Origin of the sequence: Kitasatospora sp. NPDC087315 (assembly GCF_044744345.1) — a bacterium.
Lineage (GTDB): Bacteria > Actinomycetota > Actinomycetes > Streptomycetales > Streptomycetaceae > Kitasatospora.
Genome location: NZ_JBIUYD010000005.1, coordinates 1 through 55,120, shown reverse-complemented (window position 1 = coordinate 55,120; position 55,120 = coordinate 1). Strand labels below are relative to the sequence as shown.

At 73.4% G+C, this 55,120-nt stretch carries 54 protein-coding genes and 1 pseudogene (1 of these 55 cut by a window edge); 20 read left to right on the top strand and 35 right to left on the bottom strand.

What is annotated here, in order from left to right; genetic code table 11:
- Both ACIO5D_RS09025 and ACIO5D_RS09020 read left to right on the top strand, forming a co-directional pair.
- On the top strand, positions 1-347 hold the end of the coding sequence (locus tag ACIO5D_RS09025; RefSeq protein WP_363604539.1) for an iron ABC transporter permease. 733 nt of this gene lie to the left of the window's left edge; the window shows 347 of its 1,080 coding nt (coding positions 734-1,080); its start codon lies beyond the left edge, outside the window; it ends in the stop codon at positions 345-347.
- On the top strand, positions 344-1,159 hold the full coding sequence (locus ACIO5D_RS09020; protein ID WP_400649845.1) for an ABC transporter ATP-binding protein: 816 nt from the start codon (positions 344-346) through the stop codon (positions 1,157-1,159). The genes ACIO5D_RS09025 and ACIO5D_RS09020 overlap by 4 nt, the downstream gene beginning before the upstream one ends.
- Here the strand turns inward: ACIO5D_RS09020 and ACIO5D_RS09015 are convergent.
- From ACIO5D_RS09015 to ACIO5D_RS09000, 4 genes are all read right to left on the bottom strand, one after another.
- Positions 1,141-2,121 carry an isocyanide synthase family protein gene (locus ACIO5D_RS09015; protein WP_363604542.1) on the bottom strand — a complete coding sequence of 327 codons (981 nt, stop codon included), beginning with the start codon at positions 2,119-2,121 and terminating at the stop codon, positions 1,141-1,143. The genes ACIO5D_RS09020 and ACIO5D_RS09015 overlap by 19 nt on opposite strands.
- Positions 2,122-2,226: 105 nt before the next feature.
- Positions 2,227-3,573, bottom strand: coding sequence for a cytochrome P450 (locus ACIO5D_RS09010; RefSeq protein ID WP_363604544.1), 1,347 nt, complete (start codon positions 3,571-3,573; stop codon positions 2,227-2,229).
- 129 nt (positions 3,574-3,702) lie between these two features.
- Positions 3,703-5,094, bottom strand: a complete 1,392-nt coding sequence (locus ACIO5D_RS09005; RefSeq protein ID WP_400649842.1) for an MFS transporter — start codon at positions 5,092-5,094, stop codon at positions 3,703-3,705.
- Positions 5,095-5,405: 311 nt separating this feature from the next.
- On the bottom strand, positions 5,406-6,053 hold the full coding sequence (locus tag ACIO5D_RS09000) for a sigma-70 family RNA polymerase sigma factor (RefSeq protein WP_400794446.1): 648 nt from the start codon (positions 6,051-6,053) through the stop codon (positions 5,406-5,408).
- Here ACIO5D_RS09000 and ACIO5D_RS08995 point away from each other — a divergent pair.
- On the top strand, positions 6,052-6,390 hold the full coding sequence (locus ACIO5D_RS08995) for a zf-HC2 domain-containing protein (protein ID WP_363604549.1): 339 nt from the start codon (positions 6,052-6,054) through the stop codon (positions 6,388-6,390). The genes ACIO5D_RS09000 and ACIO5D_RS08995 overlap by 2 nt on opposite strands.
- Before the next feature lie 237 nt (positions 6,391-6,627).
- Here ACIO5D_RS08995 and ACIO5D_RS08990 read toward each other — a convergent pair whose 3' ends face one another.
- On the bottom strand, positions 6,628-7,536 hold the full coding sequence (locus tag ACIO5D_RS08990; RefSeq protein WP_400794443.1) for a hypothetical protein: 909 nt from the start codon (positions 7,534-7,536) through the stop codon (positions 6,628-6,630).
- 275 nt (positions 7,537-7,811) lie between these two features.
- On the opposite strand from ACIO5D_RS08990, the gene ACIO5D_RS08985 reads away from it, so the two are divergent.
- Positions 7,812-7,970, top strand: a complete 159-nt coding sequence (locus tag ACIO5D_RS08985) for a hypothetical protein (protein WP_400649831.1) — start codon at positions 7,812-7,814, stop codon at positions 7,968-7,970.
- A gap of 109 nt (positions 7,971-8,079) precedes the next feature.
- Positions 8,080-9,348: a cytochrome P450 gene (locus ACIO5D_RS08980; protein WP_400794441.1), complete on the top strand. Its 1,269-nt coding sequence runs from the start codon at positions 8,080-8,082 to the stop codon at positions 9,346-9,348.
- 33 nt (positions 9,349-9,381) lie between these two features.
- Here ACIO5D_RS08980 and ACIO5D_RS08975 read toward each other — a convergent pair whose 3' ends face one another.
- Positions 9,382-9,840: an Lrp/AsnC family transcriptional regulator gene (locus ACIO5D_RS08975; protein ID WP_363604553.1), complete on the bottom strand. Its 459-nt coding sequence runs from the start codon at positions 9,838-9,840 to the stop codon at positions 9,382-9,384.
- A gap of 120 nt (positions 9,841-9,960) precedes the next feature.
- Between ACIO5D_RS08975 and ACIO5D_RS08970 the strand changes: the two genes are divergently transcribed.
- Together ACIO5D_RS08970 and ACIO5D_RS08965 are read left to right on the top strand one after the other, a co-directional pair.
- The gene (locus tag ACIO5D_RS08970) at positions 9,961-10,590 is read left to right on the top strand and encodes a LysE family translocator (RefSeq protein ID WP_400794439.1); all 630 of its coding nucleotides are present in this window, start codon (positions 9,961-9,963) and stop codon (positions 10,588-10,590) included.
- 21 nt (positions 10,591-10,611) lie between these two features.
- Positions 10,612-12,039: a CoA transferase gene (locus ACIO5D_RS08965; protein ID WP_400794437.1), complete on the top strand. Its 1,428-nt coding sequence runs from the start codon at positions 10,612-10,614 to the stop codon at positions 12,037-12,039.
- Positions 12,040-12,253: 214 nt separating this feature from the next.
- On the opposite strand, the gene ACIO5D_RS08960 is transcribed toward ACIO5D_RS08965, so the two are convergent.
- The gene (locus tag ACIO5D_RS08960; RefSeq protein ID WP_363604557.1) at positions 12,254-12,853 is read right to left on the bottom strand and encodes a DUF308 domain-containing protein; all 600 of its coding nucleotides are present in this window, start codon (positions 12,851-12,853) and stop codon (positions 12,254-12,256) included.
- A gap of 244 nt (positions 12,854-13,097) precedes the next feature.
- Here ACIO5D_RS08960 and ACIO5D_RS08955 point away from each other — a divergent pair, with 244 nt between their 5' ends.
- A complete protein-coding gene (locus tag ACIO5D_RS08955) occupies positions 13,098-14,957 on the top strand; it encodes an NAD-binding protein (RefSeq protein ID WP_400794435.1) in 1,860 nt (619 codons plus the stop codon).
- A 143-nt stretch (positions 14,958-15,100) separates the two neighbouring features.
- Here the strand turns inward: ACIO5D_RS08955 and ACIO5D_RS08950 are convergent, their stop codons facing one another.
- From ACIO5D_RS08950 to ACIO5D_RS08895, 12 genes are all read right to left on the bottom strand, one after another.
- Complete coding sequence (locus tag ACIO5D_RS08950; RefSeq protein WP_363604561.1) at positions 15,101-15,880, bottom strand: enoyl-CoA hydratase; 780 nt, start codon at positions 15,878-15,880, stop codon at positions 15,101-15,103.
- A 147-nt stretch (positions 15,881-16,027) separates the two neighbouring features.
- Entirely contained in the window at positions 16,028-18,715 is a 2,688-nt protein-coding gene (gene aceE / locus ACIO5D_RS08945; RefSeq protein ID WP_400794433.1) for a pyruvate dehydrogenase (acetyl-transferring), homodimeric type, read from the bottom strand.
- A 237-nt stretch (positions 18,716-18,952) separates the two neighbouring features.
- On the bottom strand, positions 18,953-19,618 hold the full coding sequence (locus ACIO5D_RS08940; protein ID WP_400649816.1) for a GntR family transcriptional regulator: 666 nt from the start codon (positions 19,616-19,618) through the stop codon (positions 18,953-18,955).
- A gap of 104 nt (positions 19,619-19,722) precedes the next feature.
- On the bottom strand, positions 19,723-20,805 hold the full coding sequence (locus ACIO5D_RS08935; RefSeq protein WP_400794431.1) for an enoyl-CoA hydratase/isomerase family protein: 1,083 nt from the start codon (positions 20,803-20,805) through the stop codon (positions 19,723-19,725).
- Between the two features lie 180 nt (positions 20,806-20,985).
- Positions 20,986-22,206 carry a fumarylacetoacetase gene (gene fahA / locus ACIO5D_RS08930; protein WP_400649810.1) on the bottom strand — a complete coding sequence of 407 codons (1,221 nt, stop codon included), beginning with the start codon at positions 22,204-22,206 and terminating at the stop codon, positions 20,986-20,988.
- A complete protein-coding gene (locus ACIO5D_RS08925) occupies positions 22,203-23,048 on the bottom strand; it encodes a hypothetical protein (protein ID WP_400649807.1) in 846 nt (281 codons plus the stop codon). Before ACIO5D_RS08925 ends, fahA begins: the two co-directional genes overlap by 4 nt.
- Positions 23,045-24,247 (bottom strand): cupin domain-containing protein, encoded by a 1,203-nt coding sequence (locus ACIO5D_RS08920; protein WP_363604571.1) that lies wholly within the window; start codon positions 24,245-24,247, stop codon positions 23,045-23,047. Before ACIO5D_RS08920 ends, ACIO5D_RS08925 begins: the two co-directional genes overlap by 4 nt.
- A 53-nt stretch (positions 24,248-24,300) precedes the next feature.
- Positions 24,301-25,515: a 4-hydroxyphenylpyruvate dioxygenase gene (hppD, locus tag ACIO5D_RS08915; RefSeq protein WP_363604572.1), complete on the bottom strand. Its 1,215-nt coding sequence runs from the start codon at positions 25,513-25,515 to the stop codon at positions 24,301-24,303.
- Between the two features lie 205 nt (positions 25,516-25,720).
- Positions 25,721-27,127: an alpha/beta family hydrolase gene (locus ACIO5D_RS08910; RefSeq protein ID WP_363604573.1), complete on the bottom strand. Its 1,407-nt coding sequence runs from the start codon at positions 27,125-27,127 to the stop codon at positions 25,721-25,723.
- A gap of 207 nt (positions 27,128-27,334) precedes the next feature.
- Positions 27,335-27,748, bottom strand: coding sequence for an arsenate reductase ArsC (locus tag ACIO5D_RS08905; RefSeq protein WP_400756325.1), 414 nt, complete (start codon positions 27,746-27,748; stop codon positions 27,335-27,337).
- On the bottom strand, positions 27,741-28,856 hold the full coding sequence (gene arsB, locus ACIO5D_RS08900) for an ACR3 family arsenite efflux transporter (RefSeq protein ID WP_400794428.1): 1,116 nt from the start codon (positions 28,854-28,856) through the stop codon (positions 27,741-27,743). Before arsB ends, ACIO5D_RS08905 begins: the two co-directional genes overlap by 8 nt.
- Positions 28,853-29,263 carry an ArsR/SmtB family transcription factor gene (locus ACIO5D_RS08895; RefSeq protein ID WP_400756328.1) on the bottom strand — a complete coding sequence of 137 codons (411 nt, stop codon included), beginning with the start codon at positions 29,261-29,263 and terminating at the stop codon, positions 28,853-28,855. The genes arsB and ACIO5D_RS08895 overlap by 4 nt, the downstream gene beginning before the upstream one ends.
- 581 nt (positions 29,264-29,844) lie before the next feature.
- Here ACIO5D_RS08895 and ACIO5D_RS08890 point away from each other — a divergent pair.
- A complete protein-coding gene (locus ACIO5D_RS08890) occupies positions 29,845-31,161 on the top strand; it encodes a M28 family metallopeptidase (protein ID WP_400794687.1) in 1,317 nt (438 codons plus the stop codon).
- An 81-nt stretch (positions 31,162-31,242) separates the two neighbouring features.
- Here ACIO5D_RS08890 and ACIO5D_RS08885 read toward each other — a convergent pair.
- A pseudogene (locus tag ACIO5D_RS08885) lies at positions 31,243-31,607 on the bottom strand (hypothetical protein); the annotation flags it as partial.
- On the bottom strand, positions 31,603-32,175 hold the full coding sequence (locus ACIO5D_RS08880) for a PadR family transcriptional regulator (RefSeq protein ID WP_400794426.1): 573 nt from the start codon (positions 32,173-32,175) through the stop codon (positions 31,603-31,605). The gene ACIO5D_RS08880 and the pseudogene ACIO5D_RS08885, both read right to left, overlap by 5 nt.
- A gap of 183 nt (positions 32,176-32,358) precedes the next feature.
- Here ACIO5D_RS08880 and ACIO5D_RS08875 point away from each other — a divergent pair, with 183 nt between their 5' ends.
- Positions 32,359-32,829: an SPW repeat protein gene (locus ACIO5D_RS08875; RefSeq protein WP_363604581.1), complete on the top strand. Its 471-nt coding sequence runs from the start codon at positions 32,359-32,361 to the stop codon at positions 32,827-32,829.
- 118 nt (positions 32,830-32,947) lie between these two features.
- On the opposite strand, the gene ACIO5D_RS08870 is transcribed toward ACIO5D_RS08875, so the two are convergent.
- Together ACIO5D_RS08870 and ACIO5D_RS08865 are read right to left on the bottom strand one after the other, a co-directional pair.
- Complete coding sequence (locus ACIO5D_RS08870) at positions 32,948-34,342, bottom strand: class II fumarate hydratase (RefSeq protein ID WP_400794424.1); 1,395 nt, start codon at positions 34,340-34,342, stop codon at positions 32,948-32,950.
- 124 nt (positions 34,343-34,466) lie between these two features.
- On the bottom strand, positions 34,467-35,186 hold the full coding sequence (locus ACIO5D_RS08865) for a carbon-nitrogen hydrolase family protein (RefSeq protein WP_400794422.1): 720 nt from the start codon (positions 35,184-35,186) through the stop codon (positions 34,467-34,469).
- Between the two features lie 269 nt (positions 35,187-35,455).
- Here ACIO5D_RS08865 and ACIO5D_RS08860 point away from each other — a divergent pair, with 269 nt between their 5' ends.
- Positions 35,456-37,360: a cholesterol oxidase substrate-binding domain-containing protein gene (locus ACIO5D_RS08860; RefSeq protein ID WP_400794420.1), complete on the top strand. Its 1,905-nt coding sequence runs from the start codon at positions 35,456-35,458 to the stop codon at positions 37,358-37,360.
- 70 nt (positions 37,361-37,430) lie between these two features.
- Here ACIO5D_RS08860 and ACIO5D_RS08855 read toward each other — a convergent pair whose 3' ends face one another.
- Positions 37,431-38,021: a helix-turn-helix domain-containing protein gene (locus ACIO5D_RS08855; protein ID WP_400650317.1), complete on the bottom strand. Its 591-nt coding sequence runs from the start codon at positions 38,019-38,021 to the stop codon at positions 37,431-37,433.
- A 67-nt stretch (positions 38,022-38,088) separates the two neighbouring features.
- On the opposite strand from ACIO5D_RS08855, the gene ACIO5D_RS08850 reads away from it, so the two are divergent.
- From ACIO5D_RS08850 to ACIO5D_RS08840, 3 genes are all read left to right on the top strand, one after another.
- Positions 38,089-38,931 carry an AzlC family ABC transporter permease gene (locus ACIO5D_RS08850; RefSeq protein WP_400794418.1) on the top strand — a complete coding sequence of 281 codons (843 nt, stop codon included), beginning with the start codon at positions 38,089-38,091 and terminating at the stop codon, positions 38,929-38,931.
- On the top strand, positions 38,931-39,239 hold the full coding sequence (locus ACIO5D_RS08845; RefSeq protein ID WP_363604588.1) for an AzlD domain-containing protein: 309 nt from the start codon (positions 38,931-38,933) through the stop codon (positions 39,237-39,239). Before ACIO5D_RS08850 ends, ACIO5D_RS08845 begins: the two co-directional genes overlap by 1 nt.
- A 71-nt stretch (positions 39,240-39,310) precedes the next feature.
- Positions 39,311-39,817 carry an NUDIX hydrolase gene (locus tag ACIO5D_RS08840; protein WP_400794416.1) on the top strand — a complete coding sequence of 169 codons (507 nt, stop codon included), beginning with the start codon at positions 39,311-39,313 and terminating at the stop codon, positions 39,815-39,817.
- Positions 39,818-39,855: 38 nt separating this feature from the next.
- On the opposite strand, the gene ACIO5D_RS08835 is transcribed toward ACIO5D_RS08840, so the two are convergent.
- Positions 39,856-40,176 (bottom strand): hypothetical protein, encoded by a 321-nt coding sequence (locus tag ACIO5D_RS08835; protein WP_363604591.1) that lies wholly within the window; start codon positions 40,174-40,176, stop codon positions 39,856-39,858.
- Between the two features lie 61 nt (positions 40,177-40,237).
- The gene (locus ACIO5D_RS08830) at positions 40,238-40,774 is read right to left on the bottom strand and encodes a GNAT family N-acetyltransferase (protein WP_400794414.1); all 537 of its coding nucleotides are present in this window, start codon (positions 40,772-40,774) and stop codon (positions 40,238-40,240) included.
- A gap of 85 nt (positions 40,775-40,859) precedes the next feature.
- Here ACIO5D_RS08830 and ACIO5D_RS08825 point away from each other — a divergent pair, with 85 nt between their 5' ends.
- The 5 genes from ACIO5D_RS08825 to ACIO5D_RS08805 all read left to right on the top strand — a co-directional run bounded on the left by ACIO5D_RS08825 (position 40,860) and on the right by ACIO5D_RS08805 (position 45,842).
- Complete coding sequence (locus tag ACIO5D_RS08825; protein ID WP_400649776.1) at positions 40,860-42,038, top strand: acyl-CoA dehydrogenase family protein; 1,179 nt, start codon at positions 40,860-40,862, stop codon at positions 42,036-42,038.
- Between the two features lie 126 nt (positions 42,039-42,164).
- Positions 42,165-42,542, top strand: coding sequence for an ADP-ribosylation/crystallin J1 (locus tag ACIO5D_RS08820; protein ID WP_400794412.1), 378 nt, complete (start codon positions 42,165-42,167; stop codon positions 42,540-42,542).
- A 222-nt stretch (positions 42,543-42,764) separates the two neighbouring features.
- The gene (locus ACIO5D_RS08815; protein WP_400794410.1) at positions 42,765-43,643 is read left to right on the top strand and encodes an alkaline phosphatase family protein; all 879 of its coding nucleotides are present in this window, start codon (positions 42,765-42,767) and stop codon (positions 43,641-43,643) included.
- Between the two features lie 280 nt (positions 43,644-43,923).
- Complete coding sequence (locus ACIO5D_RS08810; RefSeq protein ID WP_363615328.1) at positions 43,924-44,406, top strand: hypothetical protein; 483 nt, start codon at positions 43,924-43,926, stop codon at positions 44,404-44,406.
- 143 nt (positions 44,407-44,549) lie between these two features.
- Positions 44,550-45,842, top strand: a complete 1,293-nt coding sequence (locus ACIO5D_RS08805; RefSeq protein WP_400649768.1) for a multidrug effflux MFS transporter — start codon at positions 44,550-44,552, stop codon at positions 45,840-45,842.
- 233 nt (positions 45,843-46,075) lie between these two features.
- Here the strand turns inward: ACIO5D_RS08805 and ACIO5D_RS08800 are convergent, their stop codons facing one another.
- The gene (locus ACIO5D_RS08800; protein ID WP_400794408.1) at positions 46,076-48,130 is read right to left on the bottom strand and encodes a glycosyl hydrolase family 18 protein; all 2,055 of its coding nucleotides are present in this window, start codon (positions 48,128-48,130) and stop codon (positions 46,076-46,078) included.
- 751 nt (positions 48,131-48,881) lie between these two features.
- Between ACIO5D_RS08800 and ACIO5D_RS08795 the strand changes: the two genes are divergently transcribed.
- Positions 48,882-49,091, top strand: coding sequence for a hypothetical protein (locus ACIO5D_RS08795; protein ID WP_400794406.1), 210 nt, complete (start codon positions 48,882-48,884; stop codon positions 49,089-49,091).
- 262 nt (positions 49,092-49,353) lie between these two features.
- Here ACIO5D_RS08795 and ACIO5D_RS08790 read toward each other — a convergent pair whose 3' ends face one another.
- The 8 genes from ACIO5D_RS08790 to ACIO5D_RS08755 all read right to left on the bottom strand — a co-directional run bounded on the left by ACIO5D_RS08790 (position 49,354) and on the right by ACIO5D_RS08755 (position 54,988).
- Entirely contained in the window at positions 49,354-49,932 is a 579-nt protein-coding gene (locus tag ACIO5D_RS08790) for a hypothetical protein (RefSeq protein ID WP_400794404.1), read from the bottom strand.
- A 106-nt stretch (positions 49,933-50,038) separates the two neighbouring features.
- On the bottom strand, positions 50,039-50,977 hold the full coding sequence (locus ACIO5D_RS08785) for an ABC transporter substrate-binding protein (RefSeq protein ID WP_363608667.1): 939 nt from the start codon (positions 50,975-50,977) through the stop codon (positions 50,039-50,041).
- A gap of 34 nt (positions 50,978-51,011) precedes the next feature.
- A complete protein-coding gene (locus ACIO5D_RS08780) occupies positions 51,012-51,689 on the bottom strand; it encodes an ABC transporter permease (protein ID WP_363608665.1) in 678 nt (225 codons plus the stop codon).
- The gene (locus tag ACIO5D_RS08775; RefSeq protein ID WP_363608663.1) at positions 51,686-52,354 is read right to left on the bottom strand and encodes an ABC transporter permease; all 669 of its coding nucleotides are present in this window, start codon (positions 52,352-52,354) and stop codon (positions 51,686-51,688) included. Before ACIO5D_RS08775 ends, ACIO5D_RS08780 begins: the two co-directional genes overlap by 4 nt.
- Complete coding sequence (locus ACIO5D_RS08770; RefSeq protein ID WP_400756347.1) at positions 52,344-53,468, bottom strand: ABC transporter ATP-binding protein; 1,125 nt, start codon at positions 53,466-53,468, stop codon at positions 52,344-52,346. Before ACIO5D_RS08770 ends, ACIO5D_RS08775 begins: the two co-directional genes overlap by 11 nt.
- Positions 53,469-53,797: 329 nt before the next feature.
- Positions 53,798-54,184, bottom strand: coding sequence for a rhodanese-like domain-containing protein (locus tag ACIO5D_RS08765; protein ID WP_363608659.1), 387 nt, complete (start codon positions 54,182-54,184; stop codon positions 53,798-53,800).
- On the bottom strand, positions 54,178-54,726 hold the full coding sequence (locus ACIO5D_RS08760; RefSeq protein WP_400794402.1) for a cysteine dioxygenase: 549 nt from the start codon (positions 54,724-54,726) through the stop codon (positions 54,178-54,180). Before ACIO5D_RS08760 ends, ACIO5D_RS08765 begins: the two co-directional genes overlap by 7 nt.
- 184 nt (positions 54,727-54,910) lie before the next feature.
- On the bottom strand, positions 54,911-54,988 hold the full coding sequence (locus ACIO5D_RS08755) for a putative leader peptide (RefSeq protein ID WP_107086570.1): 78 nt from the start codon (positions 54,986-54,988) through the stop codon (positions 54,911-54,913).
- Positions 54,989-55,120: the final 132 nt, after the last annotated feature.

Sequence of the window (55,120 nt, the reverse complement as noted above, 5' to 3'; positions counted from 1 at the left end):
TGCTGATGGGCGACGAGACGGCGGCCGGGCTCGGCGTGGACGTCACCCGGCTGCGCCGCGAGATCTTCGTTGTCACCAGTGTGCTGACCGGCGTCCTGGTCGCGGTCTCGGGCGCGATCGGTTTCGTCGGCCTGATGGTGCCGCACGTCTGCCGGCTGCTGGTCGGCGGCGACCACCGCCGGCTGCTGCCGCTCTCGGCCCTCACCGGGGCGGTGCTGCTGGTGGTGGTCGACACCATCGCCCGCACCGCGCTGGACACCCAGGAGCTCCCGATCGGCGTGGTCACCGCCCTGCTCGGCGCGCCCACCCTGCTCTACCTGCTGGACCGACGTCTGGAGCGAAGTTGAGGATCGCGGTCGAGGATCTGAGCGTCACCCTGTCCGGGCGGACGGTGGTGGCGGGCGTCCACCTGGTCGCCAAGGAGGGGGAGATCGCCGGTCTGGTCGGCCCCAACGGCAGCGGCAAGTCCAGTCTGCTCCGCACGGTCTACCGGCATCTGCGGCCGAGCGCCGGCCGGGTGCTGCTGGCCGGCCGGGAGCTCGCCGAGCTCACCCCCGCGGAGTCCGCCCGGCACATCGCCGCGCTGCCCCAGGAGCGCGGCGGGGACTTCGAGTTGACCGTCCGCGAGGTGGTGGCGATGGGCCGCACCCCGTACAAGCGGGCGTTCGCCGCGGACGACGCCGAGGACCACCGGGTGGTCGCCGAGGCGCTGGTGCGGGTCGGCATGACGGAGTCGGCGTCCTGTCAGTTCGCCCAGCTGTCCGGCGGCGAGCGCCAGCGCGTGCTGCTGGCCCGGGCGCTGGCCCAGCAGCCGGACGTCCTGGTGCTGGACGAGCCGACCAACCACCTGGACGTCCGCCACCAGGTGGAACTCCTCACCCTGCTGCGCGAACAGCGCCGCACCACGCTGATCGCGCTGCACGACCTCAACGCGGCGGCCTCGGTCTGCGACCGGCTGCACGTACTGCACCGCGGCACCCTGGTGGCGTCCGGGGTGCCGCGTGACGTGCTGACCGCCGACCTGCTCGCCGAGGTGTTCGGCGTGCGGGCGGCGGTGGTCGAACATCCGCTCACCGGTGACCCGTTGATCGCGTTCGACCACCGCACGCCCGCCGGCGCCTCAGCGCCGGCCGGCCACCGTCAGGAGGTCTCGAAGTGACTGGGGCGGCCGTTGCGCTCGACCAGGCGGCCGACCTTCGCGGCCTCCTCGCTGCGCAGCAGCTCCCAGCGGCCGTCCGGCTGGTGGAGCACCGAGGAGTGCCACGGCGTCATCCAGACGTCGGCGGCCTCCAGCAGCCGGATGCCGAACTTCAGCACGCCGACCTTCTGCGGGTGGATGGAGAGGCGGAAGGAGCGGGGGTGATGCTCGGCGATCAGGTCGCCCCAGGCGCGGCTGCGCTGGATGACGCCGTAGGCGCGCTGGCGGCAGTCCCGCTGCAGGGCGGACTTGGTGCCCTCGAAGCCGAAGGTGTCCTCGGTGAGGAACCGGGTGATCCCGCGGTAGAGGCGGGCGGTCTCCTCGTCGGTGAGCACCTGCTCGCGCAGCTCCTCCTTGGTGGGCGCGTACTTGGCGTGCACCCGGGCGCGCTTCTCGTCGAACGGCAGGTCGCCGAGGACGGCCCGCAGGTCGAAGGTGGCGAGGTGGTTCAGGCCCTCGCGCTCGATCATCGCGGTCAGTTCGTCGGAATACTGGTCGATGTGGTCGTCGGGAACGTGGATCAGATCGCCGAAGATGTGCCCGTCGGAGCAGATGAGTATCTGAGCGCCGGGCTCGTAGAGCTTGCCGATCTCCTCGCAGAGCCCGTTCAGGAAGGTGAGCGAGAGGCGCTCGCCCTCGTCGGGCAGGTGGCTGAGCACCTTGGCGAGGTTGGGCGACTTGCACGGGAAGCCGGGCAGGGTGAACAGGATCGGGTCGCCGGAGGTGATGAAGTCCGCCAATTGCTCCCGCTGGAGCGGGAAGTCGGCGGGCGTGGCGTCGACCTCGGGGTCGGAGGCCCGGCGGTGCGGCAGCAGCAGGTCGAGGATCTCGTCGCAGAGCCGCTCCACGGACTGCGGGTCCGTGACGGGGCCGGTGGTGCTGGCGGACTGGGTGTCGGTGATAACGGTGCCGGCGGGCGGCATGGTGGTCCTCCACGGAATGGGTTACGGGCTTCGGGGCAGGCGGAGCCACGCCCCGGCACTGGTTGCCGGGACGCTGAGGGGGTGCCGGGGAGTTGGTGGGGCCGGTCAGACCCGCTTGTCGTAGGCGACCGGCAGCTGGTTGACCCCGCGCGCCAGGACGGCGGGCACCCAGGTGAGTGCGTCGATCTCCTGGCCGGGCCCGGCGGACGGGCGCAGCCCGGGCAGCCGGGTGATCAACGTGCCGATGGCTACCTGGAGTTCGGTCCGCGCCAGGGCGGCGCCGGGGCAGAAGTGGATGCCGTGGCCGAAGGCCAGATGGGCGTTGGGGGTGCGGTCGAAGTCCAGGACGTCGGCGTCCGGGAACTGCTCGCCGTCGCGGTTGGCGGCACAGAGCGAGATGATCACCGAGTCCCCGGCCGGGATGGTGGTCCCGTGCAGGTCGCTGTCCTCGGCGAAGAAGCGCCAGGTGGTGAGCTCGAACGCGGAGTCGTAGCGCAGCAGTTCCTCCACCGCCCGGGGGAGCAGGCCCGGGTTTCCGGCGATTCCGTCGCGCAGCCGGGCGAGTTGCTCCGGGTGGCGCAGCAGCGTGATCAGCATGGTGGTGATCTGGTTGGTGACGGGCTCCTGGCCGGCCACGAGCAGCTGGAACACCATCGAGTCGAGCTCTTCGGGGCTCAACTCGCCTTCGTCGCAAGCGGTGACGAGCCTGCCGAGCAGATCGACATCGGGCCCGGCGGGGTCGTAGTGGGCGCGCTTGTGGGTGACGACGTCGGCGATGTACGTCTGCAGGCCGCGTAGCCGGCCCTCGTACGCCGGGCGGCCCGGGTCCTGCGGACCGACCGGCTGGACGACCTTGCCCCAGTCACGGTCGAACCGGACGGCCAGCTCCTGCGGCAGGCCGATGACCTCGGCCAGTACCCGGAACGGGTAGTGCGCCGCGAAGCCGGCCACCAGGTCGGCGTCGCCGGTCTCGGGCAACTCGTCGACCAGGGCGTCGGCGAGCTCCTGGATGCGCGGGCGCAGGGCCTCCACCCGGCGGGGGGCGAAGGCGTCCAGGACGAGCTTGCGCATCGTGGTGTGCTTCGGCGGGTCCTGGTGGAGCAGGTGCACCTGGAGCTGGGAGTGCTGCGGCTCGGGCATGATCGAGGCGAGCTTGCGCCAGGCGTCGTTGCCCAGGGAGTGGTTCTTGCCGAGCCGCGGGTCGCTGAGGGTCTCGTGGGCGGCCCGGTAGCCGGTCACCAGCCAGGCGGCGATCCCGCTCGGGAACTCGACCCGGTGGACCGGGCCCGCCTCTCTCATCCGCTGGTAGAGCGGATAGGGGTCGCTCTTGTACTCCGGCCCGTACAGCGGTACCGGGTCGGGGAGTCTGTCGTATCCGAAGGGGCAGCTCGGGGCGTCGGCCGCATCGCCGGCCGGCCTGCCTGCCGTCGGATCGTGCACGGTGTCGGTCATGTGCGGTGTTCCTCCGGTCGGGTTGTCGGTGGTGCCTGTGGTGCTGGGGTGTTGCGCGGTGGTGCCGGGTGGTGCGGTGGGTCCCCGAGTGGTGCGGCTCGTACCGGTGTGACGGGATGGTGCCGGGCGTTACGGGGTGCTCCGGGTGGTGCCGTTGGTGCGGTGGCGCAGGGCGAGAAGGGCCACCGCGAGCGCGGCCACCAGGGTGGCCAGGACGAGCCCCGCCCGGATGCCCGAGGTGCCGGTGCCGCCGAACATCGTGGCGGCGGTGGCGAGGGCCGGGCCGAGGGCGAAGCCCAGGCTGCGGGCGAGCTGGACGGCGGAGCCGGCGGTGGCCAGCTGCTTCGGCGGTGAGGAGCTCATCACCAGCGCCTGTACCGGGCCGCCGTTGAGGCCCATGCCGGCCCCGGCGAGCGCGAGCCGACAGGCGATGTCGAGCGAGGACCAGTCGGCGTCCAGCGGGACGAGCAGCAGCATGCCGAACGCCGTGACGGCCGCGCCGGTCAGCGCCGTGGGCCGGGCGCCCCAGCGGTCCGCCAGCCGTCCGCCGAAGCGGCCGGCGAGCACCATGCCCAGCGGGAAGGCGAGCATGGTGAGAGCGGTGTCGGTGGCGCTGATCCCGTCGTCCCGGCGGAGGTGCTGGGCGAGCAGGTAGTGGTTGGCGGCGAAGCCGGCGGCCAGCGCCAGCACCGAGCCGTTGACCCCGGCGGTGCCGGCGGCGCGCAGCACCTCGATGACCGGCCGACCGCCGGGCCGGCGCGCCCAGAAGACCACGAGCGGGGCGGCGGGCAGCGCGAGCAGCAGCCACAGCGGCGCGTCGGGCGCGAGGGTGAGCGCGAGCAGGACGGCGGCCACCGCCGAGCCGATCAGCGCGGCGTCACCCAGCGAGCCCCGGTCGGGCAGCCGCAGCCTGCCGCCGCGCGGGGCGTCCCGCCGGGCGATCAGCAACGCGGCCAGGCAGACCGGTAGTTTGACCAGGAAGATGGCCCGCCAGCCGGCGTGGTCGAGCAGCAGCCCGCCGATCACCGGGCCGGTGACGGCGCCGAGCGGGCCGAGGGTGGCGGGCACGCTCATGGCCCGGCCACGCAGTTCGGGCCGGACCGCGGTGGCGGCCAGCACCGGCATCAGCACGAACAGCACCGCGCCGAAGGCACCCTGGGCCAGCCGGGCCGCGATCAGCCAGCTCGCCCACGGGGCGACGGAGGCGAGCACGCTGCAGAGCGCGAAGCAACTGACCGCCAGCAGCAGCGCGGACCGGGTGCCGACCTGGTCGAGCCAGCGCCCGGCGGGCAGCAGCAGGGCGACCAGCGGAAGCTGGTAGCCGAGCACGGCCCACTGCGCGGTGGTGGAGGAGACATGCAGGCTGTCCGCGATGTCGGTGAGCGCCAGGTTGACCACGTTCATGTCGAGCATCGCCACGAACGAGAGCAGGCCGGCCGCGACGACCAGGCTCCACCGGTCCTTCGGCTCTGCCTGGCCGCCACTCAGTCCACCTGTGGCGAGCGGCTGCTGCGCTGCCATGGTCTTCCTTCCTTTCCCCCGCACTGTTCCGGACACCACCTCGGCGGCGGGTTCCGGTAGAGCAGTCGGAGGTGTGCGGGCTTCAGTTCCGAACACTTGAAGGAATTCTTGCGGTTGGCCGGATTCTTGCTTCGGTGGCCGATCTTGACCGTCCGCCGACAGGTTCGTCGCCTGCCCGCCACCCGCTCGTCGGCCGGTCGCGGCCCGTCCGACCACCACTTGTGCCGTCGTCCGGGCATGCGAAGGGCGGCGCGCTCCGACGGGGTGACCGTACGGGGCGCGCCGCCCGGGTGGGCTCTAGATCTGTGCGGTCAGCAGACGGCCGCCAGTTCGGCGGACGGCGCCGGAGCCGAGACATCGCCGGCCTCGGCCGCCCGGAGACGGGCTATCAGCTCCTCCCGGGCGCGGGCGACCCGGGAGCGGACGGTGCCGACGGGGCAGCCGGCCACCTCGGCGGCCTCGGCGTAGCTCAGGCCGACCACCTGGGTGAGCACGAAGGCCTCGCGGCGCTGCGCCGGCACCCGGTCGAGCAGGTCCCCGAGGGCGACCCCGTCCTCGAAGCCGGCGGTCGGCGGGATGCTCTGCCGCTCGGCGGCCTCCTGCCAGTCGGGCAGGGCGGCGCAGCGCGGACGGGCGGCGGCCGTGCGGTAGCGGTCGATGACCGTCCGCCGGGCGATCGACAGCAGCCAGGTCCGGGCGGAGGAACGTCCGGCGAAGCCGGGCAGACTGCGCAGGGCGCGCAGGAACGTTTCCTGGGCCAGGTCGTCGGCGGACTGCACATCGGTGAGGTGGGCGACGAACCGCCACACGTCCCGCTGGGTGGCCCGGACGAACGCCTCGACGTCGGCCGCCCGGCCCTCGCGGGCGGCCAGGGCCAGCGCGGTCAGCTGGTCGTCATCCACGGCGGCCTCCCACCCGGCCGGATCGGGCCGCCGGGCGGTGCGGGACGATGGTCGCATGAGATGCGCCCATTTCCGTACCGCTCTGTCCACCCGTCTCGACGGTGAGCCGGCCGGTGTGCCGGACCGGCGGCTGGACAAGCACGTCGCGCGGTGCGCGGCCTGCCGGGAGTGGCTGGAACAGGCCGAACGCCTGCGGGCGCCGGCCCTGACGGGTCTGCCCGACGGGCCCTCGGCCCAGTGGTCGGCGCAGCTCTTCGCCCGTCTGGGGAAGGACGGCTCCGGTACGTCGGGCGGCTCCGGCAGGGAGGCCGGCCCCGGCGCGACGGTCTGCGTGGGTGCGGTGGGCGTCTCGGCCGGTCGTCCCGGGCAGGGGGACGGCGGGCCGGTGCGGTAGGACGGTGGCGTCGGGCGAGGCCGGTGCGCCGTCGTAGTCAGGCATGGAAGGTCCTGAGGTCAAGGTCTGGGCGCGGTGCCGTTGCGGACGGCACCGGCGGCGTCGGTGGGCGGGCGCGGGGAGCCGCGTCCCGGAGGAGACGGCGGGCGCGGGCCCGGGCCCCGGCGCGCGGCCGTCAGGGGACGGCGCGGCGCAGGGCGACCTGCCCGCGGCGGCGGAGTCCGGGCGGCGGGCGCGTCAGAGGGCGGACGCGAACGCCGGCGGGCCGCGCCGGACGAGGGCATGGGAGAGCAGCACCAGCCGGGGGAGCCGGGCCCGCCGCTCGGCCGGTCTCGGCGAGGCCGGGGGCTCGTACCCCTGCGGGCGGGCGAACAGCGCCAGCAGCGGGACCAGCAGCACACCGGCCACCACGGCGCCGAGCGCGCCCAGCAGTTCGAACATTCTGGCCAGTGCCGTCTCGCCGCGCCAGAGCAGCAGGGCGCAGGCGAACGCGGCCAGCACATGGGCGGCGATCATCCCGGCCGACATGCCGTGCGCCGACATGTCGTGGCCAGGCATCCCGCCCATTCCCGGCAGATGGGACGAGGACACCCCTGAGGCCATTTCCGAGGAGACCCCTGACGAGGACATCCCCGACGAGGACATCCCCGGCATGCCCGCGGACATCCTCGATGCCTCGACACCCGCCGCGCCGTGCGAACCCAGTCGGTGCAGGCCCGACACGGCGCGCAGCCCCTCGGTCGGCGGGATGTCGGGATCGATCCCGGCCATCCTGGCCAGATCGGTGGGCGAGAGCCCGGCGGGCGCCCGCTCCGGATTGCAGAGCAGCAGCGCCGTCCAGTCCGTCGTGGTGAGCCGGCCCAGACCGGTGCCGCCGGCGGTGAGCGCCCCGGCCTGTTCGAACACCAGGTGCAGCGCGCTCTGCGCGGCGACCATCCAGACGCTGATCAGGCCGAGCCCGCGTCGCCGCCCGGCGAGCAGCCAGGTGAATCCGAGGGTGAGGCCGAACGCGCCCACCAGCACCGGCGGGGAGACCCCCGCGCCGGCCATGGCGACGTGCGCCGTGGCGGCCAGCGCCACGCACAGCGCGGCGAAGACCACGGCGCGCAGCGAGCGGATCCGGTCGGTCATCACGATGGCACTCATCGTCGCACCCGCCCCCACCGCCCCGTACTGCCCCCTCCGGTATTGGCCGGTTCCATGCCGGTGGGAGTATGCCCGGCCCGCCCGGCCGGGCCGGGCCGACGGACCCCCGGAGGTCGCGCGGTAGAGACGGTTCGTACGGTTGACGAGTACTCGATTGTCCGTTCTGGCGCGGGACCGCCGCCCGTGCCCGCCCGTAGCGCTCGGGCACCCCGCGGCGGAGCGCCGTCGGGTCGGCGGCGGCACGGGCCGGTGGGCACGGAGAGGCGGGCGGAACGGTGTACTGGCTGATTCACGACTATCGCGAGGACGATCTCGCGGCGGTGGTCCGTCCGATCGACACCACGGCCGAGCTGTCGGTGTTCTCCCTCGTGGAGTGCATCGGCACGGACATCACCTCGCGCGTCCGCGGCCGAACCCTGCATGCGACCGTCTGAATATCCTTCAATCGTACGGTCGTTGCGGTTTGACACCATTCGGTCGGTGCTCCCTAAATGTGCTCGTCACAGCACGTCAGGTGGGCACCGACCGGACAGGAGGCCCGGCATGGGCACAGTCACCGAACCCGCGGCCCCGGCCGTCGACCTCGCCGACCCCCGCTTCTGGCGGCTGCCCGCCGCCGACCGTGCCGCGGCCTTCGCCGAACTGCGTGCCCTGCCCGCCCCGGTGTACTTCGGCGAGCGCCCCGCCGCCGGCCGCCCGGGCAGCGCCAGGGGCTTCCACGCCCTGGTCCGGCACGCCGACGTGGTCGAGGCCAGCCGCACCCCCGCCGTCTTCCTCAGCGGACCGGGCGTCACCACCCCCGAACCCGCCCGCTGGGTCCGGCTGCTGTTCGGCGACTCCATGGTCAACCTGGACGACCCCCGGCACGCCCAGCTGCGCCGGATCGTCTCCCGGGCGTTCACCCCGCGCCTGATCGCCCGGGTCGAGGACGACATCCGCCGAGTGGCCGCCCAGCTGGTCGACGGGGTGGTGCGGCGGCGGCCCGAGGACTTCGTCACCTCGGTCGCCGCCGAACTCCCCTTCCAGGTGATCTGCAACATGATGGGCATCCCCGAGGAGCCCCGCCGCGCCATCCTCGACCAGGTCAACCACGCCTCCGAACACACCGGCGTGGCCCGTCCGCTGCGCAGCCGCATCCGCGTCCCCGGGCGCGGGCTGCGGGCCCTCGCCAGGATGCAGGGCATGGTCGCCGAGCTCGGCCGCGAGCGCCGCCGCCGGCCCACCGACGACCTGATCTCCGCCCTCGTCACCGCCGACGTGGACGGCCGCCGGCTGAGCGGGCGGGAACTCGGCGCCTTCTTCTCCCTGCTGCTGGTCGCCGGCGTCGAGACCACCCGCAACGCGCTCGCCCACGGCCTGCACCTGCTGACCGTCCACCCCGGGCAGCGCGCCCTGCTGCTCGGCGACCTCGACCGCTACCTCGGCGGCGCGGTGGACGAGATCGTCCGCCACTCCACCCCGATCATCCAGTTCCGCCGGACCCTGGCCGCCAACCACGAACTCGGCGGCCCCGGCGGCACCCTGCTGCGCGAGGGCGAGAAGGTGGTGCTCTTCTTCGGTTCCGCCAACCGCGACGAGGCCGTCTTCCCCGACCCGGACGCCTTCGACCTCACCCGCACCCCCAACCCCCACCTCGGCTTCGGCGGCGGCGGCCCGCACTACTGCCTGGGCGCGCACCTCGCGCGGCAGGAGATGAAGGTGCTCTTCCGTGAACTGTTCACCCGGCTCCCCGAGGTGCGCTCGGTCGGCGAGCCGGAGCTGGTCCCGTCCAGCTTCGACCACCGGGTCCGGTCACTGGGGTTCACCTTCTAGGGGGGCCGGGGCTTCCAGGGGGGCCGGGGCGTCCTACCCGCCGGTCGGGATGCCCCGGTCGGCCTTCACCCGCTTCATCGTCAGATGCGAGTTGACCTGCGCGATCCCCGGCAGCCCGGAGAGCACATCGGTGATGAACCGCTCGTACGCGGCGATGTCCGCCACCGCGATCCGCAGCAGGTAGTCCGGCTCGCCGAACAGCCGGTGCGCCTCCACCACCTCCGGCAGCTCCGCGACCCGGCGCTCGAACTCCGCCACCGTCTCCCGGTCCTCGTGCCGCATCGTGATCGTCACGAACGGCTGGAAGCCCCGCCCCACCGCCGCCCCGTCCAGCAGCGCCCGGTAGCCGAGGATCGCGCCGTCCTGCTCCAACTGCCGTACCCGGCGCAGGCACGGCGAGGGGGTGAGGTCCACCCGGGCGGCCAGCTCCGCGTTGGTCAGCCGACCCTCCTGCTGGAGCTCGTGGAGGATTCTGCGGTCGATTCGGTCCATGGCGCAACATTCTGCCAAAACCGGGCCCGGAAGGGCATGAAGTGGCCATCGGATGCCAGCCTCATCCGGCTACTGTCAGTGACCGGAAACCGCCCGAACGAGCACGACAGGTCACCGCCCATGGACACCCACGCCCTCCTCCTCTTCCTGGGGGTCGACCTGCTGCTGGTCTGCACCCCCGGCCCGGACTGGCTCTACATAGCCGCCCGCGGTCTCGGCCAGGGCCGCCGCGCCGCCCTCACCGCCGTCGGCGGCGTCTGCGCCGGCTACGCCGTCCACACCCTGCTCTCCAGCGCCGGACTCGCCGCCGCCCTGCGCGCCGTCCCCGCCGCCCTGCCCGTGCTGCGCCTCACCGGCGCCGCCTACCTGCTGGTGCTGGCCGTCACCATGCTGCTCGCCCTCCGCCGGGGCGGTGCCGCGACCGCCCTCGCCGCGCCCCGGCCGCAGCCCACCGCCACCGTGCTGCGCCAGAGCATGCTCACCGCCCTGCTCAATCCCAAGGGCCTGCTGCTCTACCTCTCCCTGGTGCCGCAGTTCGTCGACCCGGCCGCCGCCCTGCCGCTCGGCGGGCAGGTCCTCGTCCTCGGCTCGCTCAACGTGCTGGCCTGCGCCGTGGTCTACGGCCTGGTGGCGCATGCCAGCGGGCGGCTCGGCGGCCGGTTCGGCGGCACTCCGCGGGCGGCCCGCCGGCTGACCGCCGTCTCGGCGGTGCTGCTGATGCTGGTGGCGGGCGTCACGGCGAGCGCCTGAGATCCGGAGCAGAATGCGGGCATGACCGAGCGTTCGTTCCGCCCGCTGCCCGCTGAGCCCGCCGAACCTGCTGAGCCCGGTGGGTCCGGTGGGTCCGGTGGGTCCGGCGGCGACCGGCCCACCGCGGACGCCTGGGCCGCCGTCGGCGGGCCCGCCGGGCTGCTGGACCGGGTCTCGTTCCGCGGCCCCGATGCCGTCCTGGCCTCCGGACTGCCCGTCCGGCAGCTCGCCCGGGCGACCGTCGCCGCCTGCTCGCTCGCCGCCGCCGAACTCGCCGCCCACCGCGACGGCGGCCCCGTTCCCGCCGTCCGGGTGGACCAGGGCGCCGTCGCCACCGCCTTCGTCAGCGAGCGTCACCTCCGGATCGACGGCCGCGCCCCGGTCGGCTTCGCCCCGTTCTCCGGGTTCTGGCAGGCCGCCGACGGCTGGGTCCGCACCCACGCCAACTACCCCCACCACAGGGTCCGGCTGCTCGCCGCCCTCGGCCTGCCCCCGGACACCGCGCCCGAACGGTTCGCCGAGACGCTGCGCGCGCAGTCCGCCGTCCGGATCCAGGAGCGCGCGTACGAGGCGGGGGCGCTCGCCGTCGCCGTCGCACCCCCGGGCGAGTCCACCCACCCCCTGATCGAGTCCCGGACCGTCGACGCCGCCCCCGCCCGCCCGCTGCCCGCCGCCCCGCTGCCCGCCGCCGGCCTCCGGGTCCTCGACCTCACCCGGGTGACCGCCGGCCCCGTCGCCACCCGCACCCTCGCCCTGCTCGGCGCGGACGTGCTGCGGATCGACTCCCCGCACCTGCCCGAGGACGAGGACGCCCACGCCGACACCGGCTTCGGCAAGCGCTCCACCCGCCTCGACCTCGCCGACCCCGCCGACCGCGCCGCCTTCGAGGACCTGCTGGCCACGGCCGACGTCGTGGTCAACGGCTACCGCCCCGGGGCCCTCGACCGCCACGGTCTGGCCCCCGACGCCCTGCTCGAACGCCGACCAGGGCTGATCGTCGCCCAGCTCTGCGCCTGGGGCTGGACCGGCCCGTGGGCCGACCGCCGAGGCTTCGACAGCCTGGTCCAGGCCGGGACCGGCATCGCCGCCCTGACGGCCGCCGCCGACGGCCGCCCTGGCGTCCTCCCCGCCCAGGCCCTCGACCACGGCACCGGCTACCTGATCGCCGCCGCCGTCCTGCGCGCCCTCACCGACCAGCGCACCGGCCGGCCCGGCGGCCGTCACCTGCGGTTCTCGCTGGCCGGCACCGCGTCCTGGCTGGTCCGCGGCATCCGGCCCGAGGAGGGGACGGCCGGGGGCCCGTACGGTCCCGCCCCCTGGCTCGCCGAGACCGGCTCCCCGTACGGGCGGCTGCGCCACGCCCTCCCGCCGATCGCCTACGAGGGCGGCCCCACCGACTGGGCCCGGCCGCCGGGGCGCTGGGGGACGGACGCGGCCGTCTGGCGCTGACGGGCCGCCGGACCCCGGTGCCGGCATCGGGGCCATGACCGCTCACGCGACCGACTGCACCTGGCCCGGCGAGCGGTGCCCGGTCCTGACCGAGATGTACTGCCTGACCGTGGCCGAGGGGCTCGCCGCGGCGGAACTCCGCCGCCGCTCCAGGGCGCTCCCGGTGAGCCCGGCTCGCCGGGCCCGGCTCACCGGCTCCGGTTCGGTGGCGGGCTCAGACACCGGCCGGGATCTGCTTCGCCCGGCTGCGGACCTGGAAGGCCGTCACGATCTCGATCAGACCGAGGATCACCAGCCAGCACCCGGCGAGGACGGTCAGGGCGGCGATCGAACCGACCGGCCAGATCATCAGCAGCACGCCGGCCAGCGTGTTGGCGACGCCCGCGAAGGCCTGCCAGCCGCGCGCGGGCATGTCCGGGTCGGAGGCCGCGGCGGCGAGCTGGGTGATACCGCGGAACAGCCAGCCGATGCCGATCCAGATCGCCAGCAGCAGCAGCGACTGCACGGCGCTGCGGAAGCAGAGCAGCCCCAGCAGCACGCAGATCGCGCCGCTGATGAAGGCCAGGACGCGCATCGCGGTGGTGGCGTGCGTGCCGAAGGCGGCGACCAGCTGCACGATGCCGATGATCAGCAGGTAGAGGCCGAACAGCACGCCCACCACCAGCAGGGTCTGCTTCGGCCAGACGAAGACGATGATCCCGAGGGCGAGGGAGGCGAGTCCGGCGAGCAGCAGGACCTGCCAGGCGGCCTTGGCGAGCGTTCCGAGCGGTCCGGCGACCGGGGAACCGTCGGGGGTGATGAGTGGGGAGACCACGGTGGCGTACTCCTGATGGCTGGATGGCTGGATGGCGGGGGATCGGGGGAGCGGGGTGAGCGGTTGCGGGGGGAAGCGACGGGGCAGGGGACGTCTTTCATGATCGCCACGGGTGCGGGGTTCCGCCCGTCGGATACGCCCGTTCGGGGGACGGCGGGGTCTGTCGAACGGCAGCGGAACTGATTGCTCCTCAGTCACCCGAATGACATCTTCCGCTCACCCGGCGTCGATACCGTCCTGCGGTATGACTTCTGAAGGGTGGGGGACCCCTCCGGTCGAGCCGATCAGCCAGCACTACATCGTCTGCGGGGGCAACGCGCTGGCCCACCGGCTGGTCCTGGAACTCGTCGAGCACTACGAGGTTCCGGTGGTGGTGCTGCTCCCGGACCGCACCCGCGACCACGCGCCGTGGATCGAGCAACTGCCCGGAGTGGCCGCCGTGGTCGAGTGCGCGGGCATCACCGAGGAGGCACTGCGGGCCGTCCGGGTCGAGACCGCGCGCGGCCTCGCGCTGGTCGACGGCCACGACGAGGAGAACATCCATGCCGCGCTCGGCGCCCAGGGCTGCAACCCGGACATCCGCATCGTGCTCCGGATGTTCAACCAGCGCCTCGGCGAGAACATCCAGCACCTGCTGAAGAACGGCGCCGCGCTCTCCGGCTCCGCCACCGCCGCGCCCGCCTTCGCCGCCGCCGCGCTCTCACGCCCCAACTCCGTCCAGGTCGGCGACCGCTTCCTGCACATCGCCTACGACGGCGACATCGACTCCGGCCGGATCTGCGTGGTCGCCGACCAGATCGACCGACAGGACCTCAGCCGGATCCGCCTGCTGCCCGACCAGGACGGGGACTCGGCCGCGTTCGTCCGGCTGGCCAGGGAGTTCGGCGACGACGGGCCGATCCGTCCCAGTGGTGTCCGGAGACCGCCACCGGCCGCGGAGACCGGGGTGGAGGAGGGCGGGCCCGGGGAGCCGGAGGCGGCGGTCGGCGGGGTGGCGGCCGGCGGGGTGGCGGCTCTGCAGGCGCTGCCCAGCGAGCCGCCGGTCCTGATCGGCTGGTGGCGCCGGCTGCGCTGGCGGCTGCTCGACACGCTGCGCTTCTTCACCAGTGCCCGGCTGCGGCTGGTCCTGATCACGGCACTGGCCGCCGTGCTGCTCGCCTTCGGCCTGCTCTGGTACCTCAACCGGGACTTCGGCTGGTCGCTCTACGTCTCGCTGCTCGACCTGGCCGGTGCCGCCCAGCCCGACCAGCCCGCCGAAGCGACCGCCGGGACCGGCACGGGCGGCGCCTGGCAGCGGGTCGCCCAAGTGGTGATCACCTTCTGCGGCATCACCTTCGCCCCGGTCGCCACCGCCATCATGGTCGAGGTGCTCGGCTCCGGCCGGCGCGGCCAGCCCCGCAACCCCGGCGCCGGTACCCGGGACCACGTCATCGTGTTCGGCCTGGGCAATGTCGGCACCCGGGTCGCCGCCCAACTGCACGGGCTGGGCGTGCCGGTGGTCTGCGTCGAACGCGACCCGCAGGCGCGCGGCATCGCCGCCGTCCGGGCGCTCGGCATCCCGGTGGTGGTCGGTGACGGCCCACTGGAGGAGCAGCTGCGCCGGGCCCGGCTGAAGCACGGCCGGGCCCTGGTCGCGGTCAGCGGCGACGACGCCACCAACCTGGAGGCGGCTCTGGAGGCGCGTCACGGCAAGCCCGGAATCCGGGTGGTGGTACGGCTGTTCAATGACGACTTCGCCCGGCACGTGTACGCCACGCTGGACAACGCGGCGTCCCGGTCAGTCTCCTACCTCGCCGCACCCGCCTTCGCCGCCGCCCTGATGGGGCGCGAAGTGCTCGGCACGCTCTCGGTGTTCCGGCATGTGCTGCTGATCGCCGAACTGCGGGCGGAGGAGGGCGGCGGCCTGGTCGGGATGAACCGGCACGACCTGGAGGACCCGGGCGGCGTCCGGGTGATCGCCGTCCGCCCGGCCGACAGCCCCGGGGCCTACCGGTGGAACTACGCCGACCGCACCCGGGGGCTGGTGCCCGGCGACCGGATCGTGGTCGCCGCCACCCGGAGCGGGCTCGCCCGCATCAACACGGCGCTGGTGGGGGAGGGCTGACGGGTGGGCGGGTCCGGCGGTAGCCGGTCCGGCGGCCAGCTGACGGGCGACAGGTTTCGGATAACAGATAACAGATGTTGAAATCTGTTATCTGTTATCTGTTATCTGTTATCCGTCATTCGTCGGCCGTCACCTGAAACCCGTCAGCGGTGGGTGAAGGACGGCGGCCGCTTCTCGGCGAAGGCGGCCATGCCCTCCTTCTGGTCGGCGGTGGCGAACGTGGCGTGGAACAGCCGCCGTTCGAACCGGACGCCCTCGGCGAGGGTGGTCTCGAAGGCGCGGTTGACGCTCTCCTTCATCATGATGCTGGCGGGGGTGGACATCGCCGCCACGGTCTCGGCGGTGGCCAGCGCCTCGGCCAGCAGCTGGTCGGCCGGGACGATCCGGGAGACCAGACCGGCCCGCTCGGCCTCCTCGGCGCCCATCATCCGGCCGGTCAGGCAGAGTTCCATCGCCTTGGCCTTGCCGATCGCCCGGGTCAGCCGCTGCGAACCGCCGATGCCCGGGATGACGCCGAGCTTGATCTCCGGCTGCCCGAACTTCGCGGTGTCCGCCGCCAGCAGGATGTCGCAGAGCATCGCCAGCTCGCAGCCGCCGCCCAGCGCGAACCCGGCCACCGCGGCGACCACCGGCTTGCGCAGCTCGCCGAGGCGGTCCCACGGACCCAGCCAGTCGTCCAGGTAGACGCCGGGGAAGGTGTTCCCCTGCATCTCCTTGATGTCGGCGCCGGCCGCGAAGGCCTTCTCCGAGCCGGTGATCACCAGACAGCCGATCTCCGGGTCCCGGTCGAAGGCGGTGGCGGCCGTGACGACCTCGTTCATCAGCTGGGTGTTCAGCGCGTTGAGCGCCTTCGGCCGGTTGAGCGTGATCAGCCCGACCCGTCCCTTGCGCTCGACGAGGATCGTCTCGTAGGTCTCGGTCATCGCCATTGACTCCCATGTCGCTGCTCGGCACCACGTGGGTGCGCCCTGACCACCCAACGATCTACGACACGGGTCGCCTCGCGCCAGTCTTGCCATGCGAGACGGTCGTCACGGGTGCCGGGATCCGGCCGTGGCCCGCGCGGCCGGTCAGAACCGGACGTCGTACCGCCCGGCGGCCTGCTGGACGGCCTCCGGTTTGACCTCGCCCCGGCGGGCCAGCGCGGCGAGCGCGGCCACGGTGACCGACTCGGCGTCCACGCCGAAGTGGCGGCGGGCGGCGGCGCGGCTGTCGGAGAGGCCGAAGCCGTCGGTGCCGAGCGAGGTCCAGTCCTGCTCCACCCAGGGGCGGATCTGGTCCGGCACCGCACGCATCCAGTCGCTGACGGCCAGCACCGGTCCGGGCGCGCCCGCCAGGACCCGGGTCAGGTACGGGACGCGGGCGGTGCCGCCCGTCCCGGCGGCGGCCCCGGCCAGGTTGGCGGCGTCGCAGGCGAGCGCCTCGCGGCGCAGCTCCGTCCAGGACGGCGCCGACCAGACGTCCGCCGCCACCCCCCACTCCTCGCCGAGCAGGCGCTGCGCGGCGAGCGCCCAGTGCACGGCGGTGCCGGAGGCGAGCAGCTGGATCCGGGGCGCGTCCGGCCCCGGGCGGTCGGCCTCGCGGAAGCGGTAGAGGCCACGCAGGATGCCCTCGGTGACGCCCTCGCCCGTGGGTATCGGCGGCTGCGGCCGGGTCTCGTTGTAGACGGTGACGTAGTAGAAGACGTCCTCGCCGTCCGGCCCGTACATCCGGCGCAGGCCCTCGCGCACGATCACCGCGATCTCGTAGGCGAACGCAGGGTCGTAGGAGAGTGCGGCCGGGTTGGTGGAGGCGATCAACTGCGAGTGCCCGTCGGCGTGTTGCAGCCCTTCGCCGGTCATGGTGGTGCGCCCGGCGGTGGCGCCGACCAGGAAGCCCCGGCCCAACTGGTCGGCCAGCGCCCACATCTGGTCGGCGGTGCGCTGCCAGCCGAACATCGAGTAGAAGATGTAGAACGGGATCACCGCCTCGCCGTGGGTGGCGTACGCGGTGGCGGCGGCCGTCAGCGAGGCCATCGAACCGGCCTCGGTGATGCCCTCGTTGAGGATCTGGCCGGTCGCCGACTCCTTGTAGTGCAGCAGTTGGTCGCGGTCCACCGGGTCGTACGTCTGGCCCAGTGGCGAGTAGATGCCGGCGGTGGGGAAGAGCGACTCCATGCCGAAGGTCCGGGCCTCGTCGGGGACGATCGGCACCCAGCGGTGGCCGGTCGCACCGTCCCGCATCAGCTCCTTGACCAGGCGGACGAAGGCCATGGTGGTGGCGATCTCCTGGCTGCCCGAGCCCTTGCGCAGCGCCTCGAACGGCCGGTCGGGCAGCTCGGGAAGCGGGGTGAAGCGCACCCGGCGGGCGGGCGCCGGCCCGCCGAGCGCGGCACGGCGCTCGCGGAGGTACCGGGCCTCGGGGGAGTCCGGTCCCGGGTGTGCGTACGGGACCAGACCCTCGCCCAGCACGCTGTCGGGGATGGGGAGTTCGAGAAGATCGCGCATGGCGCGGAACTCGCTGCCGGAGAGCTTCTTCATCTGGTGGTTGGCGTTGCGGGCCTCGAATCCCGGGCCGAGCGTCCAGCCCTTGACGGTCTGGACCAGCACGACGGTCGGTGCGCCCCGGTGTTCCAGCGCGGCCCGGTACGCCGCGTACACCTTGCGCGGCTCGTGGCCGGCCCGGGAGGTGGCGACGGTCTCCAGCAGGCGCGCGTCGTCCAGGGTGTCGGCGAGAGCGCGCAGCGCGGGGTCGCCCGGCCTGGTGAAGAGGTGGTCGCGCAGATAGCCGGCGTCCGAGGCGGCGTAGGTCTGGAACTGTCCGTCCGGCACCTCGCGCAGCCGGCGGACGAGCGCGCCGGTGGTGTCTCGTGCCAGCAGATCGTCCCAGGCCTCGCCCCAGAGCGATTTGACGACGTGCCAGCCCGCGGCCCGGAACTGCCGCTCCAGCTCCTGCACGATCTTGCCGTTGCCGCGTACCGGGCCGTCCAGCCGCTGGAGGTTGCAGTTGATCACGAAGGTGAGGTTGTCCAGCCCCTCGCGGGAGGCCAGCGCCAGGGCGGCGGTGGCCTCGGGCTCGTCCATCTCGCCGTCCCCGAGGAACGCCCAGACGTGCGATCGGGAGGTGTCCTTGATGCCGCGCGCGGTCAGGTACCGGTTGAACCGGGCCTGGTGGATCGCGGACAGCGGGCCGAGGCCCATCGAGACGGTCGGGAACTCCCAGAACCACGGCAGCCGGCGCGGGTGCGGATACGACGGCAGGCCGCCTCCGCCGGCCTCCTGCCGGAAGCGGTCCAACTGGGCCTCGTCGATGCGTCCTTCGAGAAACGCCCGGGCGTAGATCCCCGGCGAGGCGTGGCCCTGGAGGTAGAGCTGGTCGCCGGAGCCGTCGGTCTCCTTGCCGCGGAAGAAGTGCTGGAAGCCGACCTCGTAGAGCCAGGCGGCGGAGGCGTAGGTGGCCATGTGTCCACCCAGGCCGCCGCGCTGGTTGCCCCTGGTCACCATGGCGGCGGCGTTCCAGCGGTTCCAGGCGGTGATCCGCCGCTCCATCGCCTCGTCGCCGGGGAAGGCCGGTTCGGCGGCGGTCGGGATGGTGTTGACGTACGGGGTCTCCAGCAGCGGCGGCACGTCGAGGCGCCGTAGTTCGGCGTGCTCGACGAGGCGGCGCAGCAGGTGGGCGGCGCGATGCGGTCCGCCGAAGTCGCTGGCGGCGTCCAGCGAGGCGCGCCACTCCGCGACCTCCTCCGGGTCGTGGTCGGGAAGCTGGTCGAGCTGGGACACGGGTGGTTCCCCTTTGCCGGGTGTGCGTCGTTGCCGGGTATGCGTCTGGCGCCAATTCCAGGATGTGGAACGGCATTCCTCTCTACGGAAGGTAGGGAGTGCGGATGGGCGAGTCAACCGTTACTGGGCGGTAATGTGAGCGATGATCGATCATTTCTATACGAACTATTATGTCGGGAGGGGCCGCGACGAGGCGGAGCCGGGACGTGTCCGGGACGGAGCCGCCCGAGACGCGGCCTACAGCGACCCGGCGTACTCCAGCACGTGCTCGGCCAGCAGCCGACCGACCTCCCGGTCCTGCCGGCGGAAGGCCTCGATCAGCGGCCGGTGGTCCGCCGCGTTCTCGTGCAGTTCCGGCCGGACGCGGTGCAGTGACAGGACCGTCCACACCTCCACGCCCAGCCCCTCCCAGGTGCGCAGCAGCACCTCGTTCCCGGCGGCCGCCACGATCTCCCGGTGGAACGCCACCCCGTGCCGGGCCTGCCCGAGGGGGTCGCCCGCTGAGGCCGCCCGCTCCATCAGCTCCGCGTGCCGCTCCAGTGCGGCGGTGTCCCCGCCCAGCCGCTCCACGGCCAGCTCCGCCGCCAGCCGCTCCAGCACCGCCCGTACCTCGTACACCTCGCGCAGCTCGGCCGGGCTGATCTCGCGGACCCGCACGCCCCGGTTGGGCTCCGAGTCCAGCAGGCCCAGCGCCTGGAGCGCCCGCAGCGCCTCCCGCACCGGGGCCTGGCTGACGTTCAGCTCGGCCGCCAGCCGCCGCTCCACGATCCGGTCGCCCGGCTGCCACCGCCCGCTCATCAGCCCGTCCAGCAGCAGCCCGCGCACCTGCTCGCCGAGCGGCACCCGCGACAGCGGATCGCCGTCGTCCGGCAGCTGCTGGTGGACCGGGTGGCCGGGCGTCATGCGGGCTCCTGCGGGGAGGGGTGCGGGCGGCCAGCGTACCGGGGCGGGCCGGCGTACCGGGGCGGTCGGCATGCCGGGACGGTCGGGGCGCCGGGGCGACCGGCTCAGGCCAGGCCCAGCTCGTCGTCCTCGCGCGGGGCGAAGTGGCGGGCGACCTCCGCGTCCGTGACGGCGGACAGGTCCGCCGGGGACCAGTGCGGGTCGCGGTCCTTGTCGACGACCTGGGCGCGGATGCCCTCGACCAGGTCGTGGCCGGCCAGGGCCGCGCAGGAGATCCGGTACTCCTGGTTCAGCACCGCCTCCAGGGACGGCAGCGTACGGGCCCGGCGCAGGGCGGCGAGGGTGACCTTGACGGCCGTCGGCGAGTTGGCGAGCAGCTGCTCGGCGGCCTCCTTGGCCTCCGGGACGCCGGTGCCGAACAGCCGCTCGACGATCTCCTCGACGGTGTCGGCGGCGTAGCAGGCGTCGATCCACTCCCGCTGCGCCGCCAGCGCGGCCGGCGGCGCGGGTTCGGCGTGCGCGGCGACCGCGCCGGTGAGGTCGCGGGGGTCGGTGAGGTCGCGGGGGTCGGTGAGCCCGGCACGCTCGGTGAGGCCGGCGAGCTCGGCGAGCAGGGCCGGGACGTGCGCCGAGGGGACGAAGTGGTCCGCGAAGCCGCAGAGCAGTGCGTCGCCGGGGCCCATCGAGGCCGAGGTGAGTCCGAGGTGGGTGCCCAACTCGCCCGGGGCGCTCGCCAGCAGGCGGCTGCCGCCGACGTCCGGCACCAGGCCGATCCGGGTCTCGGGCATCGCCACGGTGGAGCGCTCGGTGACGATCCGCACCGCGCCGTGCGCGGAGAGGCCGACGCCGCCGCCCATGGTGATGCCGTCCATCACCGCGACGTACGGCTTCGGGTAGCGGGCGATCAGCGCGTTGAGCCGGTACTCGTCCCGGAAGAACGCCCGCGAACCGGCCCCGCCCGCCTTGGCGTCGTCGTGGATCGCGCGGATGTCCGCCCCCGCGCAGAGACCGCGCTCGCCCGCGCCGGTCAGCACCACGGCGCGTACGGTGTCGTCCGCCGCCCAGCCGTCCAGCGCCTCCCGGACGGCGGTGACCATGCCGTGGGTGAGCGAGTTGAGCGCCCTCGGCCGGTCGAGCACGATCCGCCCGGTCCCGCCGTCCCGGTAGACCTGCACCTCTGCGCTCATCGGGCCTGCTCCCGTTCGTCGTTGGTCGTTCGTGGTCGGCCGTCGTTCGTCCGAAGATCCTGCCGCCACCGTACTGGGCGAGGCGAACGGGGGGAGCGAAAGGGCGGTACCGGGTTCCGGTACCGCCCTTTCGCTCCCCCCGCTCGCACAGTGGTTGCGCGTGCGGTGTCGGACCAGGCCCTACGGCACGACCCGGCCCGTCACCTCGCCGAAGCCGACGACGCTGCCGTCGGGGCCCGGGGCGGTGGCGGTGATGGCGACCTCGTCGCCGTTCTCCAGGAACGTGCGGGTGGTGCCGTCGGGGAGCTTGAGCGGCTCCTCGCCGTTCCAGGTCAGCTCGATCAGCGCGCCGCGGGTGTCCACCTCGGGGCCGCTGACGGTGCCGGAGGCGAAGAGGTCCCCGGTGCGCAGCGAGGCGCCGTTGGCCGTCATATGGGCGAGCTGCTGGGCGGCCGTCCAGTACATCGAGGCGAACGGCGGGCGGGAGACCGGGTGCCCGTTCAGCCGGATCTCCATCGCGAGGTCCAGGCCCCAGGGTTCGCCGTCCCGGTCGTCCAGGTAGGGGAGCGGGTCGACGTCCCGGGTGGGCGGGGTGACCCGGGCGTGCTCCAGGGCCTCCAGCGGGACGATCCACGGCGAGACCGAGGTCGCGAAGGACTTGCCGAGGAACGGGCCGAGCGGCACGTACTCCCAGCCCTGGATGTCCCGCGCGGACCAGTCGTTGACCAGGCAGACGCCGAACACGTGCTCGCGGAAGCCGTCCAGGGTGACGGGTGTACCGAGGGCGGACGGGGTGCCGACGACGAAGCCGACCTCGGCCTCGATGTCCAGCCGGCGGGTCGGGCCGAACGAGGGCGCCGCGTCGGCGGGCGCCTTGCGCTGCCCGTGCGGACGGACCACCGGAGTGCCGGAGACGACCACCGTGCCGGCCCGGCCGTGGTAACCGATCGGCAGGTGCTTCCAGTTGGGGGTGAGCGGGTCCGAGCCGGGGCGGAAGATCCGGCCCAGGTTGGTGGCGTGGTGCTCGGAGGCGTAGAAGTCGACGTAGTCGGCGACCTCGAACGGCAGGTGCAGCTCCACCTCGGCCAGCGGCAGCAGCAGCGGCGAGAGCGCGTCCCGGTACGACTCGTCGGTGAGCCATTCGGTCAGCTCGGCGCGCACCCGCGTCCAGACCGGGCGCCCGGCGCCCAGCAGCGGGTTGAGCGAGTCGGCGTCCAGCAGGACGGACGGCGCCCCGGCCGCGCGGGCGGCGGCCCCGGCGTCGAGGACGAACTCCCCGACGCGGACACCGATCCGTCGCCGGTCCGGCTGGTCGGCTGCGGTGAAGACGCCGTACGGCAGGTTGTGCACGCCGAACGGCGAGTCCTGCGCGCCGGCGAGCCAGCTGCGGGGGGTGGTCAACGCTCCTCCTGGGGCAGTGGACTGGGCGACAGCAGGCCGAGCCCGGCCAGGTCGTCCAGGGGTTCGGCGATGCTGCAGGTGCCGAACGCGGTGAACGAGTTCCTGATCACCGTAACCTGATGTCCGGTCAACTCGCCGACGGCCTTGGCCAGGGTCGCGCCGGAGCGCTCCGCCAGCACCTCGGCGGCGGCCGCCCGGTCGGTCTCCCGCGCGGCCAGCAGGACGTTCAGGAAGCCGTGGTGCTCGAAGCCGGTGACCGGGTCGGTGTGCCGCACGGCGTGGTGCAGCCCGGCGGTGCACTTGTACGGCAGCCCGCGCCGGGCGCAGCCGGTCAGGAAGCCGGCCAGCTCGTCCTCGTCCGGGAAGGCGCCGGCCACCAGCCCGCCGGTGCGGAACTTCGCCCGGTACGGGCTGTCCACGAGGATGTCCAGGGTCTCGTCCAGGCCGTCGCCGCGCAGGAGTTCGCGCGGCAGCTCGACGGCGGCCGGGACGTCCGGGGGCAGCAGCAGGTCGAGCGCGGCGACGGCCTCGCGGGCGTCGCGGGTGGCCAGTTCGACGCCCGCGACCTCGAAGGGCGCGGCGGCCGCGAGGGCCGGGCCGAGCTCGGCACTGCCCCCCGGCAGTACGAGCCCGACCCGCAGGGCGCCGCCGGATCCGGCGGTCGCCCCGGCCAACTCGCCCAGCCGGCCCGCTCCGCAGAGGAGCGGGCCGACCGCGTCGGCGTACCAGGCGGCACGGTACGCACGATGGGCGGGCACCGCCTCGGCGACCGGCAGGTTCCCCGGCGGGAACACCGCCGCGTCGTCGAAGAGGCCGCGGAACAGCTCGGGGACCGCGCTCATCGCCCGGGCCCCCGGCCCGACCAGGTCCAGGCGTAGTTGCCGTCCTCGCTCGCCCGGCCGCCCTCGCCCAGCTCCAGTGGCCGGAACGTGTCCACCATGACGGCGAGTTCGTCGAAGAACTCCACACCGATGCTGCGCTCGTAGGCGCCCGGCTGTGGGCCGTGGGTGTGGCCGCCGGGGTGCAGCGAGATCGAGCCCTGGCCGATGCCCGAGCCCTTGCGGGCCGCGTAGTCGCCGCCGCAGTAGAACATGACCTCGTCGCTGTCCACATTGGAGTGGTAGTACGGGACGGGGATGGAGAGCGGGTGGTAGTCCACCTTGCGGGGAACGAAGTTGCAGATCACGAACCCGTTGCCCTCGAACACCTGATGGGCCGGCGGCGGCTGGTGGATCCGTCCGGTGATCGGCTCGTAGTCGCGGATGTTGAAGGCGTAGGGGTAGAGGCAGCCGTCCCAGCCGACCACGTCGAACGGGTGGTGCGGGACGGTGTACCGGGTGCCCGCGACGCCGTTCGGGCCGCGGTGCTTGACCAGCACGTCGACGTCGCCGGCGGTGTCCGCCAGCAGCGGGCCGGCCGGGCCGCGCAGATCCCGCTCGCAGTACGGCGCGTGCTCCAGCAGCTGCCCGTATTTGGAGAGGTACCGCTTCACCGGGGTGATGTGGCTGTTCGCCTCGATGCAGTACGCGCGCAACGGCTCGTCGCCGGCCGGCACCCAGCGGTGCGTGGTGGCGCGGGGGATGACCACGTAGTCGCCCTGGCCCACCTCCAGCGCGCCGAAGACCGTCTCGACCGTGCCCGAGCCGGACTCCACGTACACGCACTCGTCGCCGAGACCGTTGCGGTACAGCTCGCTGGGGGCCCCGGCGGCGACGTACGAGATCCGCACGTCGCCGTTGCCGAGGACCAGCCGACGGCTGCCGACCACGTCCGCGGACTTCCACTCCTGGTCCGCGAACAGCTCGTGCAGCCTGAGGTGGCGGGGGAGCAGGGGGTGGTTGGGCACCGTGGACTGGTCCGGCAGCTCCCACGGCACGGCGTTCACGACGGCTGAGGGGATGCCCCGGTGGTAGAGCAGCGAGGAGTCCGAGGAGAACCCCTCCTCGCCCATCAACTCCTCGTAGTACAGCCCGCCTTCGGGTGTGCGGTGCTGGGTGTGACGCTTGGGCGGGATGCTGCCCAGCTGCCGGTAGTACGCCATCGTCCTGCTCCTCCTGGGCCGTTCGTCGGTTCCGCTCTGATCAGGGGTGTCGATCAGAGGTTGCCGCGGCGGTCCTGCTCGCGCTCCAGGGATTCGAAGAGCGCCTTGAAGTTGCCCTTCCCGAAGCCGAGCGAGCCATGCCGCTCGATGAACTCGAAGAACACGGTCGGCCGGTCGCCCTGGGGCTTGGTGAAGATCTGCAGCAGGTAGCCGTCCTCGTCCCGGTCGACCAGGATGCCGCGCTTCTTCAGCTCCTCGACCTCGACCCGGACCTTGCCGATCCGGGCACGGAGCTCCGGGTCGTCGTAGTACGAGTCGGGGGTGGAGAGGAACTCCACGCCGTTGGCCCGCAGGATGTCGACGGTGCTGAGGATGTCGTTGGTGGCGAGCGCCAGGTGCTGGCAGCCCGGGCCGCCGTAGAACTCCAGGTACTCGTCGATCTGCGACTTCTTCTTGGCGATGGCCGGCTCGTTGAGCGGGAACTTCACCCGGTGGTTGCCGCTCGCCACGACCTTGGACATCAGCGCCGAGTAGTCGGTGGCGATGTCGTCGCCGACGAACTCGGCCATGTTCACGAAGCCCATGACCCGGTTGTAGAACGCCACCCACTCGTCCATCTTGCCGAGTTCGACGTTGCCGACGGCGTGGTCCAGCGCCTGGAAGAACCGCTTCGGCTGCCCGGCGGGGCGGGTCACCCGGGTCTCGGCGGCCACGTAGCCCGGCAGGTACGGGCCGTGGTAGCGGGAGCGGTCGATCAGGGAGTGCCGGGTCTCGCCGTAGGTGGCGATCGCGGCGCGGCGCACGGTGCCGTGCTCGTCGGAGACGTCGTTCGGCTCCTCCAGCACGGTGGCGCCCTGGGCGCGGGCGTGCGCGATGCACTTGTCGACGTCCGGCACCTCCAGCGCCAGGTCGACGATGCCGTCGCCGTGCCGGCGGTGGTGGTCCAGCAGTGGGCTGTCCGGGGCGACACCGCCCTTGATCACGAACCGGCAGGAGCCGGAGCGCAGCACGAAGGACTTGCGGTCGCGGCGGCCGTTCTCGGGGCCGGAGTAGGCCACCAGCTCCATGCCGAACACGGCCTGGTAGAAGTGGGCCGTCTGGGTCGCGTTGCCCACCACGAAGACGACGGCGTCCTGGGCGATGACCGGGAACGGGTCCGTGGCGGGGTCGTGCTCGACGAGGCCGACGAGGCGGCGCAGCTGCTCGGCGTCGAGACCGGCCTCGCGTTCCTCAGGGGTCAGCTCAAGGGTGTGGGACTGCGGGGTCATCGGTCGTTCCTCCACATCGAGGCCTCGGCTCTGAGGCATCCGCTTGAGGCGGCCGCGCCGCAGGGGTGGCGGTGCGGCTGAGCGGAGAGCTTGCTCCTGTCTGGGGCGTTGGGCAACAGGTCGGGATTTCACTGTTCAATGTGTACAACGTGATCAGAGAATCCAAGGTCCGGCTGCACAAAGTGCACTGCCGTTCGGGGTGGTTTCACGAGGTCTGCATAACCGGGCCGGAGGGGGCGGGACCGTCAGGGGTGGTGGGGTGGGCGGGGTCGGTGGGGCCCGCAGGGTCGCCGGGGGAGGCGAGCGGGTCGGGGAGGCGGCGCAGGAACCAGTCCCGGGCCAGCTCGGCGACCCGGTCCAGGGTGCCCGGCTCCTCGAACAGGTGGCCGGCGTGCGGCACCAGCACCAGTTCACTCTCGCAGCGCAGCCGTGCCCGCGCCTGCCGGTTCAGGTCGATCACCGCGCCGTCCCGGGCGCCGACGATCAGCAGGGTCGGCGCGGTGGTACGGGCGAGGTCCGCGGCCGCGGCGAGATCCGGTCGCCCGCCCCGGGAGACCACGGCCCGCACGCGGTCGCCCAGCCGGGCCGCCGCCCAGAGCGCGGCGGCGGCGCCGGTGCTGGCGCCGAACAGGCCGAGCGGGAGACCGAGGGTCGCCTGCTGCCGGGGGATCCGCAGGGCCACGGCGGTCAGCCGGGCGCCCAGCAGCTCCACGTCGAACACGTTCCGACGGTCCGGCTCCTCGTCCTCGGTGAGCAGGTCGAACAGCAGCGTGGCCAGGCCCGCCCGGTTGAGGAAGGCGGCCACCTGGCGGTTGCGCGGGCTGTGCCGACCGCTGCCGCTGCCGTGCGCGAACACCACGACGCCGCTCGCGGCGGCCGGCACGGTCAGCCGGCCCGCCAGCTCGACGCCGTCGGCCGCCAGGGTCAGCTCGCGGTCCACCGCGGCGGTGGCGGGCGGGGGCGCGGCCCTGGCCTCGGCGAGGTGGCGCAGCACCTCGGCGTCCTCGGTCTGCGTGAAGTCGCCGTAGAACTCGCCGATCGCGAAGAACGGGGACGGCGTGCCCACGCAGATCAGTTCGTCGGCGGCCCCGGCGAGCCGGTCCGTCCAGTCCTCGGGTGCCACCGGGACGGCCAGGACCACCCGGGCCGCCCCCCTGGCCCGGACGATCAGGCAGGCCGCCCGGGCGGTGGAGCCGGTGGCGATGCCGTCGTCGACCACGACCACGGTGCGCCCGTGCAGGTCGGCGGGCGGCCGGTCGCCCCGGTAGCGGCGGGCCCGGCGCTCCAGCTCGGCGCGCTCCCGCTCCTCGACCCGGGTCAGCTGCGCGGAGGTGACGCCGGCGAGTCGCAGCACCTGTTCGTTGAGCACCCGGACGCCGTCCTCGCCGATCGCGCCCATGCCCAGCTCGGGCTGGGACGGCACACCGAGCTTGCGGATCACGCAGATGTCGAGCGGGGCGCCCAGGGACGCCGCCACCTCGGCGGCCACGGGCACCCCGCCGCGCGGCAGGGCCACCACGACGGTGTCGGGGCCGCGCAGATGGCTCAGGTGGGCGGCCAGCCGGCGGCCCGCGTCGGTGCGGTCGGTGAAGTGGGTACCGGTGACGTGCATGGCGCGGCCTCCGAGTTCCACCGTACGTCGGCGGGCGGGGCACGTGGGTGGTGGAGGGCGCGGGCGGGGAGGGGGTAACAGCGAACGGGACTCGCCCTGCTGATCACCCTCCCCCTGAAGCGGGGCCGCCGCCCGGCCGAGGGCGCCCGGCGACGCCCTCGGGCGAGGGGCGCGATGCCGCCGGACGAGGGCCGGCTGCGACGGGGGTCAGCTGCGCCCGGGCAGGAGTTCGGTGAGCAGGCCGCGGATGCGCCGGTCGATCTCGTCCCGGATCGGCCGGACCGCGTCGGTGCCCTGCCCGGCCGGATCGTCCAGCGTCCAGTCGAGGTACCTCTTGCCGGGGAAGACGGGGCAGGTGTCGCCGCAGCCCATGGTGATCACCACGTCGGACGCCTGGACGGCTTCCACGGTCAGTACCTTCGGTGTCTCGGCGGAGATGTCGACGCCGACCTCGGCCATCGCCGCGACCACGGCCGGATTCACGGTGGCGGCCGGGGCGGACCCGGCGGAGCGGACCTCGACGCGGTCGCCCGCGCGGTGGGTGAGGAACGCGGCGGCCATCTGTGAGCGGCCGGCGTTGTGGACGCAGACGAACAGGACGGACGGCCTTGACTCAGACACGGGCGGAACCTTCCGGAGTGACGGCCGTTCCGGCCGTCGTGAGGGCGGGCCGGGGAAAGAAGCGGCGGGTGGCCAGGGCGACCTGGACCAGCCCGATCAGCACGGGTACCTCGATGAGGGGCCCGACGACTCCGGCGAGGGCCTGGCCCGAGGTGGCACCGAAGGTGGCGATGGCGACGGCGATGGCCAGCTCGAAGTTGTTGCCCGCGGCGGTGAACGCGAGCGTCGTGGCCTTCGGATAGCCGAGTCCGACCGCGCGGCCGACGGCCATGGACCCGGCCCACATCACGGCGAAGTACACCAGCAACGGCAGCGCGATCCGGGCGACGTCGAGCGGCTTCGAGGTGATGGCGTCGCCCTGGAGGGCGAAGAGCACGACGATCGTGAACAGCAGCCCGTACAGGGCGAACGGTCCCAGCCGCGGGATCAGCCTGGACTCGTACCAGGCGCGGCCCTTGGCCTGCTCGCCGATCCGGCGGGTGAGGAACCCGGCCAGCAGGGGGATGCCGAGGAAGATCAGGACGCTCCGGGCGATGTCCCAGGTGGAGACGGTCAGCGCGGTCTGTTCCAGGCCGAGCAGGCCCGGGAGCACCGAGAGGTAGAACCAGCCGAGCAGGCTGAACGCGAGCACCTGGAACACGGAGTTCAGGGCGACCAGGACGGCCGCGGCTTCCCGGTGGCCGCAGGCCAGGTCGTTCCAGATGACGACCATGGCGATGCAGCGGGCGAGGCCCACGATGACGAGTCCGGTGCGGTACTCGGGCAGGTCGGGCAGGAAGATCCAGGCGAGCGCGAACATCAGGGCCGGGCCGACGACCCAGTTCAGGACCAGGGACGGGATCAGCAGGCGGCGGTCACGGGTGACGGTGTCCAGGCGGTCGTAGCGGACCTTCGCGAGAACCGGGTACATCATCACCAGCAGGCCGAGCGCGATCGGCAGTGAGACACCGGTGACCGTGACCTTCGCCAGCGCGTCACCCAGGCCGGGGGTGAGGCGCCCGAGGCCCAGGCCGGCCGCCATCGCGACGAGGATCCATACGGCGAGGAAGCGGTCCAGGAAGGACAGCCGTCCGGCGACCGGCCCCGCGGTGGCGGCTTCGGTGCTCATGACGCGGGCCCGGCGGGCTCGGCAGGTTCAGCGGGCTCGGGCAGCGGATGCCCTGCGGGACGGGTGAGGATCGCGGCGAGGCGGTCGGTCATCTGCGGCAGCAGCCGGTAGTACACCCAGGTCCCGCGCCGCTCGGAGTCGATGAGTCCGGCCTGCTTCAGCAGTTTGAGGTGGTGGGAGATCGTCGGCTGGGACAGGTCGAAGGCCGGGGTGAGGTCGCAGACGCAGACTTCCCCGCCCGCACGGGAGGCGATCATCGACAGCAGCCGCAGACGGACCGGGTCGCCCAGGGCCTTGAACACCTTCGCCAGTCCGTCGGCCTGGTCCTCGTCCAGGGGCGCGGTCAACAGGCCCGGGCAGCATCCGTCGATGTCCTGGCCGAGCACCACGAGCTCTTGTTTCGACATACTTCTATGTTGACGTTTTTCGATCCAGGGCGCAAGGCTGCATCGACAGGCGTCAATTCAGGGTGTTCGGGGGGTGTCATGTCCCGTGTCCGGCTGGCGTTCGACGTCGCCGATGCCGCACCGGCCGCCGGCCCGGTTCGGGCCCCGGTCCGCGCTCGACGGCCGAGCGCGCCGACGAGTCGGGCGGCGGCTTCGCCGCGCTCGGCCATGACGGCGGCGCCCTCGTCCGAGCGGTACCGCCCAGGACACCGGTCGTGCCCGAAGCGGGCGGTCCGGCCACCGGCGGTGTCGGACGGCCGTCCCGGACCCCTTGACGGAACCGGGGCTTGGCCCAATCATCATGGTCGCGTCAACTTCGCGGCCATGTCTCGCACTTCACCGGATCCTGAACCGGATCCCGACCCCGATCCGCTCACCGGACCCGCTCCTCGGATCCGCTCGTCGGATCCCCGACCCGAGACCGACCCGGCCCGGGCCGGTCTCCGCCTGCGAGGCGCCGCGCTTCCGTTCTGCCCCACCAGAATCTGGAGCCTCCATTGACCGAGCGCGCCTCGCGGCGATCCCGCCTGCGCCTGTCCGCCCTGTCGACCGGGGCGGTCGTCACACTCGCCGCCGCCCTCTTCGCCCCCGCCGCCATCGCGACCCCCGCGGCTCCCGTGACCCTGGCGGCCCCGGGCCCCGGGGCCGCCACCGCCGCCCCCGACATCCCGGTGGCCAACGTCAAGGCCCACCTCGCCCAGCTGCAGTCGATAGCCAACGCCAACGGCGGCAACCGCGCCCACGGCCGGTCCGGCTACAAGGCCTCGATCGACTACGTCAAGGGCAAGCTGGACGCGGCCGGCTTCACCACCACGCTGCAGACCTTCAGTTACAGCGGATCGACCGGCTACAACCTGGTCGCCGACTGGCCGGGCGGCGACACCTCGCACGTCGTGATGGCCGGTGCCCACCTGGACTCGGTCACCGCCGGTCCGGGCATCAACGACAACGGCTCCGGCTCGGCCGGCATCCTGGAGACCGCGCTGGCCGTCTCCCGGGCCGGGCTCAAGCCCGCCAAGCACCTGCGCTTCGGCTGGTGGGGTGCGGAGGAGTACGGCATGGTCGGCTCCCGGAACTACGTCAACAGTCTTCCCGCCAGTGAACGTTCGAAGATCGACAGCTATCTGAACTTCGACATGATCGGCTCGCCCAACCCGGGCTACTTCACCTACCGCTACGACGCCTCGCTGGACGCGCTGTTCCGCGACTACTTCGCGGGCCTCGGCATCAGCACCGAGCAGGACTTCGAGGGCGACGGCCGCTCCGACCACGCCCCGTTCCAGAACGCGGGCATCCGCGTCGGCGGCCTGTTCAGCGGTGCCGACTACACCAAGACCAGTGCTCAGGCGGCGAAGTGGGGCGGTACGGCGGGTCAGCCGTTCGACCGCTGCTACCACTCCTCCTGCGACACCAGCGCCAACGTCAACGACACCGCGCTGGACCGGATGAGCGACGCCATCGCGTACGCGGTCTGGACGCTCGCGGCCGGCGACACCACAACGCCGCCCACCGGCACTGTCTTCGAGAACACCACCGACGTGCAGATCCCGGACAACGGCCCGGCGGTGACCTCCGCCGTCACCGTGACCGGCCGGACCGGCAACGCGCCGGCCGCCCTCCAGGTCGGTGTCGACATCAAGCACACCTGGCGCGGCGACGTGGTGATCGACCTGGTCGCGCCGAACGGCACCACCTTCCGGCTGAAGAACTCCAGCGGCAGCGACTCCGTGCCGAACGTGCAGACCACCTACACGGTGAACGCCTCGGCGGTGCCCGCCAACGGCACCTGGAAGCTCAAGGTCCAGGACGTGGGCCCGCAGGACACCGGCTACATCGACAGCTGGAAGCTCACCTTCTGAAACCTGAAAGCTGAAACGGGCCTTGACGGAAGGGGGTGCCGGCCGCCGCCGGCACCCCCGCCCGCCCTACGGCCGCATCTCGTAGACGTCGGTCGACTCCCTTCGCACATGCGGGAAGCCGGTGACGCGCTTGCCGTACGGCGCCCGGTCGTGGGCGTGCGTGACGACCTCGTGCATCGCGTGCTCGCCGATGCCGATGGGAGCCGCGCAGGGGTTGAACTCGCCGACGTCGACGGTGTTGAGTGCGGCGTCGAAGGCGGCCCGGCCGGTGTGCGGCACGTTCTCGGCGCGCACCGGGTAGTCCTCCAGGCGGAACTCGCTGACATGGGAGCCGGATCGGTCGAGTGGATGTCGGCGCCGTGGCGGCGTTCGGAGAGTCCGAACGTCACCACGTGCCCCTCGGGCGGTAGTTGGGCGGCGCGTGTCCGGGCCGGGCGGGGCTCAGACGGAGCGGTCAGGGGTGGAGCGGCCACCGGCGGCGAGACGGTGCAGGGTGGCGAGCACGTCGTCCAGCCAGGCGAGGGTCATCCGCTCGTACTCGATGCCGCCGCGGAGCACCACGTGCTGCAACTGCTGCCGGTCGTCGAGGGCGCCCGGCTCGGGGAAGTCGCGCTGCTCGCCGTGCAGGTAGCGGGCGAGCAGGGCGGCGTGGCCCGCGCGGTGCCGCTCGACCTCGGAGATCAGTGCGGCCGGGTCGTCGAAGGCCGCCGCGCGGATCTTGACCGCGAGTTCGTGCCGGACGGTCTCCGCCTCGACCGGCTCCCGGAGCCAGTCGGCCAGCGCCGTCCGGCCGGGAGCGGCCGCCGAGTACACCTTCTTGTCCGGCCGGCCGTCCTGGGCGACCACCTCGGCCGAGATCCAGCCGTCCGCCTCCATCCGCCGCAGCACCCGGTAGATCTGCTGGTGGGTGGCGGTCCAGAAGCGGCCGATGGAACGGTCGAAGCGCCGGGCCAGTTCGTAGCCCGAGCCCGGCTGCTCCAGTAGTGAGACGAGGATCGCGTGCTCCAGTGCCATGGCCGGCATCCTGCTGTGCAATTAGTTGCATAGGCAATGGTGGCCGGGCGCGGTGAGACGCAGGTCACCGGCGTGATGCGAGGGTTGTCGATCATTTCGGGCGAGCAGGTGCAAAACGTTAGATAAGCGCCAGAATGGGTACGGGGCAAGCGATTCCATGTTCGGACCTAGGAGGTGGTATCGGTGTCTACCCAGATTCCGATGGGCATGGAGCATCACCCGGACATCGTCGAACTACGGGAACACTACGAGCGGGTCACGTCGACCCCGCGCGCCCAGGGTGTCGAGGCCCTGGCCGTGCTGGCCGGTCTCTTCCTGGCGGCCTCGCCATGGATTGTCGGCTTCACCGCGTTCAACACGCTGACCGTCACCTGCCTGATCGTCGGCCTGGCCTACTGCGTGCTGATGGCCGGGTACGGATCGGCCTACGAGCGGACCCACGCCCGGGCGTGGGCGGCAACGGCGCTCGGCCTCTGGACCATGATCTCCCCCTGGGTGATCTCCGGTTCGGTCGCCCGAGGGAAGAACATCGTCGTCTGCCTGATCGTCGGCGCCGTGATGTTCCTGCTGGGTCTCGCGGCGATCTCGATGGCCACCATGACGGCCAACGGGGCGTCGATGCGGCGTGGCCGGGCCGGCCGGGCCAAGAGCTGAGGCCGGCGAGCGAGTGAAGGGCTGACATCCCCGAACAGCTCGGAGCCCGGGGCGCGGAGCGGCGAGGCCGCCCTCCGCGCCCGGTGCGCGTCCCGAAGCCGCCTCCTGGGGCCGCCTCCTACGGCCGGGTCATCCGCAGCACGTCCAGCGCCTCGTCCAGCTGCTCCAGGGTGAGCCTGCCCTGCTCGATGTAGCCGCGCTCCAGCACCACCTGACGGATCGTCCTGCGTTCGGCGAGCGCCTGCTTGGCGACCTTCGCCGCCTCCTCGTAGCCGATGTACCGGTTCAGCGGGGTGACCACCGAGGGTGAGGACTCGGCGTACTCGCGGGCCCGTTCGGTGTTGGCGGTGATGCCGTCCACCGTCCGGTCGGCCAGCAGCCGGGCGCTGTTGGCCAGCAGCCGGACCGACTCCAGCACATTGCGGGCGATCACCGGGAGCATCACGTTGAGTTCGAAGTTCCCGCTCGCACCGGCCACCGTGACGGTGGTGTCATTGCCGATCACCTGCGCCGCGACCATCAGCACCACCTCGGGCAGCACCGGGTTCACCTTGCCGGGCATGATCGACGAACCGGGCTGGAGGTCCGGCAGACTGATCTCGCCGAGGCCGGTGCGCGGTCCGGAGCCCATCCACCGCAGATCGTTCGCGATCTTCGTGAACCCGACCGCGACGGTGCGGAGTTGGCCGCTCAGCTCGACCAGGCCGTCCCGCGCGCCCTGCGCCTCGAAGTGGTCGCGGGCCTCGGTCAGCGGCAGACCGGTGGCGCGGGCCACCTCCTCGATCACGGCCGCGGCGAACCCGGGCGGGGTGTTGATCCCGGTGCCCACCGCCGTGCCGCCGAGCGGCAGTTCGGCGACCCGGGGGAGGGTCGCCAGCAGCCGCTCGCGCCCGTGCCGGACCTGCGCCGCGTACCCGCCGAACTCCTGGCCGAGGGTGACGGGCGTGGCGTCCATCAGGTGCGTCCGGCCGGCCTTGACCACCCGGGCGAACTCCGCCGCCTTGCGCTCCAGCGCCTCCGCGAGGTGCTCCAGCGCCGGCACCAGGTCGTGCGTGACGGCGGCGGTGGCCGCGATGTGGATCGACGACGGGAACACGTCGTTGGAGGACTGGCTCGCGTTGACCTGGTCGTTCGGGTGGACGGGGCGGCCCAGGCGCTCGCCGGCCAGGGTGGCGATCACCTCGTTGGCGTTCATGTTGGACGACGTCCCCGAGCCGGTCTGGAAGACGTCGACCGGGAACTCGGCGTCCCAGCGGCCCTGGGCGACCTCCTCGGCGGCGGCCGCGACCGCCTCCGCCGTCTCCTCGTCCAGCACCCCGAGCCGGGCGTTGACCCGGGCCGCGGCGGCCTTGATCCGGGCCAGCGCCGCGATGTGCGCCCGCTCCAGACGCTGGCCCGACACCGGGAAGTTCTCCACCGCCCGCTGTGTCTGCGCCTGCCACTTGGCGGCGGCCGGTACCCGTACCTCGCCCATCGAGTCGTGCTCGGTCCGGTACTCCTGCTCGTCACCCATCACGCGCTGCACCTCCTGATCGGCCACTGAACGGCTTCCGATCACGACAGCCGCGCGCGGGCCCCGGGTATTTCCGGCCGTCCGCCCCGGACGCCCGTCCCCGCGTTCCGCCCCTGGGCCGGTCCTACCGCAGCTCGGTACGGACGATCTCGCCCGGCTCGGCACCCGCCTGGACGACCAGCGCGCCGCCCGGGGCCCAGACACCCGAACCGCCGGAGGTCCGCGGGTACGTGCCGCTGGCCCCCGCCGTGGTGGCCAGCACGCCCCACACCCCGTGGGCGGCGGCCCGGTCGCGCAGCTGGCTCTCCCGGCGCGCCACCGCCTCGGGCGCGTCGCCGTACAGCGTGGAGGCCACATAGGCGTCGATGCCCAGCGCGGCGGTCCGCTCGGCGTGCGGGGGTTCCGCGGCGTCGGCGCAGATCGCCAGCCCGAGCCGCCAGCCGTCCAGCTCCAGGACGACGGGCTTCCCGCCGCAGGAGAACCGGTCGGCCTCGGACCCGTGGAGGTACATCTTCCGGTAGACGACGGCGGCGCCCGCGCCGGTGACGGCCAGGGTGCCGATGTACTCGCGGCCGTCGGCATCGGCCACGGGCGCGCCGACCAGTGCGGTGGCACCGGTCCCGGCGCAGGCCGCGACCAGCGGCGCCAGCCGGGCGTCGTCCGGGCCGACGGCGGGCGCGGCCAGGTCGTAGCCGGTCAGCGACAGCTCCGGGAAGACCACCAGCCGTGTCCCGGCCTCCCGTGCGGCGGCGGCGTGCCGTTCGGCGTTCACGGCCACGGTGTCCGGCCGGGCGGCCTCGGCGGCGGCGGGCTGGACGACGGCGACGGTCAGGGGAGCGGGCACGACGGGGCCTCCGGAGCGATCGGGCAGGGCGGGCGATCAAGGCCAACCTAGGCGGCGCCCTCAGCCACGGACAACCCCGGTGGACGGCGTTGCCGGACCGCCCTACTCCGCGGCCCGCGTCCGCCGCCGCCCCCAAATGTGCACCCGATCGGGTGATGGTGGCAGCCGTTCCGGTCATACCGGCGAACACCGATTCGTACGCTCCTGCGAAGACCGGCGTACGCCGGCACGCCCGGGGCCGGGCGATCACCATGCAGGGGGCGGACACGATGACCACAGCACGACGGCCGGAGCACCAGGTCGGTCAGCACCAGGCCGCACAACACCAGGCCGCACAACACCGGACCGAGCGGGACCGGACCGACCAGGACCACCGGGCGGGCCTGAGCCGGCGGCAGCTTCTCGGCGCCTCCGCGGCGCTCGGCGGAGCGGCGTGGCTGCTGCGCGGCACCGTCGGACCGGACGATGCCGAGGCGAGCACGCCTGTCCCACCCGGTCTGCCCGCCGGCACCGAGCTCTACCAGCGGGTCTACCAGAACTGGTCCGGCGAGATCCGAACCGACCAGCTCTGGACCTGCGCCCCGCGCACCCCCGAGGAGGTCCCCACCCTCGCCGACTGGGCGCACGCCAACGGCTGGCGGCTGCGGGCCCAGGGCCGCCGGCACGGCTGGTCCCCGCTCACCGTGGCCGCCGGCACCCCCGAGGCCGCCCGCGTCCTGCTGCTGGACACCGGCCGCCACCTCACGGCGATCGCCGCCGACTCCCCGGGCACCGTCCGGGTCCAGACCGGCGCCACCATGGAGGACCTGCTCGCCCACCTGGCCACCCGCGGCCTCGGCCTCACCGCCGTGCCCGCCCCCGGCGAGCTGACCGTCGGGGGCGTTCTCGCCGTCGGCGGCCACGGCACCGCCGTCCCCGCGGCCGGCGAGACCCGCCCCGACGGCCACGGCTACGGCTCGCTCAGCAACCAGGTCACCCGGCTCACCGCCGTCGTCCACGACCCGGCCACCGGCCGCTACACCCTGCGCACCTTCGACCGGGCCGAGGCCGACAGCGCCGCCTTCCTGGTCCACCTCGGCCGGGCCTTCGTCACCGAGGTCGTGCTCCGCGCCGGCGCCGACCGGCCGCTGCGCTGCGTCAGCCGGCTGGACATCCCGGCGAGCGAACTCTTCGCCCGCCCGGGCGCCGCCGGCCGCCCCCGTACCTTCGCCGACTTCGTCGAGCGGGACGGGCGTGCCGAGGCGATCTGGTTCGCCTACACCGACTACCCCTGGCTGAAGACCTGGAGCGTCACCCCGAACCGCCCGTTCGCCGCGCGCACCGTCGCCGAGCCCTACAACTACCCCTTCTCGGACAGCATTCCGGAGCCGGTCGCCCGGCTGGCCGGCGAACTCGTCGCCGGTACCTGGGGATCGGCCCCGCTCTTCGGTCAACTCCAGTACCTCATCGCCAAGGTGGCCCTCACCGGCGACATCACCGACGTCCTGCTCTCCGGCGGACTGCTCCGTGACCTGCTCAGCGGGGAACTCCTCACCCACCTGCTCGCCGACGGCCTGCGTTCCGACCTCTGGGGCCCCTCGCGCACCCTGCTGCAGTACGTCCGCCCGACCACCCTGCGGGTCACCGCCAACGGCTACGCCGTCCTCGCCCGGCGCGCCGACCTCCAGTGGGTCGTCAGCGAATTCACCGCCCACTACCGGCAGTTGCTCGCCGAATACCAGGCGCGTGGGGAGTTCCCGGTGAACGGCGCGGTGGAGATCCGGGTCACCGGGCTGGACGACCCGGCCTGGTGCGGTGTGCCCGGCGCCCGGCCGCCGCTGCTCTCCGCGCTGCGCCCGCGCCCCGACCGCCCCGAGTGGGACACCGCCGTCTGGCTCGACGTGCTCAGCCTCCCCGGCACCCCCGGGCTGCACCGCTTCTGCCGCGATCTGGAGCAGTACCTGTTGCGCACCTTCGACGGCACCCGGGCCGGCCTGCGCGTCGAGTGGTCCAAGGGCTGGGCCTACACCGCCGACGCGGCCTGGGCCGACCCGGACGTGCTCGGCCGGGTCATCCCCGCCGGCCACCGCGAGGGCGGCGGGCCCGGCTGGGACGAGGCGGTCGCCGTGCTGGACCGCCACGACCCGTACCGGGTGTTCGGCAACGCCTTCCTGGACGGCCTGCTGAGCGGCTGAGCAACTGAGCAACTGAGCGGCGGGTCGGCGGACCGGGCCGACCCGCAGACCGCCCCGGCCGGCGGCCCGCTCAGACGTGCTCCATCACGATCACCGCCAGGGTGCCCGGCTCCAGGGCGCGGAACACGTGCGCGGCGTCGCCCGGGTAGCTGACGTAGTCGCCCGGGCCCAGCTCCACCGGGGCGTCCGACGGCCCGGCCAGCGCCCGCCCCGCGCCGAGCAGCACATGCTCCACCGTGCCGGGCATGTGCGGGTCGGAGGCCCGGGTCTCGCCCGGCTGCGCCTCGATCCGGTAGATGTCGCGCCGGGCGTTCGGCGGGCAGGAGGCCAGCAGCGTGGCCGCGTAGTCGGCCCGCTCCGAGTGGGTGACCGGCCCCTCGCCGGCCCGGATCACCCGGACCACCGGTCGCGGTGGGTCGACCAGTCGGCTGAACGGCACGTCCAGCGCGACACCGAGCGCCCAGAGCGTCTCCACGCTGGGGTTGCCCACGCCCGACTCCAGTTGGGAGAGCGTGGACTTGGCTATCCCGGCGCGCCGGGCCAGCTCGGCCATCGACAGGCCGCCGCGCTCGCGCTCGCGCCGGATCGACGCCGCGATCAGCCCGATCAGATCCGATCCCGAGCCGGCGGGGGAGGTGTTGCCGCTGCTGCCCGCGCTCATGCGTTCGCTCCACAGGTCCAGGCGTTCGTCTTGACGAACGACGGTCATGGGGTTCACTCTACTGGACATGCGTTCGATGATCCGAACACTGGAGCATGCCACGCTCCGTGACATCGCTCTGGTCTGCCTCGCCGACGCGCTCGTCGGCGCCTCCTTCGGCGCGATCAGCGTCTCCGGCGGCCTGCCTCTCTGGGTGCCGGTCGCCATGTCCCTGCTCGTCTTCGCCGGCGGCGCCCAGTTCGCGGCCGTCGGCGTGGTCCTCTCGGGCGGCGGCGCGCTGGCCGCCGTCGCGACCGGCCTGGTGCTCAACGCGCGCCTGCTGCCGTTCGGCTTCACCGTCGCCGACGTGTTCGACGGCCCCCGGTGGCGGCGGCTGGTCGGCGCGCAGGTGATGACCGACGAGTCGGTCGCCTTCGCCCTGCTCCAGCCCGACCGTCGCCGACGGCGGGCCGCGTTCTGGCTCTGCGGGCTCGCGCTGTTCGCGGTCTGGAACGTCGCCGTCGTGCTCGGCGCGGCGGCCGGTGGCCTGATCGGCGACACCGACGCGCTCGGACTCGACGCCGCCTTCCCGGCCGTCCTGCTCGCCCTCGTCCTGCCCTCGCTCGCCGACCGCCGCACCCGCGCCGCCGCCCTGTTCGGTGCCGTCCTGGCCGTCGCCGCCACGCCGTTCCTGCCGGCCGGTCTGCCCGTGCTGCTCTCCCTCCTCGGGCTGCTGCTCGCCGGACGGCCCAAGGCGCCGAGCGCGGACCTGGCGGCGGGTCCGGCCGGGGACGCGGCTGTGGCCGCGGACGCCGTGTCGGCCGTGGACGCCGAGCCGGTCGCGGACACCCGCCCGGACCCGGACCGACGGCCCGCCAGGGACCCGCTCGTCCGAAACCGGCCCGAACCCCTGACCGAGGAGGTCCGCTGATGTCCCTGCTCGCCATCCTCCTGCTGGCCGCCGGCACCTACGCCTTCCGCGTCGCCGGGCCCACGCTCGGCCACCGGCTCACCATCTCCGACCGGCTGCGCCACCTGCTCGCCGTCGCCGCCGCCGTCCTGCTGGTCGCCCTGGTCGCGACCGGCGCGCTCACCCAGGGCCACGGCTTCGCCGGCTGGGCCCGCCCGGCCGGCGTCCTGGTCGCCGGGGTGCTGGCGCTGCGCCGCGCGCCCTTCCCCGTCGTCGTGGTCGCGGGCGCGGCGACGACGGCGCTGCTCCGGCTCTGCGGGGTCGCCTGACGGAGTCCCGGGCCCGTCGCCGAGCCGCCTCGAAGGCGGCGCACTCGCGTCTTCCCGGCTACCCTGCCGGAGTGTCTGATCGAGAAGGCTATCGCCGTCGCTCTGCCCGTGTGGTGCTGGTCGACGAGGCGGACCGGGTGCTACTGCTGAAGTTCCATGTCGATCCGGACGACCCTGAGGGTGGCCACGGCTGGTGCACCCCTGGCGGGGGCGTGGAGGGCGACGAGAGCCTGGCCGAGGCGGCGGCCCGGGAACTGCGTGAGGAGACGGGGCTGTCCGTCGACGCGGAGGCTCTCGGGCCAAAGGTCGCGGAGACGTCCGGGTATGCGGACCTCGGGTGGGCCGAGGGCGTTTTCCAGGACGACTTCTTTCACTATCGGGTCACGGCCCACCAGGTCGATGTCGGTGGGCAGGAAGCGCATGAGCGCAAACACCATGCGGGGTACCGCTGGTGGACACTGAATGAGCTCGCTGCCGGCAGCGACACCATCTACCCCCTCGGTCTCGTCGAGCTGGCCGCTGAGCTCGTCGCCGGGCGTATTCCTGCTGAGCCGGTTCGGCTGCCCTGGCATCACTGATGGTCTGAGCCCCGGGCTCGGTCGGGGGCCCGTCGTGTTCAGCCGGTGGTGCCGTCGGTCAGGCGCTCCCGCTGGATCTCGGGCCGCTCGCTGTCCCAGAGCAGCTCCCACACCGTGAACTCGCAGTGGTAGTCGCGCATGCTGCCCTGACAGATCAGCAGATAGGTGTCGCCGTCGCGGAGCAGGGTGCGCCGGCGGCTGTTGAACGGGTGCTGCGGGGTGTACGCCGGGACGAGCCGCTTCAGCTCGGCGAGCGCCTCCGCGCGGGTGCCCTCGACCTCGGCGAGCACCTTGGGGCCCCAGATCCGGTCGTTGCCGAGGCCCTCGGTCTCCTGGACGACCAGTGCCCAGCGCGCCATGTCCCACCCCTTGCCCGGCTCCCGAAAAGGATCATCGTACCGACGTGGACCGCAGCGCGGGCTACGGTGCCGCAGGGGTCAGCGACTTGAAGAAGATGGTGGTCGGGTGCGCTACGCCCGCCGGGTCGGTGGCGTAGTCGGGCACGATGCCGACCCGCGTCCAGCCCGCGGCCTCGTACATCCGCTCGGCCGGGCTCCCGGTCTGGGTGTCCAGCACCAGCAGCCGGATGCCGAGGTCGGCGGCGGCGAACTCCAGGGCGGCCAGCAGGTATCCGGCCAGGCGCTTGCCGCGGTCCGCTTGGTCCACCATCAGCTTGGAGACCTCCGCCCGGTGCCGGCCGTTGGCGGAGGCCGCCGGGCGCAGCTGCGCGGTGCCGGCGATCAGGCCGTCGGCGTCCCTCCGGGCCGTCCACAGCAGCAGCCGCCCGGCCTCGACGTCCGGCGCCAGGGCCCGCCACCACGCGGCCGCCTCGGCGGGGTCGAGCGGGGAGAGGAAGCCGAGCGAGGCACCGGCCCCGACGGTGTCCACCAGCAGCCCGGCGAGCGGCACGGCCGAGTCCAGCAGCTCGTCCGCCGTCACCCTGCTGATCGTGTACATGGTCACTCCTTCGCTCCCCGCCCGCCCGAACCCTGCGGCGTGCGGAATACTCGCCGGTACCCCGCCGAGACTACAAGGAGCTTCAATGACGAAGCCGACCCGGATCGACCCGGCCGACCTGCTCGCCGTCGGCGACCTGCTCACCGACGAGGAGCGGCTGATCCGCGACACCGTACGGAAGTTCGCCGACGAGCGGATCCGCCCGCACATCGGCGACTGGTTCGAGCGCGGCGTCTTCCCGGCCCGCGAACTCGCCCCCGAACTGGGCGCCCTCGGGGTGCTCGGCATGCACCTGGACGGCTACGGCTGCACCGGCTCCGGCGCCGTCGCCTACGGGGTCGCCTGCATGGAGCTGGAGGCCGCCGACTCCGGGCTGCGCAGCTTCGTCTCCGTCCAGGGCTCGCTGGCGATGCGTTCGATCCACGCCTTCGGCTCGGAGGAGCAGAAGCAGCGCTGGCTGCCCGGCATGGCCGCCGGCCGGCTGATCGGCTGCTTCGGCCTCACCGAACCGGACGTCGGCTCGGACCCCGCCGCCATGCGCACCCGGGCCCGCCGCAAGGGCGGCGACTGGGTCCTCTCCGGCGGCAAGATGTGGATCACCAACGGCGGGATCGCGGACGTCGCCGTCGTCTGGGCGCAGACCGACGAGGGCGTCCGCGGCTTCCTGGTAGAGCCCGGCACCCCCGGCTTCACCACCCGCGACGTGCCCGGCAAGCTCTCCCTGCGCGCCTCCGTGACCAGCGAACTCGTCTTCGACGAGGTCGTCCTGCCCGCCGACGCCGTGCTGCCGGGCGTCAGCGGCCTGCGCGGACCGCTGTCCTCCCTGGGCGAGGCCCGCTACGGCATCCTCTGGGGCACCGTCGGCGCCGCCCGCGACTGCTACACCGCCGCGCTCGACTACGCCAGGAGCCGGGTCCAGTTCGACCGCCCGATCGCCGGCTTCCAGCTCACCCAGCAGAAGCTGGTCGAGATGATGCTGGAGGTGGAGAAGGCCTACCTGGTCGCCCTGCGGATCGGCCGGCTCAAGGACGAGGGCGCGGCCCGCCCGGCGCACATCAGCTTCGGCAAGCTCAACAACGTGCGCGCCGCGCTGGAGATCGCCCGCAGCGCCCGGACGATCCTCGGCGCCAACGGCATCACCACCGCGTACCCCGTGCTGCGGCACGCCAACAACCTGGAGTCGGTGCTCACCTACGAGGGGACGAGCGAGATCCACACCCTCGTCCTCGGCGAGGCCATCACCGGCGAGGCCGCCTACCGCTGACGCCCCCTCGTCGCCCCGGAGGGCCCGCGCCGGCCCGCCGGTCCGCCGCACCGGCGCCCGCCGACGGCCCGGCCGCGCCGAAAACCGCTGGCCGGGCCGTCGGCGGCCCGGCTACCGTCGGCTGCCATGAACGGCCGAACCCGCACGAGCACCGCCCCGACCACCACGCTCTGGCGTCCCACCGGCCCCGAGGAGCTGGCCCTGGTCGAGGCCGCCGACCGGCGGGCCTGGCCGCCCCGGCTGCCCGACCAGCCGATCTTCTACCCGGTGCTCAACGAGGACTACGCGATCCGGATCGCCCGCGACTGGAACGTCAAGGCCTCCGGCGTCGGCTACGTCACCCGCTTCGAGGTCGACACCGCCTTCCTCGCCCGCTACCCCGTCCAGCAGGCCGGCGGCCGGACGATCCTCGAGCTCTGGGTGCCCGCCGAGGAACTGGCCGAGTTCAACCGGCACATCGTCGGCCGGATCGAGGTCGTCCACGAGTTCCGGCCGCAGCCGTGACGGCCCGTCCGGGCCCGGCCACCGCGCCGGCCCGCCGCACCGGCGCCCGCACCGGCCGGGCCGCGCCGGCCGGTGCCGGCCCCTCGGGACGTCCGACGCCGCCCGGACACCCCTCGTTCCCCTCCGCTCCACCCGCCGGTACGCGACGCCGTGGACCATGACGCGGTCGGCGGCGCCCGCGGGGTGCGGCCGGATGCGCACCACCGAAAGGAACCCCCCACCATGTCCACAGCCGCGCCGTCCCGGCCCAGGGTGCTCGTCGTCGGAATCGACGGTGTCCGGTACGACCTGCTGGAGCAGGTCCCGATGCCGAGGCTCGCGGAGGTCGCCGAGGCCGGGTTCCTGGCGCCGGTCACCGTGGCGGAGTCCACCCCCACCATGTCCGGCCCCTGCTGGGCCACCATCGTCACCGGCGTCGAGCCCGCCAAGCACGGCGTCTGGGGCAATCACCTGGCCGGCCACCGGCTCGACGTCTTCCCCGACTTCGCCACCCGCCTCGCCCGCCAGGACCGCCGCCGCACCTTCGTCGCGGCCGGCTGGGACCCGCTGGTCATCGGCGAGTCCGGCGGCCCGCTGTTCCGGGCCCCCGGCCGCCTCTCCTACGTCGCCCCGGCCGAGGACACCCCCGAGGCCTGGGAGACCGTCGACGAGGAGGTCACCCGGGAGGCCGTGCACGTCCTCGGCACCGCCGACCCGGAGGCGTCCTTCGTCTACCTCGGCGCGGTCGACGAGACCGCCCACTTCCTCGGCTGCGGCGAGGAGTACCGCGCCTCCATGCGCGCCGCCGACCAGCGCCTCGGCCGGCTCCTGGACGCCGTCCGCGGCCGGGCCGGCTACCCCGACGAGGAGTGGACGGTCATCGTCGTCACCGACCACGGCCACGTCGACGCGGGCGGCCACGGCGGCCGCACCACCGAGGAGCGCACCGCCTGGGTGGCCTGCGCCGGCCCCGGCATCCCCGCCGCGCCGCCCACCGGGGAGATCCGTCACCCGGACGTCGCCGCCCAGGTGTACGCCTCGCTCGGCCGCCCCATCGACCCGCACTGGACCCTGGACGGCCGCCCCTTCCCGCTCGCCCGGCCCGTCCCAGCCGCTTTCTGACGATCCGGCAGGGCCGCCCGGGTGGACCGGCCGGGCTGCGCCCCGGCCGGACTTGAGCCAGGCTCTACAGGGCGCGCGACCCTGACATCAGGTGGCCGGGTATACCCCTGAAGGTGGAGACCGTACCCCGTGGGATGGAGACATGGTCACGACCTCGTGGTGACGTTCCGGCAGCACACACCGGTCACGATGGATGTACACCGGAACACCGGGCCACGGAAGCCCGGGGCGGACGGGACCGGCGCGGCGGGATCCGACACAGGAAGAGGGCAGGGCGGGCATGAACGGCATCGTGAGCAAGGTCGCACTGGGAGTCGCGGGCACCGGCATGGCCGTCGCCGTCGCCGTCGTCGCCGTCGGCCCGCGCGTGGCCGACTGGTACGACGACCGCCACCAGGAGCAGGCCTCGTACTCCACCGGCTCCGAGGCCAAGGCCGACCGCCGTTCGATGCCGGACTGGCTGCCCGACAACGCCTCCTCCGTCCGCTACCTGATGTCCACCACCGGCGACGACCGGCTGCTGCGCGCCACCCTCCCCGACGGACGGCTGCCCGCCGGCTGCGCCACGACGCTGCCGGGCAAGGGCGTCCACCCGGCGCCGGTCTCGCTCAGGGCCGGCTGGTTCCCCGAGAGCGTCACCTCGAAGGTCAGCGGTACCTGCGGCCACTACAACGTCACCCTGACGGGCGACCAGCTCTACGCCTGGCAGGACGGCGCCGCCGTCCAGGCCGCCCTGCGCGCCGAGCGGCCGGCCAAGCACTGAACGGGCGCGCGCTGAGCGCCGGGCGGATCGCCGAGCGCCGGGGCGGATGATGATCCACGCGGCGGACCCCGGGTATCCGGACCCCGGGCCGCTGCGATAGGACGGAGCGAGTACCAACCCTGCCCCGTCCTGTGAGGAGCCCCATGCCTGGTCCGACCGCCGGCGCCACCGGCGACACGTCGACCGCCCCCACGACCACCACCACCGGATCCGCCGCCGCCCCCGGCCGCACCACCATCGCCGTCCTCGGCGGCCTGGTCGCCCTCGGACCCCTCACCACCGACCTCTACCTGCCCGGCCTGCCCGCGATCGCCGACGACCTCGCCGCCGAACCGGCCGCCGTCCAGCTCACCCTCACCTTCTCGATGTTCGGCGTCGCCGCCGGACAGCTGCTCTTCGGACCGCTCAGCGACCGCCTCGGCCGCCGCCCGCCCCTGCTCGCCGGCCTCGTCGTCTACACCCTCGCCAGCGTGGTCTGCGTCCTCGCCCCCACCCTGCCCGTCCTGATCGCGGCCCGCTTCGTCCAGGGCGCCGCCGGCGCCGCAGGCCTGGTCATCGGCCGCGCCGTCGCCCGCGACCGCTTCGAGGGCGTCGCGATGCTCCGCTTCCTCGCCTCGATCAGCCTGATATCGGGCCTCGCCCCGATCCTCGCCCCGGTCGTCGGCGCCCAGCTGCTCCGCGTCACCTCCTGGCGCGGCACCTTCGGCGCCCTCACCGCCCTCGGCCTGCTGCTCAGCCTGGTCGCCTTCGCGGCCCTGCGGGAGACCCTGCCGCCCGCGAACCGGCACCGCGGCGGGCTCACCACCACGCTGCGCACCATGGGCGGGCTCCTGCGCGACCTGCCGTTCCTCGGGCTGGTCCTGACCAGTACCTTCGCCTTCGGCACGCTGTTCGGCTACATCAGCGGCTCCTCGGTGGTGCTCCAGCACGTCTACCACGTCTCGCCGCAGACCTACAGTCTGCTCTTCGGCCTCAACTCGCTGGCGATCGTGGCCGTCACCCAGCTGAACGGGCGGGTCCTGGCCCGCCGCTTCACCGCGGGCGCGCTGATGCTGGCCGGCCTCGGCACGGCCGTGGCGGCCGGGGTGGCGCTGGTCCTGGTGACGGCCGTCTGGGACGCCGGACTGCTCGGCGTCTGCCCGGCCCTGTTCGTCATGATGGGCAGTCTCGGCGTGGTCCTGCCGAACTCCGCCGCCCAGGCGCTCAGCCTGGTCCCCCCGCAGACCGCCGGCTCCGCCTCCGCGCTGATCGGTACCGGTACCTTCCTCTGCGGCGCCCTTGTCGCCCCGCTCAGCAGCCTCGGCGGCAGCCCCTCCGCGGTTCTGCTCGCCGTCGTCGTCCTGGTCTGCGCCCTCCTCGCCACCGCCTCCTACCTGGCGCTCTGCCGCCCCTGGCGCCCTGCGGCCCCGGGCCCGGAGGCGGCGCGGGCGGTCTGACGGAGGGCCCGTGCGCCGACCGGGGTCGGGCACGCGTGCCGCGTACACGTGCCGCCGGGGTGGGGGGGCGCGGGGGGCGGGACCCCCCCGGGGGGGGGGGGGGGGGCGGGGGGGGGGGGCGGGGGGGGGGGGGGGGGGCCCCCCGCCCGGGGGGGGGGGGGGGGCGGGGGGGCGCGGGCCCCCCCCCCCCCCCCGGCGGGTGGTCGGGCCCGAGTGGCTCGGCCCCGGGTGGGTCAGGCGATGGAGAAGTCGTCGCCGAAGACGTTGCCCTGGCCGTACCAGCCGTGCAGGTAGACGGTCACGGTGCCGGAGGCGCCGGTCGTGAACGGGACGGTCAGCTTGGTCCAGCCGGAGGAGCTGGTCCAGGCGCTCGCGGTGGCCCCGCCGCTCACGCCGAGGTAGGCGTAGCTGCCCTGGACCCAGCCGGTCAGGGTGTAGGCCGTGTTGGGCGACAGGGTGACGGTCTGCGAGCACTGGCCGGTCTGGGCGCCGGTGGCCGCGGCCTGCAGCGCGTAGGAGCCGGAGTGGACCGGGGTGGAGACCACGGCGCCACCGGTCTGGCAGGTCCACGGGGCCAGGCTGCCCGTCTCCAGGCCGCCGTTCACCAGACCGGTCGGCGGGGTGACCCCGGTGACGGTCAGGGTGTACGTGCTGGTGTGGCTGCCGGAGGCGGCGTTGCCGGTGATGGTGAGCGGGTAGGTGCCCGGTGTGGCGGTCGCGGTGGTGGCGACGGAGAGCGTGGCGGTGCCGCCGGCGGTGACGCTGCCGGGGGTGACGGTGGCGGTCACGCCGGCCGGGGCGCCGGTGACGGAGAGGTTGACGCTCTGCGCCGAACCGGTGGTCACCGCGGTGGAGACGGTCGCGCTGGTGGACGAGCCCGCCGCCACCGAACCGGCGCCCGGGTTGACCGCCACCGAGAAGTCGTTACCCGGCTGAGTGCCCGTCACGGTCAGGGTGTACGTGCTGGTGTGGCTGCCGGAGGCGGCGTTGCCGGTGATGGTGAGCGGGTAGGTGCCCGGTGCGGCGGTCGCGGTGGTGGCGACGGAGAGCGTGGCGGTGCCGCCGGCGGTGACGCTGCCGGGGGTGACGGTGGCGGTCACGCCGGCCGGGGCGCCGGTGACGGAGAGGTTGACGCTCTGCGCCGAACCGGTGGTCACCGCGGTGGAGACGGTCGCGCTGGTGGACGAACCGGCCACCACCGAGCCCGAACCCGGGTTGACGGCCACCGAGAAGTCGTTGCCCACCGTCGTGCCGCTGGTGAACGGCGCGAAGATGTGGGTGAAGTCCCAGGTGTTCTGGTTGATCCCGGAGCAGTAGTCGTTGCCCGCCGTGCCCGGGCAGCCACCGTTGTCGCGCTGCAGGGCCCAGAAGGAGAGCGTGTTGATGCCCTTCGAGACCGCCCAGTTGTAGACCGTGGTCGCGTTGGCGACGGTGAAGGTCTCGGCCGGGCCGTAGTCGTCGATGCCGACCATCTCGATGATGCCGATGGAACCCCACAGCTGCGCCGGGGTCTTGGTCGGGTAGAGCTTGGCCAGCTGGTTGTAGAGACCGGTCGTGGCGGTCTGGGTGTCGGCGGCCATGTCGTGGGCGGCGCCGTCGTAGTAGTCGAAGGTCATCAGGTTGACGACATCGATCCGGGCGTTGTTGCTGACCGCGTTCTTCAGCACCGCCAGGCCGCTGGAGGCCAGGCCGCTGGTCGTGGTCGGCAGCGTGTACGAGAACTGGATCGAGCGGCCGTTGGCGGCGGCCCAGTCCTGCACGAGCTTGATCGCCTTGTTGCGGCGGTCGATACCGGCCGTGTTGGTCAGCGAGTTGTCCTCGATGTCGAGGTCGATCCGGCTGACGTCGTACGTGGTGATGACGTTCTCGAAGGCCGCCGCGATCTGGTTGACATCGGTGCAGCTGTCGGCGATCTCGGTCCCGGTGTTGTCGGCCGTGTAGCCGCCGAAGGACGGGATGACGTCGCCGCCGTTGGCGCGGATGGTGGCGATGTCGGCGCCGAAGGAGGACGAGGAGACCGGCAGCGAGGTGTCGCCGTTCCAGTACGGCGTGCACGAGCCCTTGGTGGCGGCCTGCAGGAACGCCATGGTCAGGTGCTTGGCACCGGACTGCGCGGCCAGCGTGGCCGGGCTCTGGCCGGTCCAGGACTCGAAGTACGGCGCGAAGACCCGGGTCGGCAGCGGGGTGGCGGCCTCGGCGGAGGCCGTCCCGACGGCGACCAGCCCGGCCGACGCGGCCAGCGTGGCACAGGCTGTCAGGGCGGCCTGGATCGTTCTGCGTAGACGCATGGATTCTCCAACAGACTTGGTGGGGCAGGACGTTGGTGAAATATTGAACGGTGCTGCGGAACCTCTGTGGTACGGAACCGCCGCCCGCGCGGGTGGGGAGTCGTGCGGGCGTGCAGGGGTGGAGCTGTCGACGGACGGGTGTGCGGGCGGACGGGCGCGTGGACATGCGGACGTGCTGAAGCCCACGTACTCGCGGAGCGACGGCGGTGCGAAGACGCACGTAGGCCGTGCGGGTCGGGGGCGGAGCGGAACAAGGCAGGGCAGTGCCTCAGCCGCCGGTGGTCACACCCCCACAGTGCATCCCGGTCGGATCGACATGCTTATGGTTGGACTAGACCAGTCGTCTGTCAAGACTCCTAACAGTTCGTCAACAGAGCTGATCGGCCGCCGCGGGGCCGTTGCCGTACCCCCGAAGCCGCCGGTGACCGGCGGTAAATCCGCTTGCGACGGCCGACGCCGTTCGGACATGATCGGTCACATGCGCGATCTCCACAGGAAGGGCGGCCACCGCCCGAGCAGGTGAGCCCCATCCGCCGCCCAACGGCGGCCGGCCCGTGCCACCCGTCGCCGGAAACGGCGGCCGCATCCGTATTCACGCCCGATCCGCATTCACATCCCGATCCGCACTCGCTGCCGCATCCGCACGTGTCGGCGCGCCTGTCGGCGCCCCGGCCGTCGCCGTACGCCGCCCGTCCGTGCATCTGACCCGAGAACGCCCACGCCTGTCCCTTTTCTCTTGGAGGAGACCTCTGTGACGACCTTGTCCGACACCGCCTGGACCTTCGCCGACGCCCGTAACCTGCGCGCCCTGCTGGCTGAACTCGACTGCCGTGCCGCCGACTTGACTGCTTCCCGGGCCGCCGCGCGGGTCACCGTCCGGGCCACCGCGCAGGTCGTTCCGCAGGCCGCTCTGCGCCGCCGCCGGAGCACCGCCGACGGGCCGGCGGCCCTGGCGGCCTGACCGGGGCCGATCCGGCCGACGTCCGGATTGCCGACGTCCGCCGTACCTTCCGCGCCCGCCGCTGACGTACCGCGCGTCATCGGGCGCGCCGAAACGTCGAGGTCCCGCCCGATCACCAGGATCGGGCGGGACCTCGGGGCCGTTGGCGAACGGCAGTCGGATCAGGCCATGCCGTGGCCGCGTGCCCGGTCGGAGCACGCGGCCACGGTCGCCCGGCGCTCAGGACGCCGGGCTGCTCGGGGTGGTGGGCGGACGGCCGGGCTCAGGCCGGCGGGCAGAGGGTGGTGCGCAGCGCGTCGAGGATCTTCTCGGCCTTCTCGCCGCCGAAGCCCTGCGGGTGGTCCGGCGCGGTGAAGCGCTGGTTGACCAGTTCGACCAACTTGGCCCGGTCCTTGGGGAACTGGTACATCGACTGGCACTGGTTGCGGGCCCGGTCGACGGCCTGCTCGGGCTTTCCGCCGACGATCGCCGGATCGATCGCGTCCAGGGCGGCGACCAGCCTGGTGGTGAGGCCCGCGTCCGGTTTGGTGGGCAGTCCGGCGTCGGCCGGCGGCGCGGGCTTGGACGCCGCGGGGGCGTCGGGCGTGCCGGGGGCCGGCGGTGAGGCGGCGTCCGTGGCGGGCGTGTCGGGCGAGCCGGTGGCAGGCGCGGCCGGCGGCGGGGTGGTGGCGTCGCCGGCGGGTGCGGACGTGGGTGCGGATGCGTCGGGGGTGGTCGACGCGGCGGGGGTCGGTCCGGAGGGTGGTCCGGCCGAGGTGGTGCCGGAGCCGGAGCTGGAGCAGGCGGCTAGGCTCACCGCGGCGAATGCCGTGAGGGTGGCGGCGAGAAGACGAGTGCGCATTCCGCCACACTGTCATGTCCGCGGCGCTCAGGGGAAGATCCCCCGGGAGAACCGGCGGCGACCCGGGAGACCTCCCCCCGAGCCGCCCCCGAGCCGTCGCCCGGGCTCAGCCGAGGCCGTTGGCCTTGAGCCAGTCCTTGGCCACCGTCGACGGGTCCTCCTTGTCGATGGCGACCCGCTTCATCAGCGCCGTCAGACCCGCCGTGTCCAGCTTGGCCGACACCGCGTTGAGCGCGGCCGTCGCCGTGGCGTCCACACCCGCCTTGTTGACCAGCGGAGTGACGTTCTGCGCCCCGAAGATGTCCTTCGGGTCGGTCAGCGGCACGAGCTTCAACTGGACGATCTTCGGGTCGGTGGTGAAGACGTTGCCGACCTGGACGGAGCCGTCCTTCACCGCGTTGGCCGTGGTGTCGCCGGTCGGCTTCCACTCCTTGAAGGTCAGCCCGTAGACGTCCTTGAGCTCCTGCTCGCGGCGGGACTTGAACTCCGGCGGGCCCCCGATGGTGAGCTCGCCGGCCTTCGCCGACAGGTCGGCGATGCTCTTCAGGCCGTACTTGTCGGCGGTCTCCTGGCTGACGCTGAGCGAGTCCTTGTCCTCGGCCGGCGAGGAGTCCAGGATTCCCAGCGCGGCCGGCAGGGCCTTCGCCAGCGCCGCGTTGACGTCGTCCTTGGTGGCGGCGGTCGACTTGGCGTCCAGGTAGGCGAGCAGCGAGCCGTTGTACTCGGGCAGCACGGTCAGGCTGCCGTTCTGGATCTGGCCGTAGAGCACCTCGCGGCTGCCGATGTTGAACTTCTCCTCGACCTTGACACCCTTGGCCTTGAGCGCCTGCGAGTAGATCGAGCCGAGCAGCACGTTCTCGGGGAAGTTCGCCGAGCCGACCACCACGGTCGAGCCGGAGCCGCCCGAGCCGGCGGGCGCCGACGAGGAGCCGCTCAGCGGGTCGCCGCCCGAGGAGCCGCAGGCGGTGGCGCCGAGGGCGAGCGCGGCGAGGGCGCCGAGGACGAGAGCCCGGTGACCGCTTCTGCGGCGTGCGGATGTCGACATGGTGATACGTGTCCTTTCGGGAGGGGTGGGAGGTTCAGCGGGCCTGGCGCTGGGCGCGCAGCCCGGGCGGGAGCGCGTACCGGGCGAGCAGGGAGAAGAACAGCTGGGCGCCGACCGCGAGCAGCACCACCAGCAGCGCGCCGCCCACCGTCACCGCGTACTTCCGGGTGGCCAGCCCGTCGATGACGTAGCGGCCGAGGCCGCCGAGGCCGACGTACGCGGCCACCGTGGCGGTCGCGATCACCTGCACGGTCGCGGTGCGGAAGCCCGCCAGCAGGGTCGGCAGCGCGGACGGCAGGCAGACCTGCCAGAGTACCTGCGGGTGCGTCAGCCCGACCCCGCGGGCCGCGTCCCGGACGTCCGGGTCGGTGCTGCGGACCCCCTCGACGGCGGCCACCAGCAACGGCGGCGCGGCGAGCGCGACCAGCGGGATCAGCACGGCCGTGTCGCCGACGCCGGCGAGCAGCACCGCCAGCGTCACCAGCCCGAGGGTGGGCAGCGCGCGGGCGGCGCCGGCCAGCGAGGTCACGGCGGTGGCGCCGCGGCCGGTGTAGCCGATCAGCAGGCCGAGCGGGACGGCGAGCAGCGCCGCGTACAGCAGCGCCTCACCGGAGAGCAGCAGGTGCTCGGTGACCCGGTGCACGATCGAGTCCGGGCCGCTGCGGTGGTCCGGGGCGGAGAAGAAGTCGCCCAGCCAGGAGAGCCAGTTCACCGGGCCGCCCCCTTCTCCCGGACGGCCCACGGTGCGAGCAGCCGCCGGGTGCCGACCAGCAGCAGGTCCACGACCAGCGCGAGCGCGGCGATCAGCACGATGCCGGCCACGATCGGGGTCGGGAAGGTGCGCTGGAAGCCGTCGATGAACAGATAGCCGAGCCCGCCACGCCCGACCAGCGCGCCGACGCTCGCCAGCGAGATGCTGGACACCGCCGCGACCCGCAGTCCGGCCAGCAGGTACGGCACGGCGGCGGGCAGCTCGACGGCGGCCAGCCGGTGCCACGGCCCGTACCCCATCGCGGTCGCCGCCTGGCGGACGGCCTCCGGGACGGCGCGCAGCCCGTCCACCGTGGTCGGCAGCAGCACGGCGAGCGCGTAGAAGGTGAGCGGGATCATCACGGTGGCCTGGGTGGCCAGCCCGGTGTACGGGATGAGCACCACGAAGACGGCCAGCGAGGGCAGCGCGTAGACGACGTTGAAGACCGCGGCGAGCGGCTGGTAGAGCCGGGGATAGCGGGTGCAGGCCAGGCCCAGCGGGACGGCCAGCAGCAGGCCGATGAGCACCGGGAGCAGGGCGATCAGGGCGTGGTCGGCCAGCAGGTGGCCCAGATAGCCGAGATGGTCGCCGATCCAGTACCAGCGGACGATCGGTTCATCGTCCACCGGTGGCTCCGTCCGCCTCCGGGGTCTTCGTGGGTGCGGGCGTCGGCGCAGGCGTTGGCGCGGGCTCCGGTGCCGGCGCGCCCGCCCCGGCGAGGGCGGCGAGGACGGCCTCGCGGCTCGCCGTACCGCGGGCCCGGCCGTCGGCGTCCAGCGCGACGGCGACCCCGGCGGGGGAGAGGACGGCGGCGTCCAGCGCGGTGCGCAGGGTGTCGGCCTCGGGCCGGTAGCCGGCCGCCGGGTGCAGGACGGTGGTGGCGGCGTCCCGGTCGATCCAGCCGATCGGGCGGCGCTCGTCGTCCAGCGCCAGCTCCCAGCCGCCGTAGCGCAGCCCGTCGGCGACCGGGCGGACGGCGACGCCGGTGGCGGGGCGCAGGCCGAGGCCGCGCAGGCCGCGGTCGCGGCCGAGGAAGGCGGCCACGCCGTCGTCGGCCGGGGAGGTCAGCAGGGTGTGCGGGTCGGCGAGCTGGGCGATCCGGCCCTGTTCGCGCAGCACCACGACCTGGTCGCCCAGCCGGACGGCCTCCTCGATGTCATGGGTGACGAACAGCACCGTCTTGTGCAGCTCGGACTGGAGGCGCAGCAGTTCGTCCTGCAACCCGGCGCGGACCACCGGGTCGACGGCGCTGAACGGCTCGTCCATCAGCAGTACCGGCGGGTCGGCCGCCAGCGCCCGCGCCACGCCGACGCGCTGCTGCTGACCGCCGGAGAGCTGGAAGGGGTACCGCTTGGCGGTCTCGGGCGCGAGCCCGACCAGTTCCAGCAGCTCGGCGGCCCGGGCGCGGGCCTTCTTGCGGTCCCAGCCGAGCAGGTAGGGGACGGTGGCGACGTTGTCGATCACCTTGCGGTGCGGGAAGAGCCCGGCCTGCTGGATCACGTACCCGATGCCGCGGCGCAGCCTGGCGGGCTCCAGCTCGGCGACGTCCGTGCCGTCCAGCAGCACCCGGCCCGACGTCGGCTCGACCATCCGGTTGACCATGCGCAGCAGGGTGGTCTTGCCGCAGCCGGAGGGCCCGACCAGGACGGTTATCCGACCGGTCGGGACGTCCAGGTCGAGACCCCCGACGGCGATGGTGCCGTCGGGGTGGCGCTTTCCGGCGCCGTCGAATCTGATCACGGGGAGTTTCCTCGTCTCGGTGCCCCTGGATGGCGGCGCCGATCGTGTCGGTCTGTCGGTCGGTGGCGGTTTGTCAACGAAGGAGCGGCGTGGGTGACACCGCCGTCCCGTCGTATCAACCGCCCGGGCGTTCTTCCGCCCGCGTGGCTGCCCAGCTTTGGACCGGCGGAAACTCTGATCAGACTATGACCTCGATCATCTCCTGTCCGTGATTAACCGCCCGACGGGTGCTCAGGTGTCCTCTTCCGGCGTCCTGATCCGCCGCCTGATCCGCGGCCCTGATCCGCTGTCCTGGCCCGCGCTGCGGCCTGCCGTGAGCGGACGGCCGGTCAGCCGCCCCGGCGCGTCGGCAGCCCGGCGGCGGCCCAGCCGACGAAACCGCCGTCCAGGTCCGTCGCCCGGCGCAGCCCCAGTTCGCGCAGCGAGGCGGCGGCCAGACTGGAGGCGTAACCCTCCGAGCAGACCACGATCACCTCCACGTCGTACCCCGTCGCCTCCGGGATGCGGTGACTGCCCGTCGGATCGAGCCGCCACTCCAGCACATTGCGCTCGATGATCAGCGTGCCGGGGATCTCCCCCTCGGCCGCCCGCTGCGCCGCGGGCCGGATGTCCACCAGCAGCGCGCCGTCCAGCTGAGCCTGGTAGGCCTCCCGGGCCCGTGGCCGGTGGACGCCCTCACGGGCGCGCTCCACCAGGTCGTCGATCGTGGTCACCACTGCTCCGGTCCTTCCTCCGAGGTGCGGACGAGCCCGCCGGCCCGCAGGTCGTAGTGCGCCATGGAACTCAGCGGCGGCGAGTAGGCGTGCAGCGTGACGGCCGGTCCGGAGGCCGTGTTGCGCACATCGTGCACGTACTCGGGGCCGAAGGCGCGGGCGGTGCCGGCCGGGATGCGGCGGATCAGCAGGCCCTGGTCAGGCCCGCCGAGCGACAGCTCCTCCAGCTCGCCGAGCGCGACGGTGAACGCGCCGCGCGAGCCGCCGTGGTCGTGGAAGCCGGTGGACTGGCCGGGCAGCCAGCTGATCAGCCAGACCTCGTGGTCGTCGTCGGCCGCCAGCCGGCGGTACCAGCGCTCGTCGGTGGAGAGCCGCACCTGGTGGATCCACTGGTCGGGCCGTTCGGCCAGCTCCCGGACGATCTTGCGCAGGGCGTTCGGGGAGAGCGGGGCGCGGGTCTCCTCGGTGGTGGCCGTGCCGGTGCGGGTGCGGTGACCGGTGGCGGCCGTGGCGGCAGGGTTGTCGGGAGCGAGGTCCAGGCTCATGTGGGCGTCCTCGGGGAAGGGAGAAGGCGAAGGAGGTGAAGGGCGGGACGCGGCCGGGCCGGGGCTCGGACCTGCCGACGGGGCGGCACGATGCGTGGGGCGGGGCGCGTCAGGAAGACGGGAGCGGGTGCGCGGCGCGGGCCCTGGGAGACGTCACAGGGTGGGACCGGCGAGGAAGGCAAGGTCAACAGGCACAGATGGAACTCGCCTGGCGTCGCAGATCGACGTGCAGGCGGCAGACCAGAGTGGCGCCGGAGTCCATGTGCCGGATCTTTCCCGACGGGACAGGCGCGAGTCAAGCGAGGTCCGTCACTCCTGCGGGGCGCGCCGTGGTGGCGGCGGCGCCGGGGCGCCCGCCGTGGGGGGGGGGGGCCGGCGGGGCCCCCCCGCGGGG

Bases quoted from the DNA above. Each gene is read 5' to 3' on its own strand.
- ACIO5D_RS09015 (WP_363604542.1), bottom strand. From the start codon at position 2,121: ATGCCGCCCGCCGGCACCGTTATCACCGACACCCAGTCCGCCAGCACC.
- ACIO5D_RS09010 (WP_363604544.1), bottom strand. From the start codon at position 3,573: ATGACCGACACCGTGCACGATCCGACGGCAGGCAGGCCGGCCGGCGAT.
- ACIO5D_RS09005 (WP_400649842.1), bottom strand. From the start codon at position 5,094: ATGGCAGCGCAGCAGCCGCTCGCCACAGGTGGACTGAGTGGCGGCCAG.
- ACIO5D_RS08995 (WP_363604549.1), top strand. From the start codon at position 6,052: ATGAGATGCGCCCATTTCCGTACCGCTCTGTCCACCCGTCTCGACGGT.
- ACIO5D_RS09000 (WP_400794446.1), bottom strand. From the start codon at position 6,053: ATGCGACCATCGTCCCGCACCGCCCGGCGGCCCGATCCGGCCGGGTGG.
- ACIO5D_RS08990 (WP_400794443.1), bottom strand. From the start codon at position 7,536: ATGAGTGCCATCGTGATGACCGACCGGATCCGCTCGCTGCGCGCCGTG.
- ACIO5D_RS08980 (WP_400794441.1), top strand. From the start codon at position 8,080: ATGGGCACAGTCACCGAACCCGCGGCCCCGGCCGTCGACCTCGCCGAC.
- ACIO5D_RS08975 (WP_363604553.1), bottom strand. From the start codon at position 9,840: ATGGACCGAATCGACCGCAGAATCCTCCACGAGCTCCAGCAGGAGGGT.
- ACIO5D_RS08970 (WP_400794439.1), top strand. From the start codon at position 9,961: ATGGACACCCACGCCCTCCTCCTCTTCCTGGGGGTCGACCTGCTGCTG.
- ACIO5D_RS08965 (WP_400794437.1), top strand. From the start codon at position 10,612: ATGACCGAGCGTTCGTTCCGCCCGCTGCCCGCTGAGCCCGCCGAACCT.
- ACIO5D_RS08955 (WP_400794435.1), top strand. From the start codon at position 13,098: ATGACTTCTGAAGGGTGGGGGACCCCTCCGGTCGAGCCGATCAGCCAG.
- ACIO5D_RS08950 (WP_363604561.1), bottom strand. From the start codon at position 15,880: ATGACCGAGACCTACGAGACGATCCTCGTCGAGCGCAAGGGACGGGTC.
- ACIO5D_RS08940 (WP_400649816.1), bottom strand. From the start codon at position 19,618: ATGACGCCCGGCCACCCGGTCCACCAGCAGCTGCCGGACGACGGCGAT.
- ACIO5D_RS08935 (WP_400794431.1), bottom strand. From the start codon at position 20,805: ATGAGCGCAGAGGTGCAGGTCTACCGGGACGGCGGGACCGGGCGGATC.
- ACIO5D_RS08925 (WP_400649807.1), bottom strand. From the start codon at position 23,048: ATGAGCGCGGTCCCCGAGCTGTTCCGCGGCCTCTTCGACGACGCGGCG.
- ACIO5D_RS08920 (WP_363604571.1), bottom strand. From the start codon at position 24,247: ATGGCGTACTACCGGCAGCTGGGCAGCATCCCGCCCAAGCGTCACACC.
- hppD (WP_363604572.1), bottom strand. From the start codon at position 25,515: ATGACCCCGCAGTCCCACACCCTTGAGCTGACCCCTGAGGAACGCGAG.
- ACIO5D_RS08910 (WP_363604573.1), bottom strand. From the start codon at position 27,127: ATGCACGTCACCGGTACCCACTTCACCGACCGCACCGACGCGGGCCGC.
- arsB (WP_400794428.1), bottom strand. From the start codon at position 28,856: ATGAGCACCGAAGCCGCCACCGCGGGGCCGGTCGCCGGACGGCTGTCC.
- ACIO5D_RS08895 (WP_400756328.1), bottom strand. From the start codon at position 29,263: ATGTCGAAACAAGAGCTCGTGGTGCTCGGCCAGGACATCGACGGATGC.
- ACIO5D_RS08880 (WP_400794426.1), bottom strand. From the start codon at position 32,175: ATGGCACTGGAGCACGCGATCCTCGTCTCACTACTGGAGCAGCCGGGC.
- ACIO5D_RS08870 (WP_400794424.1), bottom strand. From the start codon at position 34,342: ATGGGTGACGAGCAGGAGTACCGGACCGAGCACGACTCGATGGGCGAG.
- ACIO5D_RS08860 (WP_400794420.1), top strand. From the start codon at position 35,456: ATGACCACAGCACGACGGCCGGAGCACCAGGTCGGTCAGCACCAGGCC.
- ACIO5D_RS08855 (WP_400650317.1), bottom strand. From the start codon at position 38,021: ATGAGCGCGGGCAGCAGCGGCAACACCTCCCCCGCCGGCTCGGGATCG.
- ACIO5D_RS08850 (WP_400794418.1), top strand. From the start codon at position 38,089: ATGCGTTCGATGATCCGAACACTGGAGCATGCCACGCTCCGTGACATC.
- ACIO5D_RS08845 (WP_363604588.1), top strand. From the start codon at position 38,931: ATGTCCCTGCTCGCCATCCTCCTGCTGGCCGCCGGCACCTACGCCTTC.
- ACIO5D_RS08835 (WP_363604591.1), bottom strand. From the start codon at position 40,176: ATGGCGCGCTGGGCACTGGTCGTCCAGGAGACCGAGGGCCTCGGCAAC.
- ACIO5D_RS08830 (WP_400794414.1), bottom strand. From the start codon at position 40,774: ATGTACACGATCAGCAGGGTGACGGCGGACGAGCTGCTGGACTCGGCC.
- ACIO5D_RS08825 (WP_400649776.1), top strand. From the start codon at position 40,860: ATGACGAAGCCGACCCGGATCGACCCGGCCGACCTGCTCGCCGTCGGC.
- ACIO5D_RS08820 (WP_400794412.1), top strand. From the start codon at position 42,165: ATGAACGGCCGAACCCGCACGAGCACCGCCCCGACCACCACGCTCTGG.
- ACIO5D_RS08815 (WP_400794410.1), top strand. From the start codon at position 42,765: ATGTCCACAGCCGCGCCGTCCCGGCCCAGGGTGCTCGTCGTCGGAATC.
- ACIO5D_RS08810 (WP_363615328.1), top strand. From the start codon at position 43,924: ATGAACGGCATCGTGAGCAAGGTCGCACTGGGAGTCGCGGGCACCGGC.
- ACIO5D_RS08805 (WP_400649768.1), top strand. From the start codon at position 44,550: ATGCCTGGTCCGACCGCCGGCGCCACCGGCGACACGTCGACCGCCCCC.
- ACIO5D_RS08800 (WP_400794408.1), bottom strand. From the start codon at position 48,130: ATGCGTCTACGCAGAACGATCCAGGCCGCCCTGACAGCCTGTGCCACG.
- ACIO5D_RS08790 (WP_400794404.1), bottom strand. From the start codon at position 49,932: ATGCGCACTCGTCTTCTCGCCGCCACCCTCACGGCATTCGCCGCGGTG.
- ACIO5D_RS08785 (WP_363608667.1), bottom strand. From the start codon at position 50,977: ATGTCGACATCCGCACGCCGCAGAAGCGGTCACCGGGCTCTCGTCCTC.
- ACIO5D_RS08760 (WP_400794402.1), bottom strand. From the start codon at position 54,726: ATGAGCCTGGACCTCGCTCCCGACAACCCTGCCGCCACGGCCGCCACC.
- ACIO5D_RS08755 (WP_107086570.1), bottom strand. From the start codon at position 54,988: ATGGACTCCGGCGCCACTCTGGTCTGCCGCCTGCACGTCGATCTGCGA.